Annotated in this window: 27 protein-coding genes and 1 pseudogene (2 of these 28 cut by a window edge); 11 read left to right on the forward strand and 17 right to left on the reverse strand. The window is 38.5% G+C overall.

What is annotated here, in order from left to right:
* The 3 genes from PL11201_RS25190 to PL11201_RS25200 all read right to left on the reverse strand — a co-directional run.
* Positions 1-4,623, reverse strand: the 5' portion of a protein-coding gene (locus PL11201_RS25190; RefSeq protein ID WP_079681563.1) for a type I polyketide synthase. Its footprint begins 3,303 nt before the window's first position; the window shows 4,623 of its 7,926 coding nt (coding positions 1-4,623); it begins with the start codon at positions 4,621-4,623; its stop codon lies off the left edge, out of view.
* Positions 4,624-4,808: 185 nt separating this feature from the next.
* Positions 4,809-15,263, reverse strand: a complete 10,455-nt coding sequence (locus PL11201_RS25195) for a hybrid non-ribosomal peptide synthetase/type I polyketide synthase (RefSeq protein ID WP_079681564.1) — start codon at positions 15,261-15,263, stop codon at positions 4,809-4,811.
* 57 nt (positions 15,264-15,320) lie between these two features.
* On the reverse strand, positions 15,321-27,074 hold the full coding sequence (locus PL11201_RS25200) for a type I polyketide synthase (protein WP_079681565.1): 11,754 nt from the start codon (positions 27,072-27,074) through the stop codon (positions 15,321-15,323).
* A 52-nt stretch (positions 27,075-27,126) separates the two neighbouring features.
* Here PL11201_RS25200 and PL11201_RS26960 point away from each other — a divergent pair, with 52 nt between their 5' ends.
* The 3 genes from PL11201_RS26960 (at position 27,127) to PL11201_RS25215 (ending at position 29,091) form a co-directional block, all read left to right on the forward strand.
* The gene (locus PL11201_RS26960) at positions 27,127-27,465 is read left to right on the forward strand and encodes a hypothetical protein (protein ID WP_200816866.1); all 339 of its coding nucleotides are present in this window, start codon (positions 27,127-27,129) and stop codon (positions 27,463-27,465) included.
* 76 nt (positions 27,466-27,541) lie between these two features.
* Positions 27,542-28,237, forward strand: coding sequence for a hypothetical protein (locus PL11201_RS25210; RefSeq protein ID WP_079681566.1), 696 nt, complete (start codon positions 27,542-27,544; stop codon positions 28,235-28,237).
* Positions 28,238-28,317: 80 nt separating this feature from the next.
* Positions 28,318-29,091, forward strand: coding sequence for a thioesterase II family protein (locus PL11201_RS25215; RefSeq protein WP_079681567.1), 774 nt, complete (start codon positions 28,318-28,320; stop codon positions 29,089-29,091).
* Between the two features lie 77 nt (positions 29,092-29,168).
* On the opposite strand, the gene PL11201_RS25220 is transcribed toward PL11201_RS25215, so the two are convergent.
* Entirely contained in the window at positions 29,169-29,684 is a 516-nt protein-coding gene (locus PL11201_RS25220) for a response regulator (RefSeq protein WP_234996844.1), read from the reverse strand.
* Here PL11201_RS25220 and PL11201_RS25225 point away from each other — a divergent pair.
* Positions 29,685-30,719: pseudogene (locus tag PL11201_RS25225) on the forward strand (IS630 family transposase); the annotation flags it as partial.
* Here the strand turns inward: PL11201_RS25225 and PL11201_RS25230 are convergent.
* From PL11201_RS25230 to PL11201_RS25240, 3 genes are read right to left on the reverse strand one after another with little or no spacing between them, the layout of a single operon-like run.
* Positions 30,716-32,602, reverse strand: coding sequence for a sensor histidine kinase (locus PL11201_RS25230; RefSeq protein ID WP_079681570.1), 1,887 nt, complete (start codon positions 32,600-32,602; stop codon positions 30,716-30,718). The pseudogene PL11201_RS25225 and the gene PL11201_RS25230 sit on opposite strands and share 4 nt — an antisense overlap.
* Positions 32,574-35,375 (reverse strand): ATP-binding protein, encoded by a 2,802-nt coding sequence (locus tag PL11201_RS25235; protein ID WP_079681571.1) that lies wholly within the window; start codon positions 35,373-35,375, stop codon positions 32,574-32,576. Before PL11201_RS25235 ends, PL11201_RS25230 begins: the two co-directional genes overlap by 29 nt.
* A 24-nt stretch (positions 35,376-35,399) precedes the next feature.
* Positions 35,400-36,764: a cytochrome P450 gene (locus tag PL11201_RS25240; RefSeq protein ID WP_079681572.1), complete on the reverse strand. Its 1,365-nt coding sequence runs from the start codon at positions 36,762-36,764 to the stop codon at positions 35,400-35,402.
* A gap of 244 nt (positions 36,765-37,008) precedes the next feature.
* On the opposite strand from PL11201_RS25240, the gene PL11201_RS25245 reads away from it, so the two are divergent.
* From PL11201_RS25245 to PL11201_RS25255, 3 genes are all read left to right on the forward strand, one after another.
* Complete coding sequence (locus tag PL11201_RS25245) at positions 37,009-39,201, forward strand: phosphoketolase family protein (protein WP_079681573.1); 2,193 nt, start codon at positions 37,009-37,011, stop codon at positions 39,199-39,201.
* A gap of 225 nt (positions 39,202-39,426) precedes the next feature.
* Positions 39,427-40,197 carry a Uma2 family endonuclease gene (locus PL11201_RS25250; RefSeq protein WP_079681574.1) on the forward strand — a complete coding sequence of 257 codons (771 nt, stop codon included), beginning with the start codon at positions 39,427-39,429 and terminating at the stop codon, positions 40,195-40,197.
* 159 nt (positions 40,198-40,356) lie between these two features.
* A complete protein-coding gene (locus PL11201_RS25255; protein ID WP_079681575.1) occupies positions 40,357-41,451 on the forward strand; it encodes a CAP domain-containing protein in 1,095 nt (364 codons plus the stop codon).
* Positions 41,452-41,518: 67 nt separating this feature from the next.
* Here PL11201_RS25255 and PL11201_RS25260 read toward each other — a convergent pair whose 3' ends face one another.
* Complete coding sequence (locus PL11201_RS25260) at positions 41,519-43,393, reverse strand: tetratricopeptide repeat protein (protein ID WP_079681576.1); 1,875 nt, start codon at positions 43,391-43,393, stop codon at positions 41,519-41,521.
* Positions 43,394-43,567: 174 nt separating this feature from the next.
* Positions 43,568-44,344 (reverse strand): FecR family protein, encoded by a 777-nt coding sequence (locus tag PL11201_RS25265; RefSeq protein ID WP_234996839.1) that lies wholly within the window; start codon positions 44,342-44,344, stop codon positions 43,568-43,570.
* Positions 44,345-44,480: 136 nt separating this feature from the next.
* Between PL11201_RS25265 and PL11201_RS25270 the strand changes: the two genes are divergently transcribed.
* The 3 genes from PL11201_RS25270 (at position 44,481) to PL11201_RS25280 (ending at position 50,691) form a co-directional block, all read left to right on the forward strand.
* Complete coding sequence (locus PL11201_RS25270) at positions 44,481-47,210, forward strand: CHAT domain-containing tetratricopeptide repeat protein (RefSeq protein ID WP_144017882.1); 2,730 nt, start codon at positions 44,481-44,483, stop codon at positions 47,208-47,210.
* A gap of 410 nt (positions 47,211-47,620) precedes the next feature.
* On the forward strand, positions 47,621-48,394 hold the full coding sequence (locus tag PL11201_RS25275; RefSeq protein ID WP_079681577.1) for a DUF928 domain-containing protein: 774 nt from the start codon (positions 47,621-47,623) through the stop codon (positions 48,392-48,394).
* A gap of 32 nt (positions 48,395-48,426) precedes the next feature.
* Positions 48,427-50,691 carry a CHASE2 domain-containing protein gene (locus tag PL11201_RS25280; RefSeq protein WP_079681578.1) on the forward strand — a complete coding sequence of 755 codons (2,265 nt, stop codon included), beginning with the start codon at positions 48,427-48,429 and terminating at the stop codon, positions 50,689-50,691.
* Positions 50,692-50,774: 83 nt separating this feature from the next.
* Here PL11201_RS25280 and PL11201_RS25285 read toward each other — a convergent pair whose 3' ends face one another.
* From PL11201_RS25285 to fraC, 7 genes are all read right to left on the reverse strand, one after another.
* Positions 50,775-52,436, reverse strand: coding sequence for a CocE/NonD family hydrolase (locus PL11201_RS25285; protein WP_079681579.1), 1,662 nt, complete (start codon positions 52,434-52,436; stop codon positions 50,775-50,777).
* A 93-nt stretch (positions 52,437-52,529) separates the two neighbouring features.
* A complete protein-coding gene (locus PL11201_RS25290) occupies positions 52,530-54,038 on the reverse strand; it encodes a methyl-accepting chemotaxis protein (RefSeq protein ID WP_079681580.1) in 1,509 nt (502 codons plus the stop codon).
* A 78-nt stretch (positions 54,039-54,116) separates the two neighbouring features.
* Positions 54,117-54,245 carry a hypothetical protein gene (locus PL11201_RS27400; protein ID WP_255377753.1) on the reverse strand — a complete coding sequence of 43 codons (129 nt, stop codon included), beginning with the start codon at positions 54,243-54,245 and terminating at the stop codon, positions 54,117-54,119.
* A gap of 73 nt (positions 54,246-54,318) precedes the next feature.
* Positions 54,319-55,140 carry an ATP-dependent sacrificial sulfur transferase LarE gene (gene larE / locus PL11201_RS25295; RefSeq protein ID WP_079681638.1) on the reverse strand — a complete coding sequence of 274 codons (822 nt, stop codon included), beginning with the start codon at positions 55,138-55,140 and terminating at the stop codon, positions 54,319-54,321.
* A 34-nt stretch (positions 55,141-55,174) separates the two neighbouring features.
* Complete coding sequence (locus tag PL11201_RS25300; RefSeq protein WP_079681581.1) at positions 55,175-55,948, reverse strand: ABC transporter permease; 774 nt, start codon at positions 55,946-55,948, stop codon at positions 55,175-55,177.
* A 54-nt stretch (positions 55,949-56,002) separates the two neighbouring features.
* Complete coding sequence (locus PL11201_RS25305; RefSeq protein ID WP_079681582.1) at positions 56,003-56,584, reverse strand: DUF5357 family protein; 582 nt, start codon at positions 56,582-56,584, stop codon at positions 56,003-56,005.
* A gap of 1 nt (position 56,585) precedes the next feature.
* A complete protein-coding gene (fraC, locus tag PL11201_RS25310; RefSeq protein WP_079681583.1) occupies positions 56,586-57,092 on the reverse strand; it encodes a filament integrity protein FraC in 507 nt (168 codons plus the stop codon).
* Positions 57,093-57,237: 145 nt separating this feature from the next.
* On the opposite strand from fraC, the gene PL11201_RS25315 reads away from it, so the two are divergent.
* Positions 57,238-57,471, forward strand: a complete 234-nt coding sequence (locus tag PL11201_RS25315; RefSeq protein WP_079681584.1) for a hypothetical protein — start codon at positions 57,238-57,240, stop codon at positions 57,469-57,471.
* 46 nt (positions 57,472-57,517) lie between these two features.
* On the opposite strand, the gene PL11201_RS25320 is transcribed toward PL11201_RS25315, so the two are convergent.
* On the reverse strand, positions 57,518-57,671 hold the 3' portion of the coding sequence (locus PL11201_RS25320) for a two-component system response regulator (protein ID WP_079681585.1). Its footprint extends 1,649 nt past the window's final position; 154 of the gene's 1,803 nt are visible here — the last part of the coding sequence; its start codon lies beyond the right edge, outside the window — the gene reads right to left on this strand; the stop codon is at positions 57,518-57,520.

Below are 57,671 nucleotides of genomic sequence, written 5' to 3' on the forward strand. Positions count from 1 at the left end.
ATCTGAACCACGAACATAAAGTTTACCCAGACTTTCTAATAAGACTTGCCAATCAGAAAATCCTGAGCGCAAACTTGGTAATATTAGGGGGTTAGATGAAGATATTGATGACTGAATAATACCTAAAAGAACGGGTTGGGGGCCGATTTCAATAAAAGTATCACATCCTAGGAATTGGAGAGACAAAACTCCTTGATGGAATTGTACGGTATGTAATAGGTGTTGCAGCCAATATTCGGGAGTAATAATACTATCATCGGCAATTTCTCCGGTTAGGTTAGAGATTAGGGTAATTTGAGGTTTGGCAAAAGCAATTTCCTGTAGAATGGTTTTAAATTCTTCATAAATTGGCTCTATTAAGGGGGAGTGAAAGCCATGGGAAACCTTGAGTTGGCGAACTTTAATTCCTGTATTATTAAAGTGTTCACAAAGTTGTTGAATTGATTTTTTATCCCCGGAAATAACGGTATGTTGATCAGTGTTAATGGCAGCGATCGCAATTTTTATTCCTTGACTTTGGCACTGTTCAAGAACTGATTTTTGATCGAGGAAAATAGCGGCCATTGCTCCTTGATTATCAGGCAATTGACCGATAAGACGGCCTCGATTGATCACCAGTTTTAGGCCACTTTCCAGATCAAAAACTCCAGCAAAACAAGCGGCAGCATATTCTCCTAAACTGTGTCCTAAAATAGCGATCGGTTCGATTCCCCAAGACTGCCATAATTGAGCTAAAGCAACTTCAATTATAAATAAAGCGGGCTGAGTATAGGAGGTTTGAGTTAAGATTTCATCGGAATTAGCAAATATAATTTCTAGTAAGGATTTACCTGTTAGTTTTTGATAGATACTTTCCCCTTGATCTAAGGTTTGCCGAAAAGTAGGTTGAGTTTGATAAAGTTGATGCGCCATTCCCGCATATTGAGAACCTTGTCCTGTGAACAAAAAGGCAATTTTTGGCGGTTGCTTTTCATCAACTTGACCATGAATAATTAACCCTTGATCTAGTTGCCCGAACTGACGTAATTTTGTGATAAAATCGCTGTTTTCGGAGCCTATTACTGCTAAACGATTTGAGAAGTGAACTCGACCAGTATTAGCGGTAAAGACGACATCAAAAATATCACTTTCGGGGTGATTTTCCCAAAATTCTACATAGCTATTGACTAAATCTTTTAAAGCCTGTGGGGTTCTAGCAGAAATTGTAAGTAAATGAATCGGCGGTTTAGTTTGATTTTGTTGGGGAATAACCGCCGGAGCTTCTTCTAAGATAATATGGGCATTAACCCCTCCAATTCCTAGGGAATTAACCCCCGCCCGTCGAGGCAATTCCTGTCCATTTTGTTGTTTGGTTTTCCAGGGTATGGCTTCAGTATTAATATAAAAAGGAGTCTTAGAAAAATCAATTTGAGGGTTGGGATTTTGGAAATGTAATGTCGGGGGAATAATTTGATGTTTGAGGGCTAAAGTTGCTTTAATTAAACCCACAATACCAGAAGCAATTTGCATATGTCCGATATTTGTTTTGACCGAACCTAAAGCACATTCTCCCTGATTTGCCGCACCATAAGCTTTAGCTAAAGCATCAACTTCGATGGGGTCTCCCAGGGTTGTTCCTGTGCCATGGGCTTCGATAAAACTAATCGTATTCGCATCAACACCAGCAAAGGCTAAGGCTTCGGCTGCAACTGAAATTTGACCTTCTCCTCCGGGGGCAGTAAATCCCAATTTTGTCCCCCCATCATTATTAATCGCAGAGCCTTTAATAACGGCATAAATTTGATCATGATCGGCTAAAGCATCTGGTAATCTTTTTAGCAAAACCACCCCGACGCCACTCCCAAAAATAGTTCCTTGGGCTTGAGAATCAAAGGCACGACAATGCCCATCGCCAGAAAGAATTAAACCTTCTTGATATAAATAACCAATTTTTTGCGGAGAGTTAATTGAAGCGGCTCCCGCTAAAGCCATGTCACTTTCTCCATTAATTAGACTCTGGCAAGCTAGATGGACTACGACTAATCCTGTGGAACAGGCTGTTTGAATATTAATACTTGGCCCGCGTAAGTTGAGTTTATAAGAAATCCTTGTGGTTAAATAATCTTTGTCGTTAGCTACCATTGTTTGAAACCCCCCCATCGAATCTAATGTGAAGGGTTGTAACTGATCATTACTATCTAATTGACCGCGATTTGGATAGCAATTGTTGATTAAATATGTGTTCATACTTGCCCCGGCAAATATGCCAATTGCTCCTGGATAGGAGTTAGGATTATAACCCGCGTTTTCTAAACATTCCCAACTCGATTGTAGAAGTAAACGTTGTTGAGGATCGAGCAATTCTGCTTCTCGGTTTGTGTATCCAAAAAATTCGCTATCAAAATATTCAACTTGGTCGATAATGGGTCTGGCTCTAATATAATTAGGCTGATTAAATAGTTCAGGAGAAACCCCCGATTCTAATAGCTCCTCCTCAGAAAAGAAAGAGATGGTTTCGACTCCATTTTGCAGATTTTCCCAGAAAGTTGTGAGATTGTTGGCGCCAGGAAATCGTCCAGCCATGCCAATAATGGCAATATCATGGGTTGACCGTTGACGACGGGAGCGATTTTCTGCCCGTTGACGGCTTTTTTGTGCCGTTGCTGGGGTGGAATTTGATTCTTTACTTAAGAAACGCGCTAAGGTGGCAACGGTAGAATTTTTAAACATTTCAGCTATGGGTAACTGACGATTAAAAAGTTTTTCTAGTTGGTTGTGTACCCGAATTAAGAGTAAAGAATGTCCTCCTAGTTCAAAAAAGTTATCGTTTAAACCCACTGAAGTTAATTGTAAAACTTCGCACCAAACTGTTGCTATTTGGCGTTCATTTTCCGATTGGGGTAAGGTGCGATTTTTCTGGCGATCGCTCTCTAAATATTGATTAATTTCTTGAATACGACCAGTAAATAATCCCTGTTCAAAATCTTTTTTTAATTTTGATTTTTGGACTTTACCAATAGAGGTTTTGGGAACTAAATCAGTCTCTAAAGGAATGACATAAGCTGGAGCAATTCCTACTTTTTGAGTTAAATGACTGCGAATTTTTCTAACGACTTTTACCCATTGCTCAAAATGATCTGATTCGGGACTAAAAACAATAATTAATAAGTCAGTCTCTTGGATTTGATCAAAGACGGCAAATGCCGCCGTATAGGAAACATTTACTCCCTCTAATTCTTCTATTGCTGTTTCAATTTCATGGGCAAAGTAATTAATTCCATTAATAATAATTTCTTGTTTTTCTCTCCCTGTAATAAAGAGTTCTCCATCCAATAAATAAGCTAAATCTCCTGTGGTAAACCAACCTTCATCTTGAAAAACTGCTTGATTCAGTTCGGGATTATTATAATATCCTTTAGTGACAGACTTGCCTTTGATTTGAAGTCGTCCAATCTCGGCTTCGGGTAAAACATTATTCTCTTGATCAACAATGCGAATAGTAGCCCCTGGAATTGGCTTTCCCAGAGAGATAATAATGTTTTCTTCTGTTAGTTTATCTTGGCTTAAACCCACAGACCAAGTAATTCCAGAACAAGATTCTGTCATGCCAAATGCTGGTTTAATGGCTCTATCTGGTAATTGATGCTTTTCGAGAATTTCTAAAAATAGGCGGATAGTTTTAATAGAAACTTGCTCTCCAGCATTGACTAAAAATTTCATGGAGGAGAGATTATAAGAAGATTGATTAAGTTGTTCAAACTGTTGATTAATTAAGGAAAATGCAAAGTTAGGAGCCCAAGAAATAGTCGCTTGATGGTGTTGAATTAGCTCTAACCATTTCAGGGGTTGACGTAAAATTAATTCCATCGGAACATGGATTTGATGACAAGCTAAATCCACCGCCATAATTCCTAAAAAGACGATGGCTCCCGCATGGTCTAAGGGCATCCAATTCAGGGTAACTTCTTGTTGGGTAAAGTTATTCATTGCCACTGTTCCAGCAGACATGGATAACATATTATTATGAGTTAACATTACTCCTTTTGGCATACCTGTACTGCCAGAAGTAAATAGTAATAAGGCTGGATTTTCTGGGGTAAGATTAGGTAAGGAATAACATTTTTTAGGGATTTTATCGGGCTGGGAATTTGATTGAGATTCTATAGATCTTAGATTGTCAATTGAGACTACTTGCAATCCTTTCAGATGAGATTGAGTTTCTAATTTTTGGATTTCAGTAATTAATTCACTATCGGATAAAATTAATGGTTTTCCTAAGATTTTCCAGACATTTTCCAGTTTTTTAACTGCTGAGTTTTCTAGCTCATAATGGGGGGCAATGGTCAGAGGTACGGGAATAATTCCTCCTAAAAAACAAGCCCAGAGTGCGGGAATAAAATCTTTATTTTTAGCAATTTGGAAGATAACTTTATCTCCTAACTTGATCCCCCGCTGATCAAGCCCATCTAAAATATTGAGAGCATCATTATATAAATCTTGATAAGTCTGAAAATATTCGGTTGCGTCATTTCCAATATAGGTAATTCCCTGATTTTCACATTTAGCAGCATTGGCTAAGACTTCTGAAAGTGTCCGCCAATTATCTTTTAATTGCCCTCCAGAACTGATTGAATGCTTAAACATTTTTTCTTCCTCTGTTTTTCCATAAAATTGAGTTTACCATAGTCTTACCCTGCCGTACAGAGGAACGGACTTGATTTTAATTCATAAATTTATTTGATAAATTCGACGGTGACAACAGGCTTTATACTGCTTAAAACTCTAAGAATTGAATTGTGCGCTCATGTTTATTCTCCTAATTAGTAATTTTAAAAATTAAAATCTTCAGCGAATAAGTCGCTATATTCTTGGTGAGAATTGCTTGATTCTAAAGATAGTTTTATCAATGGTTGATCAGGGTATTTTATCACTTGCTCCATCAGATTTTCTAATAAGTTAACCATCAATAAAATCCGCTCATTAATAAATATATCCGTATTGTAGATTAGCTTCAAGTATAATTCTTCTTCCTCAACAAAAATGAACTCTAAATCAAATTTAGCCGTAGTCATCTCTGGGTCAATGGAGTTAACTGTAATTCCTTCTAGTGCGAGATCTACATTTTGATTATTTTGCAGGGCAACCGCAACATCAAAGAGGGCATTTCGACTAGGGTCGCGCGGTAAATTGAGATCTGAAACTACTTTATCAAAAGGATATTCTTGATTTTCATAAGCTTCTAATGTGGTGGTTTTTACTTTGGTCAGGACATTCAAAAAACTGTCATCTGCTCTAATTTGATCCCGCAGGACTAAAGTATTAACATAAAAACCAATTTGTGATTCTAAATCGGGATGATTTCTACCCGCAATGGGAGAACCTACTGTAATCTCATTTTGTTCGGTATAACGAAAAAGAAAACTCTTAACTAAAGTCAGTAACCCCATAAATAAACTAGCTTCTTGGTCTTTAATTAATATCTGAAAATGCTCAATTAGTTCTGAATTTGGTTTCCAGATCACCGTCTTTCCTTGAAAACTTTGAATGGCGGGTCGAGGATAATCAAAAGGCAAGTTAAGATGTTGAGGAGCCGGGGTTAACTTAGTTAACCAGTAATCACGTTGAGCTTGAAGTTTCGATGTTTTTAACTGATTTTCTTGCCAGTCAGTATAATCTTTATAGTGAATTTTTAGAGGGGGTAGTAACTCTGAATTTTGTTGTCGATATGTGTGATAATGCCCCAGAAAATCTTTAATTAAAACCCCGGCTGACCAACCATCAGAAATGATATGGTGCATATTAAATAACACGATATAATTCTCTTGACTCAGTTTGAGTAACTTAACTTGGAGTAACGGCCCCACTTCTAAATCAAAAGTAGTCTTGGCATTATGGGAAATCGCCTCAGCAATTAGTTTAGCTTGTTCTGTTTCTAAATAATTTGTCAAGTCTATTTGTTTAATGCCAAAATTCATTTGATTGTGTACAACTTGACGCGGTTGATTATCGATTAGGGTAAAGGTAGTTCGCAAAATTTCGTGGCGTTGAATTAACTGTTGAAAAGCATTTTCAAAAGCCGCAATATTCAGATTGCCTTTGAATTGATAAACACTGGGCATTCCATAGGCATTATGATTGCGATCAAGAAATTCTAAAGCCCAAAGACGACGTTGCCCATGGGACATCGGATAGGATTTTTGCAGAGGAATTGTGGGGATGGGTTCTTGATAATCATATTCAGTTTTAGAGACTAAAATGGCTAATCCGGCAATGGTAGGAACTTTAAAGAAGTCAGCCAATTTTACCGATACATTTAATTCTTTATGAACGTGGGTTACGATTCTCGAAAGCATCAGAGAATGTCCGCCAATTTCAAAGAAGTTATCAAAAATACCGATGGGATGTTTAGTCAGAATCTTTTCCCAGATCCGAACTAGATTTAACTCCAAATTATTACGCGGTGCAACATAATTTACTAGGGTAGATTTCCCTGTTTCATTCATTGCAATCAGCGAGTTTAAGTCAAGTTTGCCGTGTTTAGTTAGGGGAAATTGCTTTAAGAAAATAAAGTAACTAGGAATCATGTAAACTGGCAGAAAATTAGCTAGAAATTCTCTGATTTCAGAAATTTCTATCTGTTTATCTGTTTGACAATAGGCTGATAATTGAGTTTGATTATTGACTTGGATCGGTAGAATAATAGCTCTCTCAATCTGAGGATAATGATTAAGTTGATATTCAATTTCTCCGGGATCGATACGATAGCCATTTACCTTAACTTGATTGTCTTTTCTGCCCATAAATTCAATCACACCGGGAGCAGTTTGTTTCCCTAAATCCCCGGTTCTAAACAGCGTTGTTTTCTGATCAAAAAAGCCCGGTTTAAATTTTTCTTTGGTGATTTCAGGAAGATTGTGATAACCCGATGCTAAGGCGGCCCCTTCGACACAAATTTCCCCAACTATATGCAGAGGAACCGGATTATTAAATTCATCCAGGACAAATAGCCGATTATTATGGAAAACTTGACCTAGGGGTACGTCTGTATCTAAATTTTCGTTGATTTTGTATTGAGATACTCCGACACAAGTTTCTGTTGAACCATAAACATTACTAACAATTTTTCCCGGAAAACGTTGGCGTAAAGCTAGTGCTGTTTCTCGATCTAATTTCTCTCCCCCTACGGAGATATATTTTAAGCTAGAGATAGTTTCTCCTGGTTCGAGTAAACCTAAAATTTCCCGATAAATAGATGGTGTTGTGTGCAGCGCGTTAATTTGATTTTCCTGTAAAAAGGAAACTAAATGTCCGATATATTTGACTTCGTAAATATATAAAGGAGCGCCTATTGTTAAAGGTAGAAAAATATTACGAATAGATGGGTCGTGGGTGACAGCAGCCGTAAAAATATAGCGCCATTCAGGATATTTATCTAAATCAAAGGTGAGTCGTAAACTCTGAATTACATTCAAAATAGAGAGATGGCGACCCATGACTCCTTTAGGATTTCCCGTGGAACCAGAAGTATAGAAAATATAAGCAATTTGGCTAGAATCCGGTGGAATACTAGGCTCTTTATCGCCGTATTTTGCTAAAATATTAGCAATTTTATCTAAGCAAATTGTCTCTATTTCTTGAGGTAATTTAGAGGTCAAATTACTCTCAGTTAGACAAACATGACAACCACTATCTTTGATAATAAAATCTATGCGATTATTCGGATATTCGGCATCTATGGGAACATAGGTCGCCCCGGTTTTAAAAATTGCTAGGATACTAATGATTAGGTTTTGATTCCGTCCCATCATTAGCCCGATTACTTTGCCTGCACCTAGCTGATATTGATGTTGTAGATAATGGGTTAAACGATTAACTTTTTGATTCAATTCTTGATAGGTAAGAGTGGTTTCTCCAGAAACTAAGGCGGGGGCATTGGGAGTTGAGTTAACTTGAGAAACAAAATCATCAATGATGGTAGCATTTTCCGGTAATTCTCTGGTTTCTCCGATTAACTCAGCCAGTAAGTTTTCCCGTTGTAATTTGGTTAATAAAGGTAACTGATGGAGCAAACTGTTGGCATTATGAATTACCCCATCTAACAAAATTTCAAAACTTTCGAGAAACTGTTTAATAGTCCCTTGTTTAAACAGTTCTGTATTGTAATTACAGTAAATAATCAGGTTATTATTGACTTCAATAAAGTTAAATCCAACATCGAAAGGCGTGTAACCAATTGGTTCTGGTGGCAGGGATACTTTTAATCCTTCAAACTCAGGTAGAGTTAAACTAGGGTCTATATTAAAAGATACTGAAATCAGAGGAGAACGGGAAAAATCCCGTTGTAATTGTAGGGCGGCCAATAAATTTTCTAAGGTATAACTTTGATGTCTAAAAGCAGCGATGAGTGTTTGTTTAGTCCGTTGCAAATGTTCAACAAAAGAATTCGTGATATCTACTTTCATCCGAATCGGTAAAAATTGTGAACAAAAGCCAACTAATTGGTCGCTACCTTCTATTTGTCGTCCCGAAATGGGAATCCCAATGACTAAATCATTATGGCTAGAAATTCGGCTTAAAAAAGCTGTGTAGGCGGCGAACATTGTCATAAATAATGTTGCTTGATTTTGCCGTCCTACGGTTTGTAAATTTTGCCAAAGTTCAGGTGCAACAATTTTACTTTCTTGACCTCCAGTGTAAGTTTTAACTGCTGGACGGGGAAAGTCGGTAGGAAGCTCAAAGGCGGGAATTTCTCCTTGATAGGTTTTTAACCAAAAATCACGATGTTCTAACATCTGTGGACTCTGCGCTTCTTGCTCTCGCAAAGCTAAATATTGGCGAAACTGCATTGGGAGTTCTAAAGGGTTTGTAGTAGCACCAATTTGGGTGGAATAAAGTTGACCAATTTCATCCAAAATCAACCCTAGTGACCAACCATCTACAACAATATGATGGGTTTTTAAAGATAACAGGTAATGGTCAGGGGTTAGGCGGATTAAGATAACAGCAAATAAGGGAGCTATAGACAAGTCAAAAGGCTTTTTAGAAAACTGAGACCTTAATGCTAAAGCCATTGCTTGAGGATTCTGTTCATCGTTCAAATTAATTAAGGTTAACTGAATTTTGACGCTATTAATAACTTCCTGTACTTCCCCTTGTTCTACTATTTTGGTTCGCAAAGCTTCGTGACGATTGATAACTTGATTAATCGCTTCTTGTAAAGCTGAAATATCTAAAGAACCCCTTAATTCTAAAGAAGCTGTGACATTATAGGAGGCGGAAGCATTTCTATCTAATTCTGCCAATAACCAAAGCTGACGCTGGGCTTCACTGGTAGGAAATTGCTGATTTATTGGGTTTAAATTTTCCCTCCCATCTTCATCATCGCTCTCAACATTTTTCTCTTGCTTCTTTACTTTTGGAAGTTTGGCATTTGCAAAAAAACCCCCTTGCTGCAATTCGATAATCGCTGATTTGACCGCAGCTATAACTTTATCTATATCTTCATTTGTATGGCAGGTAGAGAGAAAACAAACTCGTTTTTCCCATGTATAAATACCTTTAAGATTTAACAAGTAGTAAAATAGAGGTAATTCAATAGGTTGGAGGAAAAGACTATAGGCTCCAAAAGGTTCAAAGCGAAACAAAGAACCAAAATTAACAATGCGAATGGGAATTCCTATTTCTTGAAAGAACTGATTCGTCTCCGTAGCTAATCGTTGGGTTAATTGATTTACCCGTTCCTGAATGGTTGGACTTTGTTCTTTAAGATATAAAAGCACCGCGCGACAGGCTGCCAGTGCCAAAGGATGACGACAGAAAGTTCCGCCAAAAGCGGTTAATTCAGTTTGGGGATGGGAGTCATCACCGTATTCCCAGAAACCACCATCAACGGTATCTAAGAAATCTGCTTTTCCGCAAATCATACTGATAGGTAAACCCCCACCAATTGCCTTACCGTAAATAACAATATCTGCCTCAATATTGAACCATTGTTGCGCCCCTCCAGGAGCAATCCGAAATCCCGTAATAATTTCATCAAAAATTAGTGCAATCCCTTTTTCCTGAGTTAATTTTCTTAACTTTTGCAGAAATTCTTGAGGTTGTAAATCGGGTTTACGACTTTGAACAGGTTCTACTAATACTGCTGCTAAATCATCACTATGAGCCGCAATAATTTCTAAACTTTCTTCGACTCCATAACTCAAAACAATTACATCTTCAACCATTCCTGATGGTGTGCCCAGACTCACGGGTTGAGTGCTGGTTGTATCCTCTCCCACTCGCGCTAGAATGCCGTCAAAAGTGCCGTGATAGGAACCGGAAAACATCACGATTTTTGGGCGTTTTGTGCGAGAACGAGCAATCCTAACGGCCGCCATAATTGCTTCGGTTCCAGTATTACTAAAAGCTACCCTTTCTACCCCAGCCATTTCACTAATTAAAGCCGCCGTTTCTGCGGCAAGATTAGACTGCATTCCTAATCCGATTCCTTGCTGCATTTGTTCCTGAACTGCTGCTATGACAAAATCAGGACTATGCCCAAAAAAGTTAACACCAAATCCCATGGCTAAGTCAATATAATCATTGCCATCAATGTCACGAAAACAGGCTCCTTGGGCTGATTCTGAAACAATGGGATACTGAAATTCTTTTAATGTCATCCGAAAGTCAATGGTGGGTTTGACATCAACCATTGTTTTTCGGCTATTTTGGGAATAGGCTTTTGATTTTGCGGTTTTTTGGTTATAAATAGCCTGGAGATTGTTAATAAAATCCTGCTGTTTTTCGGTTAAAGATTTATTCTCATTAATCTTTAATGCTAGGGGATTTAAACTGGGAGCAATTGGTTTTTGTTGCTCTTTTTGAGCCGGAAATATTGTTTCTATTTGATTATTTTGAGATGGAATAATTTCTGTATGAACTATTGGTTGTTCGGTGATGACGTTGGGTGTATTCCCTACGGATTGAAGGACTTCTAACTGCTTGATAATGGTTTTCTCATGGAGATCTTTAAGGTCTTTTAAAGATTGCAATTGAGCCATCATCAGGGCTTCTTTGCCAGAGGTGGTAGTTGAAAATTGGGTGGCTTTAGGCGTTTGGGGAATCGGTAGTATTTCAGCAGCAGCACAAGCAATAATTAATTCTTGGCCATTGTAAATATTAATATTGTTTTGTTTAGAAAAACTATTAGCAGTGGCAAAACCGCAGCGTTTTAAAACAGAACACCAACTTTCTCCACTCAATAAAGGTGTATCTAAACGTAGTTCTTTGTCTTGGAAACGCCACCATCCAGGGGTCAATCCAAAGGTTAAATTAAGCCAGGAATTATTTTCGACGGTTTCGAGTAGAATTAAGTAACCACCAGGAAGCAGTAGCTCTCTAATATTAGTCAGGGTTTCTGTAATATTTCGGGTAGCATGAAGAACATTAGCTGCCACAACTATGTGATAAGAATGGGCGGGTATTCCTTGAGAAGCTGGTGATTTTTCAATGTCTAATTGATGAAAGTTGAGGTTATATTTCCCCTGGAATTTTTGACGCGCTTGATTCAGTAAAAATGGAGATAATTCGCTAAAAGAATAGGCGACCTGATTGGGATTTAAGTTATTTAGAATTGTTTCAGAAGTGGCTCCAGTTCCCCCTCCGATTTCGATAATTTTATAAGGGTTAATACTGGGAGAAAAATTGTTTAAAGTGAGGTTAATTGCCTCAGCTACCCGTTGATTCATCAAACGAGAGACAGGAGAATTTCCATAGATACTTTCGGCATGAGTAACTGAACCTTCTGGGAAAATTAACGTTAAAGGGTCTATATTTCCTTTGAGCACTTCGGCTAAATTTTCTCCGCAGCGTTGCAGCATTTCTAACTCCGGTTTTGCCGAGGGACAAGTTTTTTGCAGATTTTCTATAGCTTGTGGTAAGGAAAAAGACGCAGGTAAGTTTTTAACAGCCCAGATATTACCTTGATTTTGAATAATGTTAGCTTGCTCTAAATCCTGTAAATAACGAGTTACTAAAACCTGATATTTTGGTGCAATGGGTAAGGTTTGCTTGATGCTTTCTGTTGTCCAGGTTTCTCCTGGATTTATTTTTTTCCCTAAAGCTTCTAATGCTTTAATAATATAAGCAGTTGCAATTGGTTGTAATTGAGAAATGACTTCTATATAATTATTTATTTCTGGATCAAAATTAACAATTTCCGCTTGATTTAATCTAGTCTTTTCTGAAGCAGTTTCTAAGTTTTTTGGTTCAATAGAATTATAGATATATTCAGCGATATCGGCAATAGTTTGTAAGTCAGTGAATAACTGATCTATTTTGACTTTTACTTTAAATTTTTCTTCAACTTTGCGAGAAAAATCTGTTAGAATAATAGAGTCTGCTCCCAGATTTAATAGGGTTTCATCATCCCGAATATCATTTTGATTCTCTTTGAGCAGGAGGGCAAGAATAGACTTTAATTGCTGGCGGATTTCGAGTTGATGTTTTTGCATATTTTGTACTTTTAGTTCAGTGATTTTAGTCGTTTCTAGTTCGGGATATATTTCTTTAATTTGGGTGGTTTCCTGCCCAACAGTAGGTTGAAATTGAAACCGTTTTCTTTGAAAGGGATAATTAGGTAATCTTACTTGTTTATATCCATAATTTTGATTAAATTTTTCCGGGTTAAAATAGACTCCATTCAGGTACAGTTGACCCAATGCCGAGAGCATTGTCTGCCAGTTATCTAAACCTCGATTTAGTGAACCAAGCCAAATACCTCCGATGTGATAACGACGCCCCTGTTCTGCGAGTATTGGTCTTGAACCGACTTCTAAAAACAGATTATATCCTTTATTTAATGCCGTGTTCAAACTTGCTAAAAATTGTACAGGTTGACGACATTGCTGTCTCCAATAACTTGCATCCGGGGCATTTTCTAAAATTTTTCCGTCAATTCCTGAAACTAACAGAATTTGGGGGCGATGGTAAGAAATCCGACCAGCTTCCTGTTCAAATTCATTTAAAATTGGCTCCATTAAGGGAGAATGAAAAGCTTGATTAACGGAGAGATATTGAGTCGCAATTTTTTGCTGTTTACAGTTAATAATAATTTCCTCAATCCTGGCAATTTCTCCAGAAATTACAATTTGTTGAGGATGATTAATAGCAGCAATGGCAACGGTATTTTTATAGTTTTGAATCAGAGAAAGTACCGTAGCTTCATCGGCGAAAATTGAAGCCATTTTTCCGGTTTTTGTAGTTTGCATTAATTGACCCCGTTTCACAATTAATGCGAGTCCCGCTTCTAAGCTAAATACTCTGGCGATACAAGCGGCTACATATTCCCCAACGCTATGTCCAATCAGTAAACTGGGTGTAATTCCCCAAGATTTCCAAAGCATAGCAATGGCATATTCTAGGGCAAATATGGCGGGTTGAGCGTAGGCAGTTTGATTCAGTAAATTGGTGTGTTCACCAAATAATATTTCGGTTAATGGATACTCTAAATAACTCGATAAAATTTCTGCACATTGATCAATATATTGACGAAATGTGGGTTCAGTTTGGTAGAGTTGCTCACCCATCCCCGGATAACAAGCACCTTGACCCGTAAACAGAAAAACAACTTTAGGCTGTTTTTCTTCGGTAAAGCGTTGATAAAAAGTCAAATTATCAAGGAAAGTTTGATCCGCAAAAGCGACTAATCTTTGTTGTAATTCTGGCAAAGTATTAGCAACAATTGCTAAACGTTCAGATAACTTTGCTCTCCCCACCGCCGCACTATAACAAATATCTCCTATTTCTGGATGGGATTCTAAGCGGGTCGAAAAACGTTGGGCTAGTTCTTGTAAAGCGGTTTTGTTATGAGCAGAAATTGTTAATAGATAACTAGGAAGGGGTTGCTTAATTTCTGTTGTCTTGATCTCGGGTGCTTTTTCCACAATTACATGGGCATTTGTTCCCGAAAAACCGAAGGAACTTACCCCAGCCATGGGAATTTTGTTGTTATTTGGCCAAGGGATAGTTTGGGTGGGAATTTTGATAGAATTGTCTTGCCAATTAATCAGAGGATTAGGGGTTTGAAAGTGAAGATGGGCAGGTATTTCACCATGTTGAAGTACCAGAATTGTCTTGATAATTCCCGCCATCCCGGCGGCAGCTTCGAGGTGTCCGATATTGGTTTTCACTGAACCAATATAAAGAGGCTGCGCTCGTTTTCCATAAACAGAAGCGATCGCATTCATTTCTATCGGGTCTCCTAAAGAAGTTCCCGTGCCATGAGCTTCTATATACCCAACGTCTTCAGGGGTGATTCTAGCATCGGCAATGGCTTGACGGAGCAGTTCTTGTTGAGCAGGGCCACTGGGAACGGTCAACCCGGCAGCGGCCCCGTTATGGTTGACCGCCGACCCCCGCAGAATGGCAAGAATGCGATCGCCTTTTTTCTGTGCCTCTGATAAAGTTTTTAAGACTAAAACCCCACACCCTTCGCCACGCCCATAGCCATTGGCAGAAGCGTCAAAAGTTTTGCAGCGACCATCGGGGGACAACATTCCCGACTGGGAAAGATTAATCGCAATTGCCGGATTTAAAATGAGGTTGACCCCGGCAACTAAAGCGAGTTCACATTCATGATTTCTCAGGCTACTAATTGCTTGATGAACTGCTACCAAAGAAGACGCACAGGCCGCATCAATAGACAGACAAGGCCCCCTAAGATTGAAGAAATAAGATAGTCTACCTGCGGCTGCACTCAGGGCATTTCCTGTGCCAAAAAAAGAGTCAATTTGATCATAACTGCTGTTGTAAACCGTAATGGCATTATCAACACTGGTGATGCCAACAAATACCCCAACGGTATTATCTGCTAAATTATTCGGGGGTAAATTGGCATTTTCTAAGGCTTCCCAAGTTACTTCTAATAGTAACCTTTGTTGGGGATCCATTGAGGTGGCTTCGCGGGAAGAAATAGAAAAGAAACGGGCATCAAATTCTGTAATATCCCGTTGAAGAAATCCACCATAGGAAGTGTTTATTTTTCCCAGTGTCGGTTCTTTTGCATAAAATTTTGAGCTATCCCAACGACTTTTAGGAACTTCTATGATCGCGTCAAGTCCAGCTTGACAATAATTCCAATATTCTTCAGGAGATGTAATACCACCAGGGAAATGACATCCCATGCCAACAACAGCAATGGGCTCCCTTTGTCTAGTTTCTAATTCGGTAATACGAGCCTGCATTACCTCCATTTTTGTTAAAGTTGTTGCGATTAATTTTTTATAATCTGTATTTTGAACCATGCAGGCTCCCGGTATTTATTTACCTTTAGGTTTGTCACTATATCAGATTTTGCTTGATTAATCAAGCTCGATTAACTTTTGATTAAGTAATATAGCAAGCTCCTCCTCACTCAGACTGTCATAGGGATTTAGAGACTCTGTGGGTGCATCCGTTTTGATCTCGAAATCGAGATCACTTGCTAATATTTCTGCTCGCAGGTAGGCACTTAAACTTAGGATATTAGGATAATCAAAAATAATCGAAGCGGACAAGGTGCAACCTAAATCATTTTCTAGGCGATTTTTAAATTCTATTACCATTAGGGAGTTTAAGCCTAAGTCTAAAAATGATGTTTGTTGAGAAATGACTTTATTAGCTTTTAACCCAGTAACTTCGCGTAATATCTGTTCAATTCCTTGAGATAAAGTGGCGATTCGCTCATCTATGGAGACAGATTTTAACCTCTGCAATAATTTCGCCGAATTTTCTGGTTTTTGTGCTTTTGGGGTTAATACTTCGGCAAAGAAGGGTTGATTAATATTAAAAGATTGGTTAAAAATAGACCAGTCAATATCAAGAATTACTCCTTGGACAACCTTACCTAGAATTAACGAATTGAGATATTTAAAAGCCGTATCAGCCGACTGACTTTGAATCCCCCAATTAGCAAAACGTTGTTGTTCAATTTCATTCCCCGTATTCCAAGCTCCCCAATTAATACTAATTCCAGGTAATCCTAAACTATGTCGTTGCTGCATTAAAGCATCCATAAAAGCATTAGCAGCAGCATAATTACTTTGACCAGGTGAACCCAGAATCACAGCAGCAGAAGAAAAGCTAATAAAAAAGTCTAAACATTGGGGGCGAGTATAGTGATCTAATAATAAAGTTCCTTCTACTTTAGGACGCATGACGTTTTGATATTTTTGCCAATTTTGATTAATTAAAAGTCCATCATCTAAGACAGCAGCAGCATGAATTACCCCTCGTAAAGATGGCAAATCGGCTCCAAAACGAGAGAATAATTGTTCCATCTCTACGGGAGAACTAATATCAATACTGATAATTGTAATCTCTGTGCCTTTTTCGGCAAACGAGGCAATTAATTCGGGTTGAGATTTAATATTCCGACTGCATAAAACTAAGTGACTCGCCCCCATTTGGGATAACCATTCAGCGGCTAATAATCCCAGTTTTCCCAAACCGCCAGTGATTAAATAAGCTCCTTCTTTGCTCACAAACTGCTGTTTTTGTGCTGCGGGAATGGTCGCAGAAACTAACCTAGCTCCATAACGGTTTCCCTGACGTAAAGCTAGACGTAATTCATTATTTGAAGTATGCAATTGATTGAATAATAACTCAGCTTCATCTGCTTCTGCTGTCATCGATAAATCTAAACATACACAACGCATTTGGGGATATTCTTGATTAATAACTGCTCCTAATCCCCATAAATAAGATTGTTGAGGTTCTAAGGCAGGATCTTCTAATATTTGATTAGCACCACGAGTAATTAGCCATAAATCAGGTAATTTTTGCCAGTTATTAGTCAGAGTTTGAATTAAGTTCAATGCCGCATGGCAACTTGTGTAAATACTCTCTGTATCTTCTGCAACTGATCCGGTTTCCCAAGAAAAAATTACGCCTGTGGGAAATTCTCCCGACGGATATGCTTGTTGATATAAACGCTGAAAATCAGTTTTTTCAGCAGGATTTATCACAAAATAATCTTGAGAGTCGCATTGATAGTTGTTGCCAATTTCTACTATTATAACTTTTTCTCCCGCTTTTTTCAACAAATTAATCAAGGAATTTAATGCTGTTTTCGGATGCACAAATATTAACCAAGAATTTTTAAAATTGTTATTGACAGTTGGTAGTGCAGCAAGTTTTTCCCATTGAACTTGATAAAAACAATTTTTCTCAGTTTCTTGCCATAAACGCTGTAAAACTTCTGGTTTAGTCCGCCGTGCTGTTAAATTTTCAAAGCGAGCGCAAAGCTGTTTTTCCTGATTATAAATATCTACATCTACGCACATTTCACCCTGAGAATCCGATTTAACATTAACCTGTGTCCAAACCTGATCACCAGGATTTCGGAATAATTCTAATGAAGAAAACCCATAGGGTAAATGCAATTCTTGACCATGAATTTCAGGAAAAGCTGCACCAATACTTTGCAAGCAAGCATCTAAAAGGACAGGATGGAAACAATAACGCTGGTCTGCTAAACTGCGGTCAATACTAATCTTAGCCTGAGAACCATTTTCTAAAGAAAATAATTCTTGAATCGCTTGAAATCCCTTTCCATAACTGATTCCCATTTGCTGATAAAGTTCATAGAATCGAGCAATAGAAACCGCTTTCCGTTCTGCTTTTTCATCTTTTTTAAATTCCGATTCAGCAACTCCTTTAAGATTATTAGATTCAACCTCACCAGTAACATGAAGAATCCATTGATCTGCTGTAGAATTATGACTAAATATTTCAAAACTATAGCTTTGTTTAGATAATTTTTGGGGTTTAAAAATCATTTGTAATATTGTGGGAGTTGCCGATAATAACAATCCCTGATGAATTGAAACATTTTGAAGGATGATAAAATTATCAGGCAATATTTTCTGACTAGCTGCTAAAATTGCTTCTATAAATCCTGTCGCTGGAAATAAAACCTGCTCAAATACCTGGTGTTCTTGAAGATAATTTGGCTGCTCTGAACTGATCTCGCCCTCAAATACAATTTCCCCAGTCGCTAACTTTTTAAAATCCCGAATAAAAGGATGTAAATTCGTTTTTATGTCGGTGACAGAAAATTCAGAATTTGATATCCAATAACGTTCTCGTTGAAATGGATAAGTTGGTAAAGAAATCCGTTTCCCTTGTTTAAATACCTCCGTCCATTCTACGGAATAACCATTCACAAAAAGTGTCGCTAAACTTCTATACATTTGGGCTTGTTCATCTTGTCCAGGTACAATACTAGGGAGCCATAATATTTCTTGATTTGGCGAAATTAGTCGCGCCATACCTAATAATACAGGTTTAGAACCAACTTCCAGAAAACAGCGATAACCACTATCAATTAAGCACTTAAACCCTTGACTAAACTGCACCGTACTTCTAAGATGATTGACCCAATAATCGGGAGTCGCAATTTCTTGACCGATGGGTTTACCTGTAATATTACTAATAATCGTTAAGCTAGGTTCATGCAATGAAATCTTCTCTAAAACCTTGGCAAAATCATTAAGAATTGGTTCCATTAAAGGGGAATGGAAAGCATGGGATACGGCTAAACGTTTAGTTTTATAGCCTTGATCTATAAAGCTTTTCTCCAGTTGATCAACAATTTCATTTACCCCAGAAATCACTGTAATTGAGCCATTAGCCGAACCAATATTAACTTGATTTTGATAGGAAATAAGGGCCGCCGCCACGGTTTCATAATCAGCATAAATAGCTGCCATACTGCCATTGTGGGGTAATTCTCCCATTAACCGACCCCGTTGGATAACTAATTTTAAAGCATCTTCTAAAGAGAAAACTCCGGCTAAACAAGCTGCTACATATTCACCAATACTATGTCCTAAAAGTGCTGAAGGTTCTATTCCCCAAGATTGCCATAATTTAGCCAGTGCATATTCAAAAGAAAACAGCACGGGCTGGGTGATTTGAGTCTGTTCTAATAGCTGGCTATTGGGCAATTTAAAGATTAAATCTAATAGGGATTTTTCTAAAATAGGTTCTAGGATTTGATTACAAATATCTAAAGTATTTTTAAAGACGGGTTCTCGGTGATAAAGGGTTTCTCCCATTCCCGAATATTGCGAGCCTTGTCCTGAAAATAGAAAAGCTATTTTCAGATTATTTTCTGATAAAATTGGTGTAATTAATTGTTGAGAATTCTCACCTTTTTGGAAACTAACCAGTGCTGCTTGTGCCGTTGTCATTGATTCAGCTAAAATACAGAGTCGATGCTGAAAAATAGCCCGTCCTGTAGTAGCTGTAAAACAAACATCAGCAAAATTGACAGACCCATTCAAAGCCTCTTGATAATTTTTAGTTAACTCTTGGAGAGATCTTTCGGAACGAGCCGAAAGCGGTAATAGGTAAAAGTTATGCTCGGATTTTTGAGGTGAACTAGAGTCAATTTCTCCCACAATAATATGGGCATTGGTTCCACTAAAACCAAAGGAACTTACCCCGGCAATTCTTTGGCGTTCACTAGGATTCCAGGGTTTTCCACCCACAGGAACTTCAAAAATATTAGAACTCCAATCAAACCGAGGGTTGGGTTTTTTAAAGTGCAGATGGGGAGGAATTTTATGGTGTTGTAACGCTAAAACTGTTTTAATTAATCCGGCAATTCCTGCCGCTCCTTCTAAGTGTCCTAAATTCGTTTTAACAGAACCAATAACTAAAGGTTGATTCGGGGGACGTTTGCCAAAAACCGCAGCCATACTTTCTAATTCAATCGGATCTCCAAGGGCAGTTCCCGTACCATGAGCTTCGATATAATCTATTTGTTCTGGTTGCAGATTTGCTGTGTTCAAGGCTTGATATAATAATTTTTCTTGCGCCGCACCATTCGGGACTGTTAACCCACTACTGGGGCCGTCATGATTGACTGCTGTACCATAAATTTTGGCTAAAATATGATCGCCATTCTTAATAGCTTGACTCAATCTTTTTAGAACAATTATTCCACAACCTTCGCCTCGCACCATGCCATTTGCACTCTGATCAAATGTCTTGCAATGTCCATCGGGTGCCAGCATTTGGGCGCGACTTTCAATTAAAGAAATAACCGGGGTGATGATAACATTAACCCCCCCGGCTAAAGCCAGATCACACTCACCATTTCGCAAGGCATTGTAAGCTAAATTTACTGCCACTAATGAGGAAGAACAAGCGGTATCAATTGTCATTGATGGGCCTTGCAAACCCAGGATATAAGAAAGCCGACCGGAAACTACACTAACAGAAGTTCCCGAACCCGTATAGGCATTAATTGCTTCTGGAGAATAACTTAATTGGGCATAATCTTGAGTCATGCACCCAATAAAAACTCCCGTTTGACTATTGCGTAATTTTTGCGGATTTTGTCCTGCCATTTCTAATGCTTGCCAAGCGGTTTCTAATAGCAAACGTTGCTGAGGATCGATGGCGTTTGCTTCCCGGGGAATAATGCCGAAAAATTCCGCATCAAATTGATCAATTTGCTCTAAAAATGCACCATAAGGAGAGTATATTTTACCTGCTTTATCGGGATCGGGATCATACCAAATTTTCATATCCCAGCGATTTTTAGGAATTTCTCCGACGGCATCTTTTCCCTGTTCTAAAAGTTCCCAAAAAGATGTTAAATCCTTGGCACTGCCAGGAAATTGGCAAGCCATACCGACAATTACAATCGGATCTTCTTCTAGGTATGGTTTGTCTGGGGTAGATTCTTTAATCTGTTTTTGAAGGATTTCTGATGATATTTTTTCTGGAATAGGAGTTAGTATCGGTTCGGAACTATCTAAAACTTCCCGCAGTAAATAATCGGCTAAAGTTTCCACATTGGGAAAACGAAATGCAATAGTTGATGGCAGGGAACAATCAAAATCTGTTTGCAAAAGATTGCGAAGTTCTGTAGAGGTGAGGGAGTCCATTCCTAAATCAAAAAATCCTTGTTGGGGAGCAATAATTTCATCATTTGAGTGTCCTAAAATATTGGATACACACAAACTCAGATGATTAATTAACCAACTACGACGCTGTTTTATGGGTAGGGTTTGCCATTGTTTTAAAATATGGGAAAATGGACTAGAAGTTTGGAGTTTGGCTTGAGATCGGAAGTTTTGATAAAAGCTTTGGTTAATATAAGGAAAACGTTGCCAGTCAATAATAATTACACCCGCGCGAATAATCTGATTAAATAGGATTTTTTCTAGGGTATTAAGAGCTAAATTAGGTTTAATTGCTTGATAACCTTTAGAGGCTAATCTCTCTAAAACATTACGATCTACTGCCGCACCAATTTCGCTCCAAGGCCCCCAGTTAATCACAGTTCCTGGTAAATTATTCGCCTGACGATAATAGATAAAAGCATCTTCAAAAGCATTAGCAGCGGCAGCATTTGCCTGTCCTGCCGAGCCAATTAAAGACACAGCGGAGGTATAACAAACAAAGAAATCTAAAGGGTCATTTAAGGTGAGTTTATGTAGCAACCAAGTTCCTTTGACTTTCGGTGCTAAAACATAATTAAAACTCTTTGGTGTTAGTCGCAGTAATGTTGTATCATCTAGGGTTCCCGCAATATGAAAAATGCCCCTGACCGGATATTCTGAACGGCATTCTTCTAGTAAAATATGCAGTTTTTCCGCATTTGTCACATCACAGTCTTTAATTTTAATATCGACGGGATTAGATGGCAAACTTGCCAAAATTTCAGGGTTAACAGCTTGTACACCACTGCGACTACACAAAACTAAATGACGAGCACCTCTTTCTACCATCCATCGGGCAGTCGCTAACCCTAAACCTCCAGTTCCTCCTGAAATTAAATAATAGCCATCGGGACTAAAATTGATCGTTCCTGCTGCGAGTTTTCGCTGTACTAAACGCGGACAAAAACGTTGTTCACCCCGCAGAGCGATGCGATTTTCTGGGGTATTGCTGTAGATTTCTCGAAATAACTTTTCTTCTAAGTTTTGTTCGTTAGGGTCTAAATCAATGACTCTAAAATTGAGTTCGGGATGTTCTAATCCTAAGCTTAAAGCAATTCCTAATAGAGAAGATTGAGCGGGAGAAGTTAGAGTTTTTATTTCTTTTGCGGGTACGGCTCCTTGAGTGACAAGAATCAGAGATGGGGGATTTTTTTGTTGTAATAATGCTTGTAATAAAAACAGAAACCGTTGACAATGAACTTCTACTTCTTGATCAATTTCCCCTGCTATTTTTTCCAGTCCCCAAAAGTACAAGATTTGATGGGTTTCTGGTGTTAAAAGGGTTTGTAATACCGATAGGTAATCCTCGGCACAATCGGGATTAATGTCTTCAGGGAAAAGCACCGAACAACCAACGCCTCGCTGTTGTAATGGGGGAATTAAATTGTTAGCAATTCCTTGGGTATCAGCAAAGATGATTTGATCGGAGTTAGATTTTGAATGGAAAGGGATCAATCTGTCACTGCTTTTGGCAATGATCACACTTTGTTTTAATAGATTTCGGGTTTGGGGTTGGCTGGGTTCAATAATATTAATATCTTCAAATTGATGCTGAGTGAGTAAATTTTGCCAAGATTCTGTATTAACTAAAGGATAGCCATGGCGGAGCGGATCTTGACTACATAACCACCAGCCGTCCGTTAGGCCAAACGTTAAATCTACCCAACGTCTGGCTCCGGTACTTTCTAATAGTATTAGTAGTCCATTGGGAGCGATTAAAGAGCGTACATTTTCCAGGGTTTTTTGAATATCTGCTGTGGCATGAAGAACGTTAGCGGCAATAATAATATCAAAATTTCCAGGGAGAAAACCTTGATTAAAGGGATTTTTTTCTATATCTAAAGTTTGATATTGAATGAAGGAATAATTTTTGTTATTTTCCTTGGCTCTATTTAAAAAGCTGGAGGAAATATCGGTAAATACATATTCAATTTGTTCGGGAGATAAATGGGGTAAAATTGCAGCAGTGGTGGCTCCTGTTCCGCCGCCAATTTCCAGAATCCGTAGCTGATGATTGCTTGGTAAATTAGCGATCGCACAGTTAATAGTTACTGCTACTAACTGATTCATTAGTTTAGCTCCAGCAGCTTCAGAATAAATTGAGGCGATCGCATTTATATCTCCTTGGGGGAATATTAAGTCTAATGGCTCAATTTGACGACGCATGACTTCAGCTAAAGCTAAACCACAACGTTCTATTAGATTAATTTCGGCTGGATAATCAGGAAATTGTTGGCGAAGATCTTGAATTTGTGATTGAGAAAGGGTTTCTAATTCTTTTGTCAATAACCAGCCATCTTGTTGCCAAGTAACAATTTTTTCCTCGGCTAAAATTTCTAGGCATCGAGATAATAAAGGACGATAAAACTCAACTATTTCGCCTTGAATAGCAATCTGTTCTTCGGGGTAAGTTTGACCTAATTTGGGTTGCCAATTCAGTTGTTTTAAGGCTTCCCAAATATAAGTAATGCTTAAACTTTCCAGGGCTTCTAGTAAGCGTTCATATTGGGGTAATTTGTCTCCCAATTGCTGTTCTAATTGCGCTGGTTGAATTTGAGCTTTAATCAGATCAGGCGTGACTAAAGTGTCTCTCCCATTAGCTAATAGTGGTAGTAAAGGAATCCATTCTTCTAGGTAGGTTTGGGGTTGATTTTCTTGGGGAATAATATCTTGAGATTGTACGGGTTTTAGTTCTAAGCCGATAATTGATGCAATCAGTTCACCTTGGGGGGAATAGATATCAATATCGGAGATAATAATATGAGGATGATCATGATTTGGCTGGAGTCGAGCGACACTAATAACAATATCGTCGGGGGCAGTGAAAAATTGAAATTTAGCAATCCGAATGGGTACATAAGTTACCGATGATTCTTGTTTGAATAAAACAGCAGCAATCACCTGAAAACAAGCGTCTAACATCGCGGGATGAAAATGATATTTTTTCGCTTCTAAGCGGAGAGTATCTGTTAATTTGATTTGAGCAAAAGCTGTATTATTACCCCTCCTAAGTTGATCAATTAGCTGAAAGTTGCTACCGTAATTAACTCCCGCTTTTTGGTAAGTTTGATAAAAGGAATTAATCTCAACTTCTTCTGGACAATTTGCTTTTATTTTTTCTAGGTGATCAACGGTTGAATCAATTGCAGGCAATAGGGAATATTGCCTATTCCCTATTGCCCATTCCCCATTCATGGATTTTGATTGATCAATTTCCCCCGTCACCAAGATTTCCCAGTTTTGATCAATTTGATGATAAATTTGCCAACTTTTATCGGTGACAATTAATTGTAATATATCTTGTTTATCTGTTAAAACTAAGGCTTTTTTGAATTGTATATTTTCTAAGATAACAGTTTGATTTTGTGTGGCAGCCAAGGCCATTTCAATCAATGCAGACCCGGGAAATATGGATTGATCAAAAACTTGATGTTCTTGTAAAAAAGCGGGTTGACGCTGACTAATACTCCCTCGATATTGAAGATCGGATAAAGGCGAAGGAAAACGATCACCTAGTAAGGGATGACCGGAGGAATAATCATTACCTTTGCTAATTGCTTTGGGTTGATTATTAACTGAATTTATCCAGTAACGTTTGCGGATAAAAGGAGAATTGGGTAAACTAATTTTTCGTCCTGGATGGGAATGATGAAATCCTTTCCAATCAATATTTACTCCTCGGATATACAGTTCTCCCAGAACAATTTGCATTTGCTGATTACTATGACAATCTTTGACTAAACTAGACAACCAAAGTATCGAGTTTTCCGCTAAATTTTGACGACCAATATTGATTAAATCTGGGTAATTCCCAATTTCTAGGAAGATTTGATACCCCATTTGATGTAAGGTAGTAATTCCTTTAGCAACCTGCTTTGATTCTTGAATTGGTTGTCCCCAATAATCCGAAGTTGTTAGAGAGTTATTAGCCAGTTCACCATTAGCAATTAAGGTCAGTTGGGGCTGGTGATAAGTAATTTCTTCGGCGATTTTTTGAAAAGCTACTAATTCTTTTTGATCGAATTTTTGCGATAAAAAATGAGCGCGACCTGCGACTAGCTTAACTGCATCTTCTAGGGAAAAAACACCCGTTTGTTGGGCGGCAAGATATTCACCTAATCCCGAACCTAAAACCGCAGCCGGACAAATTCCCCAGGATTTCCAGAGTTCACAAAGTGCATAGTGGAAAGCAAATTTAAAAGCAGGGAATAGGGAATCGGCAATGGGCAATGGAATCTCCCTATTGCCCGCCTTTTTGCCTATTCCCCATTCCCCATTGCCCGCCTTTAAGTGTTTTTGAAATAGGCGATCGCATTTAATAAAAGCATCCTTAAATACAGGCTCATTTGTAAATAAATCTTCTCCCATTCTCGGAGATATTTCTCCTTGATCACTGCATAGAAAAGCGATTTTAGGATTACTTTTTGCCTCCCCATAAATTACTTGTTTCTGGTTTTCCTCCCGATTACTACTCAGAAACATCTCCAGCCCTTGCTGCAAACTATCCAGACTAGAAACTAATAAAGATAGTCGATGTTTATGGGGAAAACGTCCGGTATTTAAGGAAAAGGCAATATCATTGATATTCCGATCAGGTTTTTGATTCAGATCAGCCACTAATTCGGCAGCAAAAATCTGCAACCGTTCTGGATCTTTGGCTGATAAAGTAACTAGGATCGGGGATGTTTTGGGGATTAGGGGTTGGTCTTGAGGGGGTTCGCTTAAAATTACATTCGCATTGGTTCCCGATGCTCCAAAAGAACTCACAACCGCCGATTTAATTTTGCCATTACTGACAACCCAAGGACGAGTTTTTGTAACGACATTGATGGGTAAACTAGCCCAATTAATGTGGGGATTAGGGTTGTGAAAATTAAGATGGGCGGGAATTTCTGAATAGTAGATAGATAATACAGTTTTAATCAAGCCTGAAATCCCCGCCGCCGCAGCGAGATGACCCAGATTTGTTTTGACAGAACCGACTAATAATGGTTGAGATTTTGAGCGATTGACGCATAAAGCATCAGCTATAGCTTTAATTTCAATCGGGTCTCCCAGGGATGTGCCTGTGCCGTGGGCTTCGACATAATCAATCGCATCTGCATTTAACCGGGCATCGGTCAGAGCTTCCCGAATTAACTCTGTTTGGATCGTGCCATTGGGAACCGTAAACCCTCCACTGGCGCCATCATTATTAACTGCGGTTCCTCGAATTAAAGCCCAAATCCGATCACCATCTTCTAGGGCTTGACTCAATCTTTTTAAGACAATAACTCCACACCCTTCACCTATGCCAAAACCATCGGCACTTGCATCAAAGGTTTTGCATTTTCCATCGGAGGCTAACATCTGATTTCGACATAGGGCAATCGGAACTTCTGGGGTTAAAATTAAGTTAACTCCCCCGACTAAAGCTTGTCTACATTCTTGGGAACGCAAAGAACGGCAGGCCAGATGAACAGCGACTAAGGAAGAAGAACAAGCCGTATCTACCGCTAAACTGGGGCCATTGAGATTCAAAAGGTAAGAAATACGCCCGGCGGCGGCATTGGTATGATTGCCGGAGATATGATAGGCTCCAATGCCACTATAATCATCCTCCGGTGCAATTAGGCGAGCATAATCATTGTTAGTAATGCCAATAAAAACACCGGTCTTGCCGATTCTGGCCGTTGGTGTCGCCATGCCTGCATTTTCTAAAGCTTCATAAGCAACTTCTAACAGTAACCGTTGCTGAGGATCAATGTGCAGGGCTTCTTTCGGGGCAATGCCGAAAAAATGTGGGTCAAACTTGGAAACATCATCGAGAAAACCGCCTTGGGAGACATAGATTTTGCCCGGTTTACTCCGATCTAAGTCATAAAAATCATCCCGATTCCAGCGATCATTAGGGAGTTCTCTGAGGGTATTTCCACCTGCTTTGAGAAAAGACCAAAAGGAATCAACCGTGGCAATATTATTGCCAAAACGACATCCTAAACCGACAATCGCTATGGGTTCACTTTGTTGAGCTTCAACGGCTTTTAATCTTTCTTTGGCTTCATTGAGTGCTTTAAAAACTCTAGTTTGGATTGATTTATCGTGATCTGATAAGTTCTTTAGATCGTTAGGCTCCATTATCTTTATCTATCCAGATTTTAAGGGGTTGGGGGGATCTGAATCAGACTTAATGCTAAGGATACCTGTTCAGAACCGCAATAGTCAAGAAATATTTACTGACGTCAACGTGAGTTCGACGGAGTGTGATGGCAGTGCCTCCGCCTGTAGGATAGTACCGAAGGCGATTAGTAGCCGTCGCCTGCTATTTTTAGATAAAATGATAGACAAGATCGGGTTAGCCTATGTCGATGATGATCAAGTAACCGATATTATCGTTAGGAAGAGAAATTTGTCAGGTAACTTTAAGATAGAAAATATGACCTCGACATTGGCAGAAGGCTTTGCCCGTGGGAATCAATTTTTGCATATTGTCGTGCTTGATGCTCCTGACCAAGAGGTACTTACATGATAAGCTGTTAATTATCTAAATTTTCGAGACGATCCAAGCCAGTAAGGGGTTTCAGCCTCTAAAATATACAGTTTAAATGCTCAACAGCTTATCAACTTTAACTGCCAAGCTCGAAAGAGAACAATTACTCAAATTAGCCGAGAATTATCGCCAAAAAGGTTATGAGATTTTCCTTCATCCTAACCTTGAAGACTTACCTGATTTCCTGAAAAATTATCGCCCTGATCTGATAGTCCGTCGGGGTGAAGAATCAGTCGTTATTGAGGTTAAGTCACGGGCTTCACTCAACTCTTACTCTGATCAATATTTACAAAATTTAGCCCAAGCAGTAGAAAAACATCCGGGCTGGAGGTTTGAGTTTGTGATGATTAACCCGGAGGATATAACCTATTCCCCGAAATCTGAAGGTTCTCTACAAAAGCATGACATAGAATCACAATTGCAAGTAGTAAAGCAACTAACAACGCAACATTTAGACTCAGCGATGTTATATTGCTGGTCTTTAGTTGAGGCAACTTTAAGGTTAATTACAGAAAAAGAAAAGTTGAGTTTACAAAGACTTGACCCACTTTATTTAGTCAAACAATTAGCGACGGAGGGCGTAATTTCCCAATCTGAGTATCGGTTACTAATGGATGCGATCTCATTCCGTAACCCTATTGCTCATGGTTTTAAAACGACACAACTTACACAAAATTTTGTCTATGAACTAATTGAAATTACCGAAAAATTCTTGAAAGATTTGAATACAAGTGATGAATTAATGAACTGAATATCGCTAATTACTCCCATTGACAACTTTAGGCTTCGTTTAGATTTAAAATTTGTTGAAGTTCCACTAAACAGAAATTTATGCAAACAGACCAACTAAAACCCAATCCCACCCTAACTGCTAACTCCTGGGTAACATATCCGAAGCCTAATCCTCAAGCTAAATTACGACTATTCTGCTTCCATTATGCCGGGGGTGGGGCTGTGATATTTCGCTCTTGGTTGGATAGTCTACCCTCAACGGTTGAGATTTGTGCGCTCGAACTTCCTGGACGTAGTTCTCGACTGCGGGAAACTCCTTTTACCCAAATGGAGCCTCTGATACAGACTCTGGGCCCGGCCATCTTTCCCCACCTGACTAAACCTTTTGCTTTCTTTGGTCACAGTATGGGTGGATTAGTTAGCTTTGAATTGGCGCGGCTACTTCGCAAAGAATATAACCAAAGTCCATTACACCTGTTTGTTTCGGGATACCGCGCTCCGCAAATTCCCGATCGCACTCCGCAAATTCACGCTCTACCAGAACCGGAATTTATCAAGGAATTGCGTCGCTATAATGGTACACCGGAAGCGGTACTAGAAAATGCTGAGTTGATGGAACTGTTGCTTCCTACTCTGCGGGCCGATTTTTCGGTAGTTGAAACTTACTCCTACAAGGACGCACCGCCTCTGGATTGTCCAATTACTGCCTTTGGTGGATTAGAAGATTTGAAACCTAACGCCTTGGAACTAGAAGCTTGGCGAGAACAAACCAACTCGGCTTTCTCTGTGGAGATGTTTCCCGGAGATCATTTCTTTTTACACTCAGCCAAATCTCTTGTCCTAGAAAGCTTGGGAAAATCGCTAAGCTGTTAATTATCTAAATTTTCGAGACGATCCAAGCCAGTAAGGGGTTTCAGCCTCTAAAATATACAGTTTAAATGCTCAACAGCTTATTGATCATTGATCAGGGGATCAATTAAATCAGTTATCTGCTCAAATTGAAATTTACGCACTGCTTTTGTTAAAAATTGTATTAGAGGAATTTCTGTATCTGGAATCTCTGTGATTAATTTTATCACAACTTGGACATCGGCTTCCAGTGCTGCTTTATAAAGTTGATAAATCCAGTCCCGAGACATTACTGTTAACGCATCGGAGGTTAGCTGATCTTGTAATACGGGATTTAAGATCGGCTGTGTTTCTGCATAGATATACTTTACTCCTAAATGTTTAGCTAGAGCCTCAAAAATATGATCTTCTGTAAAGGGTTTTCTAATAAAATCATCACAACCAGCCGAAAGCACAATTGCTTTTTCTTCTTCTAATACACTGGCTGTTAAGGCAATAATCGCTGTAGCATTGCCTTTTGTCGTTGATTTAATATATTTAGTCGCTTCATAACCATCCATCACAGGCATTCGCATATCCATCCAAATTAAATGGGGTTCCCATTGGTTCCAAATNATGCTCAAATTAGAGAAAGGATTTTAATTTTATTATTAATGAATGAGGGAAAAACCTATCAAAAGATAGCCAATTTTTTAGAAATTTCCTATCCGACAGTAGCGTACTGGGCTGTTCATGGTGATCCCGATAAAATGGAGAGTTTTATAGATGGAAGAAGCCAAGGAAACTTTCGGAAAGCTACGGCTGAATATGAAGAAATGTTACTAAAAGTAGTAGAAAAAGAACCATCAGAATACGGATATGAATTTGGGAGATGGACAGGAAATAGATTAGCAACATATTTAGAGCAAGCAACAGGAATTAAGTTGAGTGGCTCTCAAGTCAGGAGAATATTACAAAGAAAAAAGTACGTTTACCTTTGGGCAAAGTACAGCTTAGAGGACAAACAAAATCCGGTACACAGGAAAGCATTTAAAGAGAAATTGTTAGAGTATTTAAAAATAGAAAAAGAATCACCTGAACGCTTGCAAGTATGGTTTTGGGATGAAGTAGGATTTAGTTTGAGAGTAATAAGAAGAAAAACCTGGGGGAAAAAGGGAAGCCGAAAAAAAGTAACAGGACAAAGAAGGAAAGGAAGAGTAAATCTAATGGGAGGGTTAAGGTATAGCGATAAAAAAAGAATAAATTTTGTGATTAAGAAAGGAGAATCGGAGACCTTTTATCAACAAATCAAAGCTTTACATAATTGGATTGTTGAAGAATGGATAGAGTCGGGAAAATTAGCCGAAGAATTTTTAGAAACTGGGCCTAAATTAGTAATAATTTTAGACAATGCTAGTTTTCATAAAAAGAAAGAGATTTTAGAGAGAATAGAAGCAGAAATGCCGAATATTAGGTTAGAGTTTTTGCCCCCTTACAGCCCTGACTTTAATTTAATTGAATTGGTTTGGCACTCAGCTAAAGAATATATTGCTCATCGGCTATTTGAATCAGTAGAGCAGTTAGAAGAATTATTGAATAAATTGTTAAACGAAGGAGATTTAATCATTAATTGGTCTCGCAAAATTAAAAACAAAGGAAATGCTATTTATTAAATCAAGCTGCGTAGCAGCTTAATAATGTCCATTGAGTCTTCTTCGTCCTGAAAAACGGTTAAGGTAATTCCGCCTTTGGGGGTAAATTTAATCGCATTACTGAGTAAATTAATTAACACTTGACGTAATTTAACTTCATCACTACAAATATAGTGAGGGACAGTTTCATCTCGTTGAAAGATTAATTTTAATCCGGCATTACTGGCTCGTAAGTCTAGCATATCTTCTAAATCATCTAACAACTGATACAGGTCAAAATGAGTCGGATTTAATGTGGTTTTTCCGGCTTCTATTTTCGATAAATCCAAAACATTATTAATCAGGGTTAATAGATAATCGCCACTCCGATAAATAATTCCGGCGTTTTCGTATTGGTCAGAGGGAAGATTGGAGCTTCTTACCATTAATTGAGAAAAGCCTAAAATGGCATTCAGGGGCGATCGCAATTCATGGCTCATATTGGCAATAAATGAACTTTTGGCTTGATTAGCAACTTCGGCTTTTTCCTTCGCAATAACTAACTCGGCTGTGCGTTCCTCTACCCGATTTTCTAAGGTTTCAAAAGATGTTTGTAACTGACTGGCCATGTGATTAAAGGAATCGGCCAGGGTTTCGATCTCGGAAACTCCCTCGATCTCAACAACCTGACTCAATTCACCACTAGCGATCGCACTACTAGCTTGACTTAAACGCTTAATGGGTGTAGCAATCCAATTTGATGTAATAATTCCTAACCCTATAGCCATAACTAAAGTCAAGAAGCAAAGTAAAAATGTTATTCTGTTATTAGCCTTGATTTTTTCTATAAAATCATCTTCAGGAATAACTATTGTGATCAACCAATCAAAATCTTTCTCAGAATCAAAGGGAACAATTTGCACAAAATATTTTCTATTATTAATCAGAAGACTAAGTTCCTGTTTGGTTTTGATTCCAGCAAAAGAATGAAATTCTTTTTTTAAATACTCTGCTGTTTTTTGAGTAACTAAGTTATTACTATTCAGAACATTTAAACGCCGTTGGGACGGATCATCATTCTTCCGCCAATTTTCTTCCGTACTAGGTGCCAATAAACGTGAAATAAAAGGGATTTCACCTGTAGAAGTACCAATGACTAATCCTTCTCGATCTATAATAAAAGCCTGACCCATTTTACCAATTTTGAGACTTTTTAAAAAAGTTCCCAGTTGAGTAAGAGAAACAGAAGCACCTAAAACTCCTTGAAAGGTATTATTCTGATCATAAAAAGGTATAAAAGTAACAGCAATTAGACTAGAGTGATTAAGTCTAACTCGTGAAACATTGAGTCTCCAAATTAAACGGTTGGCTTTTTTTGTGCTTTTATACCAAGGGTTATTAGGGGGATCATTATGGGGATCATACAAGCTACTTCTAATTAATTTGACTATTTTCCCTTGATCATTAAGCTGATAAGTATTAAATTTATAATTTGTTGATCGATCACGGATACGAACAGCCGGAGAACCATCATCATCTATTTGAACAATTAAAATTTCTTTTTTCTCATTAGCAATAGCTAAAGAACCCAACTCATTAAAAATGGCTCGTTGTTTCCAAAAATATCGCTCCATCATCTTTAAATTTTGCCAAGGGAGAAGCCCGAGTTGAATGGCAGTGGCATTATTTCTAATAACTTGTGTAGGTTTATAAAGATAATTGGTCAAATTTTGATCGATGCGATCGCCGATTTCTGACATTAATTGCTGTGCTATATTTTCTACAGCTTTTTGTCCACTGCGATAAGACAAATAACCCACCAGTCCTACTGCTCCCACGATTTGCAAGACAAAGGGGACAATCAATAGTAATCTCAGGGGAATTTGTCTGTTTTTTTCAGATGTCTTGGGGCGAGGGTTGATCATGGTTTATTAAGGGTTCAGTTAAGTTAATTATCTGTTCAAATTGGAATTTATGCACAATTTTTGTGAGGGATTGTATCAGATAATTTTCTGTATCTGGAATTTCTGTAATTAATTCTATCACAACTTGGACATCGGCTTCCAGTGCGGCTTTATAAAGTTGATAAATCCAGTCCTCAGACATGAATTTGAAAGCCTCGGAGGTTAGCTGATTTTGTAATACAGGATTTAAGATCGGCTGTGTTTGGTGCATGATATATTTGACTCCTAAATGTTTAGCTAATGCCTCAAAAATACGATCTTCTGTAAAAGGTTTTCTAATAAAATCATCACAACCAGCCGAAAGCACAATCGCTTTTTCTTCTTCTAATACACTGGCTGTTACGGCAATTATGGCTGTAGCATTGCCTTTTGTGGTAGATTTAATATATTTAGTCGCTTCATAACCATCCATCACAGGCATTCGCATATCCATCCAAATTAAATGGGGTTCCCATTGGTTCCAAATAGCGATCGCTTCTAGTCCATTCTCAGCTTCTTTTAATTGAAATCCTAGGGGTTCTAAGAGTTTAATTAATAATTTTCGATTAATTTCTTTATCATCAACTGTTAGCAATTTGTAGGTCGGTTGACCCGGAGCTAAACCTAATACTTGCTGCTTCACTTCTAACTGATTACTTATGAGATCTTGACCGAGTTGGGCTTGAATTTGAAATGAGAAGGTTGTGCCTTTTCCTAATTCACTTTCTACGGAAATATCTCCCCCCATTAACTGTACAAATTTCCGACTAATTGCTAATCCTAAACCTGTTCCTTCTTGGGATTCTTTCCCGGCTTGGGTTTGGGTAAAGGCTTCAAATAGTTTCGGTAATTCCGCCTGGGAAATTCCGACTCCAGTATCGCGGATTTTGAAATTGATGGTGATAACATCAGTTGAGTCATCGTCTTCTTCCCGAAAAACGGTTAAGGTAATTCCGCCTTTGGGGGTGAATTTAATCGCATTACTGAGTAAATTAATTAACACTTGACGTAATTTAACTTCATCACTACAAATATAGCGAGGGACATTTTCATCTCGTTGAAAGATTAATTTTAATCCGGCATTACTGGCTCGTAAATCCAGCATATCTTCTAAATCATCTAACAGGTGATACAGGTCAAAATGAGTCAGATTTAATGTGGTTTTTCCGGCTTCTATTTTCGATAAATCCAAAACATTATTAATTAGGGTTAATAGATAATCACCACTCCGATAGATAATTCCCACATTTTCATATTGATCAGAGGGAAGATTGGAACTTCTTACCATTAATTGAGAAAAGCCTAAAATGGCATTCAGGGGCGATCGCAATTCGTGACTCATATTGGCAATAAATGTACTTTTGGCTTGATTCGCTACTTCGGCTTTTTCCTTAGCAATGACTAACTCTGCTGTGCGTTCTTCTACCCGATTTTCTAAGGTTTCAAATGCGGTTTGTAACTGATGAGCCATCTGATTAAATGAATCTGCCAAAGTCTTTAATTCAGAAACTCTTTTGATTTCTACAACCTGATTGAGTTCGCCACTGGCGATGGCACGACTGGCTTTACTTAAGGACTGAATCGGTTTTGCAATTAAATTTGAGGTAATAATTCCTAACCCATTCGCCAGGATTAAAGTGAATAAACAAAGCAAAATTGTTGTCTTGGTATTCGCCTGAATTTCTGATAGAAATTCCGATTCAGGAACAACAATCACCACACGCCAATCTAAACCCAATGAATCCCGATAAGGAATTACTCTAACAAATGGATGTTTCTCGATATTAGGACGGAGTAATTGGGGTCTGCTAATCGCCTGTAAACTGCCAAATTCTCGGATTAAATATTGTGTGACCTCACGGATAATTGGGGTACGACTATCAACTGCATTCAGTCGAGTGATGGTGACGTTACCCTTGACCCGATCAACAGGTTCAGAACTCGGAGATTCATTAATAGGGGATTCATTGTCGGAACTAGCAACCATTAATCCTGATGGTTCTACAATAAAGATATGGTCTAATTGTCCGTTACTTAAGGTTTTCAAAAAGTTACTAATTAGCAACAGATCTAAATTAATACCAAACACACCGAGCAGCTTTTTTTCTTGGTTATAGATGGGGGTACTAGTTGCAATGGCGATAATATTATGTCCAGTATTCCAGCTATAAATAGAACTCCAAATGGGTTTACCTGCTTTAACTGCATCCACATACCAAGGAAATGTTTTCGGAGGTATAGATATTGGCTTATTAGGAATTACCTTGATCACCTTAAGCCGATTACCTTGGCTATCGACTGAATAGACACGATGTTCACTGTCCTCAAACCGTTCATCAAGTCCAAACTCATTCGCATTCTTCATCTGACGACGACTGACACCGATATAATCTCCGTTATCATTACTAAAACCAACCGTCGTAAAATTGAAGGTTTTTACCTGGCGGTAAAAGTATTTTCCAATGGCATTAAAATCATTCAAATTCAATATTCCTGACTCGAAAGCATCCACATTGTTGCGATTGATTTCTCGAGCTTTACCTAAATAACTATTGAGATGTTGTTCAATGCGCTTACTGGTCTGTGTCATCAATTTATCAGCCAGTTTCTCAACAGCTACCTGTCCACTACGATAGGACAAATAACCCACCAGTCCCACCGCCCCAACGATTTGCAATACAAAGGGGATAATTAACACTAATCTCAGGGGAATTTGTCTGGTTTTTTGGGGTTTGCTGGGATGCCAGTCAATCATTACCTAGTGTAACCCCCTGATATGCTATGGTTTTTGCAGTTGTGGACACTTTTTTAAGAGTTCCATTTTAATCCCACCTTTTGGGGCTAAAGTTACTCCTCGACGCACCGCTTTTACAGGTTGTTTTTCCAACAAATTTAATTGATAATTTAACAAAATTGTGGCTAAAACTAACTTCATTTCATATTGAGCTAAAGCCATTCCTATACATAAACGGCTACCTCCACCAAAGGGAAGAAATTCATAGGGAGAAAACTTACGTTCTAAAAAGCGTTCGGGTTTAAATTGATCCGCTTGCGGATATAAATTTTCCCGTCGATGGGTTAAATAAATACAGCCAACTACTGGGGTTTTTGGTGGTAGTTGATAACCCATTAAATCCACTGATTCTTGATTTTCTCTGGCAAAAGTTAGCATTGCAACGGGATAAATTCGCAATGTTTCTTGACAAACTGCTGTTAAATAGGGCAAGCGAAAAATATCCATTCCCTCAGCATTTTGGGGTAAACTTTTTAGCTCTTGGATTAATTTTTCATAGACTTCTGGCTGATTATGAATCCAATATAATGCCCAGGACATCGCCGTAGCGGTGGTTTCATGTCCGGCAAATAATAACGTTAATAATTCGTCTCGTAATTCCTGATCTGTCATCGGGTTGCCTTCTTCGTCCCTAGCTGTCATCATTAAACTCAGAATATCCTTGCGAGATTCATCGGGGTTTTCACGACGTTCTCGAATTTCTGTATATAATAACTCGTCAATTTGTTGGCGTTGTTTTAAGAAATATCCCCAAGGACTCCAATGGCCTAAATTCTGTTGTAAAATAGGAAAGAATAAAAAACTAGAACTAAAAGGAGATTTAAAAACGTCTAATATTCCCGATAACAAACATTTTAACTGACTATATCGCTCTCCCGCATAGACCCCAAAAACCACTTTTAGAATCACATCTAAGGAAATTTCTTGCAGGGTTTCTCTGGCAATAAAAGCCTGTCCTTCCGAGAATTGACCGATGACTTTATGGGTAATATTCGTAATTAATTCCCCATAATCTCGCATTCTTTCCCCATGAAAAGAGGGCATTAATAATTTTCGTTCTCGTTTGTGGCGATCGCCTTCTAACAGAAACATAGAGTTATCTCCGGTTAAAGGCTCTAAAATTCTGTTAAAATAACCTGGAGCTTCAAAAACATCATCAGTTAAAATTTTCTGAATAGCTTGGGGATGACTTACAAAAACCCACGGGGTGTTTTTCCCCAAAATATAATTAGTAAAGATATCCCCATATTTTTGGGCATGGGTATCCATATAATCTAGGGGATCAGCAATCCAATAGACTTTTTCTAAGAAATCTGGACTGGAAGATGCGGGAGGCAGTTGTGTATTCATCATCAAAGTTTTAGAATGATCAAATCAGGTTAGACTTTATTCTATGGTAACGATATAGAAAAAATTTACAATAGGGTTTCAATATTCCCCAGATCCCTAACCATAGATTGGTTTTATATCTATTTATTTTAATCAATGATTAGAGCTTTTTTCCCGAGTTCAAAAATACTATCATTTTTCGGGACAAGTAATTGTAAAATAAATATTAACTCAAAAAATCAGAATTACCGAGAAGGGATTAAACATGACAACAACAATACCAGAATTTTGTCAAGGAATTCAGTATTTTAAAGACAGTTTCCCTGAATTTGACCGCTATGGGAATAGCCCAATTATTGCTGAAAATACTGTATCAATTGCCGATGCCCATGATCCTAAAGCGGCCTATCAAACCCTACTGTATGCCGATGCCCTGCGGTATTTAACCTTACAAATCACCGCCAGTAAAGCCTCGGGACACCCGGGGGGATTTGCCTCCAGTGTCGAAGCCTACGCTGCCTTGGTGATGCTGGGTCATAAAAATATTATGACGGAAGTGGGACACCATGCGCCAGGGTTTTACAGTGCGGTCTTCTTGGATCGCTCCCTGGAGGAGATGGGAATTGTCACTGTCCAACAATTGCGCGATCGCTTCCGTGAAAAACACGGACTCCTGGGCCACCTTTCCGGTTTTATTCCCGGCCTGCTCAACCCCGCCGGGCCATTGGGACAGGGACAACATTTTGCTATGGCCGCCGCCCTGTTGCACCGAAATGTGCTATTTCCCTTCACTCTTGGCGATGGGGGCATGGGGGAACCCTACCCCATGAGTAGCATGATGCACTTCCACACTGCCTATCCTGAAGTGACTAATTTCTTGCCTGTGTTGGTATGGAATGGTTACAGTCAGGAGCATCATAGCATGGTTTCGACGAAAACCAATGCAGAAATGATTGCCTATTGGAAAGGGAATGGATTTTCAGAAGTGATTTTAGTCGATGCCAAGGATTTTGATGACCAAAATCAACCGGGTAATTATGTTGATAGTACGGCTTTTTCTATTAATAAACGGATTGAATTTACCCAAGCTATTTTAGTCGCCATGGATAAAGCGGCAAAATTAGCTTTGGGTGGTCAATTAACCGTGTTTATTATTAAACAATTGAAAGGCGCCGGAGTTCACGCCCTGGGTGCAAAATCCCATAATCTTTATCCGGGAGATACCCTAGATAGTCCCCATATTATTAACGCTTTAAAACAACGGGCGTTACCTGTGGTGGCTTGGGAATTGGTGCGGACAAATTTAGAACGTTCCAGTGGTGGCCCGGCTGCTAAAACCGTTGTCACGGAGTTTGATTACCATTTACCAGATTTGGGTGAATTACCCTTAGAAGAATATCCGGTTGGCGGTGATCCCAAGGTTTCCACAACCGCAATGGGGGCATTAGTTGTTCATGTGGGGCAAAAAGATCCCCATTTTATTGTTACCAATGCTGATGGCAATGCAGCCTCTGGAATTAACAATATTAACCAGGGATTAAAGATTATTCATCCGACAACGGATAATATTTATTTCCAACAACCCCAGGGGCAAGTTTATGAACCTTTAAGTGAAGATGCTTGTGCCGGGTTAGCGGTGGGATTATCCTTATTAGGAGCCAGAACTTTATGGTGTTCCTATGAGTCTTTTGCGATTAACGGTGTGCCAGTTTTACAAACCGTCGCCCAAGCTATGGCTGAGTTGCGGCGGGCTACCCCCTCAACGGTGTGTTTATTCACCGCCGGAGCGTTGGAACAGGGTCGGAATGGTTGGACACACCAACGGCCTGAAATCGAGGCTTATTTCGCCGCCATGATGCGGAGTGGTAACGTTTTCCCTGTGTTTCCCCCCGATGCCAATAGCATTCAAGTGTGCTATGACTGGGCTTTAACCACCAAAAATAAGAGCATTATTATCACCGCCAGTAAGTCCCCCTTACCCATCCGCACGACGTTTGAGCAAACTCGTCAAGGGTTAAAAGATGGGGCTGTGGTCTTACAGGAAGTTGCGGGGGATAAAACCGTTGTGTTTGCGGTAATTGGGGATATGACCTTAATTCCGGTGTTTGAAGCGGCGGCATTTTTGGAAACGGAAGGAATTGGGGTGCGAATTGTTTCTATTATTAACCCCCGGCGTTTATATCGTTCTCACGATGTTTTATCTGAGACTTGTTCCGAACCCGACAACGATTTTGCCAGTGATGAAACCTTTAATCAACTGTTTGCTGGAGATGCGTTAATTGGAGTAACAGGCGGTTCTAGTTTGATGTTAGAACCGATTATGTTACGCAGCAATTCTAAGCGGGATACTTTCGCTTGGAAACGGGGCGAAACCACCGCTAGTGCCGGGGAGTTAATGGCATTTAATGGCATTACTTCTGAGGCGTTGACGAAACGAGCTATTGAGTTAATTCATTAGTGAACTCAGGTAGAGACGTTAAATTTAACGTCTCTACTTTATTGTTAATTGAGGAGATATAATAATATACAATTTAAGGATATAACCCTTCTGTCAACTTCAATAGCCAGCTACAATCATAAAAATAGCGAGCGAGGACGCTACAATACAAATAACTAATTTAGATAATAAACAGTTTATTTTATAATTTTGTTATGCTAAATTAACCCAATTTTAAATGCTGCTATGACAACAACCTTTCCCGCCGAACAACCCACAACTCACCTACCTGACCATACAGAACTCCCCGACTCAGACGGTACATTTGTGAAAAATTTTCAAGAACATCCTCAAAGTATTTTACTGACCGACTCTATTAACCCAATTCTGCAAAAAATTCATCCCGATGGATACTATTGTATTGGACAAGATAGTGGGATTTATTGGCGCATGACTGACCCACCTCAACGGGGAGCGGAAGCACCAGATTGGTTTTATGTTGCCAATGTTCCCCCTAGTTTAAACGGTCAAATGCGACGTTCCTATGTGCTTTGGCAGGAATATGTTGCCCCTTTAATTGTTTTAGAATTTGTCTCTGGAGATGGTTCGGAAGAACGGGATAAAACCTCTTTATGGACGGCGGAATCAGAAGGTACAAAACCAGGTAAATTCTGGGTTTATGAGCAAGTGATTCATCCGGCGTTTTATGGGATTTATGAAGTGCAAAAATCCAGTATTGAAGTGTATCATTTGGTTGAAAATCGCTTTCAACCTTTGCCCCAAAATGAACGAGGACACTATCCTATTGGTTGTCTAGGCATTGAATTAGGAATTTGGCAAGGTGAATATCAAAATGTAGAATTGCCTTGGTTGCGTTGGTGGGATAGTCAAGGGAATTTATTATTAACAGGAAATGAACGGGCGGAAATTGAATATCAACGGGCAGAAATGGAAGCTCAACGGGCGGAACGTTTAGCTGCGCAATTACGAGCATTAGGAGTTACACCTGAAGATTGAGCATTGTAAAGAAACTGTAGGGGTTTACTCTCTAAACCTCTACAATACAAAAAATTATAGATAAAAACAATACAAAAATTAACTCTCTATAAAAAATAATTTGATATAATAAAAGCTAATAATTTTACTGTTGTATAAAGTTTTATAAAGAGTACAACCATGACTTTAATTCCAGATTCTTCTATTGGCGCTTTAGTCGGGAATAACTCCTCTGAATTGATTTCCCTGTTCCCAGGGCAGTTATCCAACTATCCCGCCGGGGTGTTAGGACTCGATGGCAACGATACTGTATTCGGTTCGGGTGATAATGAGTTAATTTTAGGGAACACAGGTTTTGATCAGTTATGGGGTGGGGAGAGTTCCGATACCCTATTTGGGGGTAAGGATGGGGATATCCTTGAAGGAGAAGCAGGGAATGATGTCCTGTTTGGCAACCTTGACGCCGATACCCTTTTTGGGGGTGAGGGGTTTGATAGTTTATTTGGGGGGAAAGCCGATGATGTCTTGAACGGAGAAGGGGGAAATGATACCCTATCAGGAGATTTAGGGGCTGATACCCTCACCGGAGGAAGTGGTCAGGATGTGTTTTTGCTACAACAACAGGGTCAAGGGCGAGACTGGATTACGGATTTTGAACCGAATATCGATTTGATTCAACTGCCCAATAACGTAGGTGAGGTGCAAGTCCAAGCGGTAGGAAGTAATCAAACTCGCCTGGTGGTGAGTGCCACCAACGAAGAACTGGCCCTTCTGGATGGGATTGTGCCATCGGACTTACGGGACAGTGATTTCATCGGTCAGGGATTTACTTTGAAAAAAGAGAATATCTCTCCTCCTGCCTCTGACTTTGTTCAACAGGTCTTAGACTTAACTAATGATTTCCGCAGTCAAAATGGTTTACCCCCCCTAACTCTGAACACTCAGTTAAATGCAGCCGCCCAGGAACAAAGTCAAGATATGGCGCAGCAAGACTTTTTTAACCACATCGGTTTAGATGGTTCCACCCCCGCAACCCGCGCCCAAGACCAGGGATACACTTTTTCCTTTATCGGTGAAAATATTGGTGCCGGGTATCAAACCCCCGAGGAAGTGGTTCAGGGATGGATTGATAGTCCAGGACACCGGGAGAACTTGCTTAACCCTAATTACGCTGAAATTGGCATTGGCTATTTCTATTTAGAAAATGATACGGGGTTGGAAAATTGGAACCACTATTGGACACAGGTATTTGGGACAGCGTTGGGTAATTCATGAATTATGAATTACGAATTACGAATGGGTAAGGGGTAATAGGTAATTCATGAATTACCCCTACTATAAATTACAGGCGCTTTAATAAAATTCCTGTTTGCCAATAATAGGCTTCTTGTTTAACCGCTAAAACTTGGAAAAAGGGTTGCCATTTTTCGCGAAAACAATTCACATCATAGAAAACCAAAGACTGCGTATCCCGTCCTAGGGTAAACATGGCAAAATCTTGATTGATATATTCAAAATAGTTCTGAATACAGTCTGGCTTTTGTTCTGGAGGCCAGACATTATTATTAGAAAGCCAGACTTCAGGAGATTCTTTGATTTTATCAAAAATATAACGTTCTTGAATTGTAATAAAAGCTAGTCCTCCGGGTTTTAAAATCCGACGGAGTTCTAACAACCAAGCATCGGCTAAATCGTCAATATGGGTGAAGACTGAACCCGCATAAATTAAATCAAAATAGCGGTCTTCAAAGGGTAAATGGGGTAGGGTTGTGCCGACAAAAAAATGAAAGGGGGGACTCATATTTTGTTGACACCAAGCAATACAATCGGCACTAATATCCGTTCCCCAAATTTCACAAATATCTGATAAATCTGCTAACTCCCTAAGAATGCGTCCCGAGGCACAACCAAAATCTAAAATTCGGCTTCCGGTTTTGAGAAAATATCCACACTCTCGCAATACACTTAACATGACTTGAACTTGCGTTTTCCCCGAGTTGAGGTAATATTCCTCATTCTCTACAAAAACTAACCTTAAGTGTTCAGGAGGAACGGGAAATTGCCATTTTCCGGTTTGGGGATTTTTGCCTAAAGTCGTTGGTTTAGGTAAACAATAGGAGGGAGATTGTCCCGATTTAGGATAATATTTTAACCAGTCAATAGGTTCGAGTTGATGGGGGGATGGGGTAGGATCAATCTCAATAATTTCATCTAATTTTTTTTGAGCTAAACTATAATCTGGATTCAGTTTTAAAGCGGTTTTAAAACAAGAAATAGCATCGGGTTTTTGTTGTAAATTTAGATAGGCTAAACCTAGGTTATAATAGCAGGAGGGTTCAGTGGAATTGAGTTCTAAGGCTTGTTGATAAACCGGAATAGCGTCTTGCCAGTGCTGCAACTGAATCAAGGCATCTCCTAAATTTTTATAAGACCAAAAGAAGTCCGATTTAATTTGATTGGCTGTGGTATAAACTTCAATAGCTTCTTGCCATCTTTCTAAATTAAATAGGGAATCGGCTAAATTAATATAAGACCAAAAGAAATTAGGATCAATAGAAATTGCTTGTTGACAAATGGGAATCGCTTCTTGCCATCTTTCTAACTGAATTAAGGCTTTTCCTAAACTTACATACGACCAAAAAAAGTCTGGTTTTAATTCAATAGCCTGGCGGTAGATGGGTATGGATTCTTCCCATTTTTCTAAAGTGGTTAATGCTTCTGCTAATTTTTGATAAACTCCCCAAAAATTCGGGTCTAATTCAATGGCTTTTTGATAAATAGGAATAGCTTTTTCTAGTTGTCCAGTTTGAATTAAACATTCCCCCAAACTATTATAACCCCAAAAGCAATTCGGGTCTATTTGAATCGCTTTTTCATAAATAGGAATAGCTTCTTCCCATCGCTGTAATTTCAGCAATGCTTCTCCTAAATTATTATAAGCCCAAAATTCATTCGGACTCAATTCAATCAATTTTTGATAGGCTGTAATTGCTTGTTCAAATTCTTGGATTTTTAGGGAAAGACTGCCAATCCTTTGATATCCTAAGAGTAATTTAGGTTCAATATTAATTAGTTTTTGGTAACAAGTTATCGCTTCGCTAAAATTCTCACTTTCCTGAAATTTAATCGCCTGTTGATATAGTTCAGTTATCAGGTCAGCGTAGGGGTGAGTCGATTCAGTCATAATTAGACTATCTTCTGGATGAGATGAGGTCATATTTTTCAGTACAATTGTTTATAGTTATAGATTCTATCATTGAATCAGAAACTCGTCACCAGTAAAATATTAATTTTGCTTTTTGGCTGATGATGATATGCCTCCAATATCAACTTTTTGCACCCGCACAGGAACGCAACCATGAGTCATTTTCATGAATCATTAAATAGAGATTTAGAAAGGTAAACGTGGAATTGGAGGAGTAGGAATTGGGGGAGTGGGAATTGCCGGGGTTGGAATCCCATTTTGAGAACAGGTAAACCCGGGTAAAAGACGGGAACATACAGAAGATAATGCCCCTTCTGGAGTGACGGGAATATTAAAACCCGTGAATAATTCACCTAATAAAATGGAGGCGATTTCTTCCGATGTCATGGAAATAACTTGACTTAAAATTCCTTTTAAAATTGGTAGTTTTTGTCCTTCAGTTACCTTGATAATTTCTCCAGTTTTATCGGCAGAAGTTACTTCTACAGTCCCTTCTAAAACTTTAATATTACCGGTTTTTCCATCGGTGGTTTCTAGGATATAAATTGTTCCTTGAACACCAACAGTAAATCCAGCAACACATCCATTAACCGGGCCACTAACTAAGATTTTTCCCTGTTGAATTTCGACACATTGACCTACGGTAATCTTGGAATTTGTATCCATTCGTCCCGACGCCCCATTATTAAACAGAACTCCAGCGCGAGAGTCTTTTGTCACCACAACTTGTCCAAATTCTGCTTTGTCTTCTACTTTAGCTAGATTGTCTTGAATAAAAACTTGATCTCCATCAATAATTTCTTGAATGATGGCCAGATCAATTTGGGCAACAGTTGGTAGTTGAAAGAGTCCCAGACTCAAAACCAGAAAAAATCCGGCGATGAAACCTGTTAGATTTCGTTTCCGATTACGAGGAGGTTGGAACCCAACAATTGATGTAGAAAAAATAGGAATAGTGAACATAAGTTAAGTAGAAAATGAGAAACTTTCAACGATCAGAAACTCTTGATTACGGATCAGGTTAAAATAATCCGTATAATTAATCGTAAACCTTTAATGACCTCATTCTCAAGATTTTATTTTAACTAGGAATTGACTCATGATACACATTAATATACGCAAAAATCAATTTTTTGGGATTTGGTTTTGTCTCCTAATTCTAGGGTCTTTTGGGGTTTCAGGAATTATTGTCCCGGCGATTGCAGGTGAAGGACAATCCGCAGAAATGATTCATCCTAATTCTAAGGCGGAAGATATTTTTAATCAAGGGATGAAACGCTATCGAGAAGGGACAGTGGCGGGGTTTCGGGGGGCGATTCAACAGTGGGAAGAAGGGTTACGTCTGTGGCGAGAAGCGAATAACCCCCAGCAAGAATCGATTACTCGAAATTTTTTATGTTCTGTTTATAGTAATTTAGGAGAATATCCCCAGGCGATTAATTGTTATAATCAATTGCTGGTTTTAACTCAAACCCTGGAAGACCTGCAAACCCAAGCCACAACGTTAATTTCTATTGCTAAGATTTATAGTCAATTAGGGGAGTATCAAAAAGCTTTAGATACTCTAAATCAAACCTTTCCTTTATGGCAAAAAACTAATTTTAAAACCGGAGAGATCGCCACTTTAAATGAGATGGCTTTGATTTATTTTAATTTAGGGGAATTTCAACAAGCTCTAAATTATTATAATCAAGCATTGCTTGAGGTTAAGCCTTTAGGAAACCCTACAAATGTAGCGGCAGTTTTAAATAATATTGCCCAGGTGGAATCTGAGTTAAATCGGTTTGAAGCAGCCCTGAAGCATAATCAACAAGCCTTGGGTTTATGGGAAGAAGTCATTAATAAATTTGGGGATAGTGCGGCGGTTAACGTGCAGCGAGGCAAGGGCGCAACCTTGAATAATATTGGTTTTGTTTATGCAAATTTAAATCGATTAGATTCAGCTTTAGAAATCTATAATCAAGCCTTAAATTTATGGCAAAAAATTGGCGATCGCACCGGAGAAGCCAGTACCTTAAATAATATCGGGTTTATTTATTTTCAACAAAACAAGTTAGAGAAATCTTTAGAATTATATCATCAATCTTTAAAAATTCGTCAGGAAATTGGCGATCGCCCAAAAGAAGCTTTATCTCGGTATCGAGTGGCAACAGTTGAACGAAAACAGGGTAATTTTGCAGAGGCGATCGCTCAAATGGAAACGGTTTTAACCCTGATTGAAGATTTACGAACCAAGATTAATAATCAAGATTTAAGAGCCTCTTTTTTGGCATCTAAACAGGATTATTACCAATTCTATATTGATTTGTTAATGCAACTAAATCAACAACAACCCAATCAGGGATGGGATGGAAAAGCCTTACAAATTAGTGAACGGGCAAAGGCTCGATCCCTATTAGATATTTTAGCTCAAGCTCAAGGAGAAGTGACCTCTGGAGTTGACCCAAAACTGTTAACTCAAAAACAAACCTTAAAACAAAAATTATCGACTTTAGAAGAACAAAGAGTTAAACTTTTAAGTCAGTCCCATACCAATGAACAGAAACAGGAACTTAACCAAGAAATTGAAACCTTACTCCAAGAGTATAGTCAAGTCTTAGATACCATTCGGGTAAATAATCCCCATTATGCCGCCTTAACTCAACCTCAACCCTTAACTCTAACTGGGATTCAAAAGTTATTAGATGACCAGACGGTTTTATTAGAATATTCTCTTGGGAAAGAACGCAGTTATTTATGGGCGGTGACTCTTAATTCTATCCAAAGTTATGAATTACCCCCAGAAGAAACTATTAAAGCCGCCGTTAAAACCTTTAGAGATAATCTAATTTCACCCAGTAAAAGAGTGCGGCGATCGCTCTACGAAGAAACGGGAAAAGCCCTGACTCAAATTGCTTTTCCCTTAATTCCATCCTTAAAAAATAAACGATTATTAATTGTTGCCGATGGTGCGTTACAATATGTTCCTTTTGCTGCCCTTCCCGAACCCGAAACTTCCAGGGAGAGCGAGGTTATTCCTTTAATTATGAATCATGAATTATTAACCCTACCCTCGGCTTCAGTTTTGGGAATTATGCGGGGAGAAAATCAAAATCGGAAACCCGCAGAAAAACTCTTAGCTGTATTAGCTGATCCCGTATTTGCTCCCACAGATGAGCGCTTAAAATCCGTTGTTGTTCAAGCACTGAAAGTGCTTCCCCCAGATTTAGAAAGTTCCGCCAGAGAATCGGGAATTTTATTTGATCGTTTACCCTTTACTCAAGAGGAAGCTACCCAAATTTTAGCCTTAGTTCCCGAAGAATATCGTTTACAAGAAGTGGGTTTTAATGCTAGTCGAGAAACCGCAATAAATCCCCAATTAAGTCAATACCGTTTTGTGCATTTTGCTACCCATGGTTTACTCAATAGTGAAAATCCTCAATTATCGGGTTTGGTTTTTTCTCTAGTTAATCAAAATGGAGAATCTCAGAATGGATTTTTACGACTGTATGACATTTTTAACCTGAGTTTACCTGTAGAATTAGTGGTATTAAGTGCTTGTGAAACGGGATTAGGTCAGGAGATCAGAGGGGAAGGGTTAGTCAGTTTAACCAGAGGATTTATGTATGCGGGAGCAAGTCGAGTGGTGGTGAGTTTATGGAAAGTTGATGATCAATCAACAGCCGAATTAATGGTTAAATTTTATCAAGGAATATTAGAGAAGGGATTGGCTCCTGGGGCGGCTTTACGACAAGCTCAAATTCAGATGCAAAACGATTCGGAATGGGTACCTCCCTACTATTGGTCAGGGTTTACTTTACAAGGAGAATGGCGAGGAATTCAAGATTAAATCTATCTATGATATGATCATTATTATGGAATAGCCAACAGAAATTAGATCGGGACAAGATTAGTCAGAATTATTTTCTATTTATTTGAGTTCAGGAATCTAATCTTTATACAACCTCCTCGGTAATCTTTTAGGTGTCTTTTTTAAAATAATACTGCTTAGAATAGCTTATCATATCTTTGATTGATCGTGGATTGACCTCAATCCCAGATTTCGCAGGTCTGCGTGAAAACAGCAATATTTATAGCCTTTTGGCAACTTCTGAAGTGATTCAACAGTCTCGGAGGAGTAAGTCCCCGTCATCTGCTGATTTGGTGTGGAAACTCACCAAAAAAGAGGACATAGATTTTTTGATCCAGATATTGCATCTTAGGGATCATTACAATAGATATTTAAAGAGGCATAATCTCATGGTTATCAAGTCTGTTGGTTTTTTGAGTCTGATTTTAGGCATTCTGTTACCGACCACCGCGAGTCTAGCGACTATGGCTCCACCGGTGAGCAATCCCGTCAATACCCCCATGCAAATCAGTTTGAAATTTCCGCCCCCACCCGATGGAGATGGGCCAGTGAGTACGGCTGGGGGAGGAACCCGAGGGGGCGAAACCCTTTCTGCCAGTGAGTGTGGCATAGGAAATACAAAAATGACCGCCTTAGTCCCCAGTCAGAAGACTTTAACGGTTTCTGCTCATCCCATATTTTTTGTCTATGTTCCCGAATCTAAGGTAAAAACCGGTGAATTTGTTCTGATTAATCAACAGGGCAAAGATGTTTACACGACGGTCGTGCAACTCCCTTTAAAACCGAGTATTTTACAGATTCAACTCCCTGAAACTGTAAGTTTAGAAACTGGAAGTCAATATCAATGGATGTTTTCGATTACCTGTAGAACAGAAGAACAAGAATTTATTGATACATTGAAGGTTTCTATTCAGCGAAATGAACTCAATCCTACATTCAAAAATGAAATAGAAAAAGCTCAAAGCCCCTTAAAAAAAGCTGAACTTTATGCTCGGGAAAACCTCTGGCAAGATACCTTAATGATCATGGCTCAGTTACGAAACGCTGAACCGGAATTATGGAAAGAGTTTCTCACTTCTATTAAAATTAATCAACAGATTGCAGAAGCTCCCTTTGCACCAGAAACAACGGTAAGTAATTCCGATCATCAATCTAAACCCTAGAAAGGTAAAGCATATATTCTAAAATAAGCTTAATGAGGGCAAAAATCAGACAATTAGTGTGGGAGTGGCGTGGTGTTTGGATTACAACCCCAGTTATGGCAGGTTTGGTAATTCTACTGCGTTTTTCCGGGATTTTACAGTCCTGGGAATGGGCTGTTTATGACCAATATATGCGTCTACGTCCCCCGGAACCCAGGGATGAAAGGATTGCGATTGTAGGGTTAGATGAAGCCGATATGAAATATATTGGCCAAGGTTATGTCCCTGACCAGATTTATGCTCAATTAATCAAGAAATTGGTCGCCATGAAACCCACGGTTATTGGCTTAGATATTTATCGAGATTTACCTTTTGAACCCGGTCATAAACAGTTAATTAAAATCTTAGCAGAAACTCCTAATTTACTAGGAATTGAAAAAGTTGTAGGGGATAAATCCTTAGAATCCGTCGCGGCACCTCCAATTTTAAAAGAAAAAAATCGAGTAGCAGCCAATGATTTAATTTTAGATGAAGATAATATTATTCGACGGGCATTATTAGTAGTTAAAAATGATCAAAAACAACCAGTATATAGTTTGGGGTTGTTTTTAGCGATGTTTTATTTAGACGCTCAAGGGATTGCACCGGAAATCGTCCCGGGAACTAATAATTGGTGGAAATTTAAAGATACTATTTTTAGACCCCTGACTAAAAATGATGGGGGCTATGTGCGGGCTGATGCTGGAGGATATCAAATATTTTTAAATTATCGGGGATATAATCGTAGTTTTGAGATCGTTTCTTTTCAGGATATTTTAACCGATAAACTGCCTAAAGATTGGGGAGAAAATCGAATTATTTTAATCGGTTCCGTCGGGGAAAGTTTCAAAGATTTAATGTCTACTCCCTATACATTATCTGCGAACCAACGCATGGCCGGGGTGGAAGTTCATGCTCATATTGCCAGTCAAATTATTAGTGCAGCCTTAGATAGTCGTCCGTTAATTAAGACGTTACCCGATGCTTTAGAATGGATTTGGATATTTATTTGGTCGGGAACCGGAGCAATTTTAACCTGGAAATTTCGGGCAACGGCTAAAGTACAATTATTAATTATTCGACAAGTTTCAATTTTAATTTTAGCCACGGGAATTTTACTAGGAAGTACCTATCTTTTCTTTATCCAAGGATGGTGGATTCCGGTGGTTCCTCCCTTTTTAGCTTTAACGGGTTCAGCCATCGCCATTACCGCTTATATTGCCCGTTCTGCTTCGGATATTAGGAATATTTTTGGCCGTTATTTGAGCGCTGAAATTGTTTCTAATTTATTAGAAAGACCCGAAGGTTTAAAACTGGGGGGAGAGCGCCGAAAAATCACCATTTTAACCTCGGATTTACGCGGATTTACGGCTCTTTCTGAACGTTTACAGCCTGAAGAAGTGGTTAAAATTTTAAACTTTTATTTATCCTCCATGGCTGATGTGATTACCACCTATCAAGGAACCATTGATGAGTTTATGGGGGATGGAATTTTAGTTTTATTTGGTGCTCCTACTTTACGGGAAGATGACGCTCAAAGGGCGATTGCTTGTGCGGTAGCGATGCAATTAGCCATGGAAAGGGTGAATGAACAATTACAAAAGTGGAATTTATCTCCTTTAGACATGGGAATTGGGATTAATACGGGGGAAGTTGTGGTGGGAAATATTGGTTCAGAAAAACGCACAAAATATGGGGTTGTAGGAAGTCAAGTTAATTTAACCTATAGGATTGAATCCTATACAACCGGAGGACAAATTTTAATCTCTGAAATGACATTAAATCAAGCGGGTCGGGATTTAATTAAGATTGAAAATCAAAAATTAGTTCAACCCAAGGGAGTCAAAAAGCCGATTACTATTTATGAAGTGGGAGGAATTTTAGGAAACTATAATCTATTTATTTCTCAACAAGAACAGCATTTTTATCCGATTCCGACTCCTATTTTATTACAATATTTTATTTTAGAAGGAAAACATATCAGCGACAGTATTTTAATGGCAAGTTTAGTGGAATTATCGGAAAAAGGAGGTTTAATTATTACAGAGGCAAATAATGATATTATTCCTGGGGCGTTGGCTAATTTAAAACTTAATATTAAATTAGAATCAGAACAATGGAGTGATGATATTTATGCAAAAGTCCTAGAAAAATCGGCGGAACCGGGAGCTTTTTATGTGGGGTTTACGGCTAAACCTCCAGAGGTGGAAAAATATCTGAATCAACTTTATCAAAATATTAATGTGTTGAAAGTTGACCCCCCTAGCCCCCCTTGTTAAGCGAGGGAAATGGAACTTTAAAATGAACCTTTTTAATGGGAGATTTGATAATCCGGTTACCCCTAGATTACCAAGGGGGGGGGCTAGGGGGGTGAAAGATTTGATAATATAATTTTTGAGGGGAAATTACCCCCAGAATGAATCGTTAACGTGATAATTTCATGCTCCATTAAATGGGTTTGATTGAGAGGTTTTTCAGTTCCCGAGTTAACGGGATAAGCTGGAAAACAAGCCCCACTGACACTTAAACGTAAACAATGGTTTTGAAGAATTTTAATACAAGTAGGCTGCAATTTAATTTGATAATAATTTGTATTTTTATCTTGACTAAAATCATTATTTGTGTTAGATTTAATGGGAGTAATTCGTTGATATCCTTGACTAAAATTATAGACAGTTCCATCTGGTTTAACTTCTGATAAAACCGCACATAAATCAAACGTCGGTTTGTCTGCTGTACAATAAATTTCTACCGCTAAATCCCCGGCTAAATGTAAATCTTGGCTCAAGGGTTCCGAGGTATAAGTAACAATATCACTGCGACAATCTAAGCTAGAACGGTCAAAGGAACCCGTGGGATACATGGCATGACCTCCGAGGGCGGGAACTGGACGCCAAGGGTCATGAACAAAGACATCTTCTTGAGAATTATTAGGACAATTTTGCGTTAAAATTCCCCCATCTTCTCGTAAATTTGCTAGTCCATTGGTTGATAAATAATAAATCTGGGAGGGCGATGACGGCCATTGTTGAAATTGTCGCCATTCTTGACTTCCCATCTCAAATAAACAAACCTGATTTTGATTAAAAATTGGGTTTTCTTTGCCTTTTAAAAAAGTATCAAACCATTGAATTTGGAGGCTATCAATAAAGGTTGATGCGGTTAACCCATAATTCACAGACCCGACCTTTCTCCCCCAGGGAAGATGCGCCCAAGGGCCAACAATTAAATATTGGGAGGAGGGACTACGCTTGACCATTTCTTGATAAAAATTAATTGTTCCTCTTAAATAGGTATCAAACCATCCTCCAATATGCAGCATTGGTAAGTCTAAATTATCTAATTTGGGAGATAAATTTTGCCAATATTCATCGGGTTGATCATGGGCTAACCATTCATGATAAAATGAATCTGGATCGTAGATTTTTAACACATCTGGACTAGCAGGAATGGGATCAAAAAAAGGTAAATTTCGAGAGGCTTGATACAGAGAATTATAGGCTATTTCATCCCTTTTTAATCGGGCTGTTTCGGCAGAAATTTGAACCGCCCATCCTAAGTTGGCATATAAACAAAAAGCCCCCCCTTCATAGGCCCAATCCCTATATAAATCATGACTCATCATCGCCGGACAAATGGTTTTTAATGCTTTCGGGCGACCAGAAGCGGCATAAATTTGAGTTAATCCTTGATAGGAAAATCCATACATTCCCACCTGACCGTTACTATTGGGAAAATTAGCAACCCAATTAATAGTATCTAACCCGTCCTCTATTTCATGGGTAAAAAGTTTAAATTCGCCTTCCGAGGTTCCCCGTCCTCTCACATCTTGAATAACTACAATATAACCCCGTTGAGCATACCATTTTGGATGGGCATAAACAACGGTAGAGGCGATCGCTCTCCCATAGGGTTGTCGCATTAATAAAACGGGTAATTTTTCCTGCGTATCGGGTCGATAAATGTCCGCATCTAGTCGAATTCCATCCCGAGTAATGAGGGAGGTTGTTTCTTTAATAATCATCTTTTTCAGTTATTAGTAAATAAGTCAGGTAATGAGTAATGGGTTATAGTTATCAATCAACTATTAACTCTTAGACTGATAACTGATGACTGATTATTGTGATGTTTCTTGGACAATATCTTTCAAATCAAAAGCAGCATCACTGAGTTTTTGAATTCCGAGCTTAATTTGACCCATACCCAGACTACTATCCTGAGCATTTTTATTGAGATTATTCATCGCCACAACAACTTGTTGAATGGCTACAGCCTGTTGTTTAGAATTTAATGAAATTTGCTGAGAACTCTGAACAATATTACTCAGTTCTATGGACATTTTATTAAAAGCAGAAGCGGTTTTTTGGGCTAAATCCAAGGTATTTACCACACTTTTAATTCCAGCTTCGGTGACCGCTCCGGTTGAATTATTAGATTGTTTAATTCCCATCACTAAGTTATTAATTTGATGGGCAGATTTTTGACTTTCATCGGCTAATTTTCTGATTTCTGAAGCCACGACCGAAAACCCTTTTCCGTATTCTCCGGCTCGAACAGCTTCTACGGCGGCATTGAGCGCTAACATATTAGTCTGATTGGCTAAATCACCCACCAATTGAGAGATATTCCCAATTTGATTGGTTTGTTCACTCAGGCGTGAAATTTGTTCTGCGATGGCTTCAACTTTTTCTTTCATTTGGTTCATTTCTACCAAAGTTTGCTTCACTAATTCATTGCCACTTTCTGCTAAGTTTAAAACCTGTCTGGCTCCTGATGTTGAAGTTTCCGCCTGTTCACTGGCTTGTTTTGCCGAAAATTCTAATTCATCCATCGTGCGAGTCGTTTCATTTACCGAACTCGCTTGACTACTGGTGATTTGTTCCTGTTGGTCAACAGCAATATTAATTTCTAAGGAAGAATGATCAATGGCATCAATGGCTTGAGTAATTTTACGACTCACTAAGGAAGAAATTAACCAAGCAATAATAAAAGCGGTTAACGCTGAAATAATGGAACCCAAAACCAATAAGTTGATTGCATTTTGTAGCGTGTTTCTAGCTTGAAGATTTTCTGCATTCAGTCTTGTGATTTCTGTCTTATTAAAGTCAGAATTAAGGGTTAAAAAATCTAAAAGAAGTTTACTACCTATACCAGTTTTAAAAATCTCCAAAGCTTCTTTTTTCTTTCCCTGTTCCAACAAACTAGCTAACTTATTTTGATGTTGATTATAGTTTTTTGCGATTTCTTTCATTTGTTCAAATCGTTGTCTTTGTTCGAGAACAGTAATTATATTATCCACACTATTACTGGCTTCCTGGAAACCCTGCCAACTTTGTTGATATAAGTCTAAATATTGTGGTTCTTCAGTAAGAATATAACCTCGACTATTGGCGACCATATTACTCCCAGATAACGCCATTTGATCCGTGTAAATAATACTTTTTTGGACATTTTCTACCTGGTTAAATGCCTCAAATACCTTACTGGCATTGGCATAAACAATATAGGTAGAACCCGCAAACATAAAAACGGGAATTGCATAACCAAAAAGCATCTGAGTTCTGAGTTTAAATTGACTCAATAAATGCTTTTTATCTCCGAGGTTTTTGTCAAAACTATTAGTCATTTTCTTAACTCCTAATCTCTGATGATTTTTAGAATAATTTGATTGAGTATAGATTACTATATTTTTATCATTAGTAACCTAAATTTTATGGATCTTGAAAAATATCCCATTTTGCAAAGATTCAATCGGAAACCCATCAATTTTAGTGTCTTGAGGACTAATCCGATAAGTTGGATAGTCTTTAGGAGATTTGACAATCGGAATCATACAATGCTGTATCATTTTACCTCTTTTCTGGGGTTCATAATTGGGGTTTAGGGTTCACTAAAATAGAGGGTATTTAGGTGCTAATTACTTCTGAAGGTAAGACTTGATTGAGTTTTCCGCTTCGATATCCCTCTAAATCTAAAGTAACATAAATAAACCCAAATTCTTGGAAAGTTTGCACTAATTTAGGCAGTTCAATAATTAATACAAAGTCTTTAATTTCTTCTGGGGATAATTCGATGCGAGCGGTATCTCCCTCTGAACGAACTCGCAGATTTTTCCAGCCTAATTTTCTTAAATACACTTCTGCTCTACCCACCCGTTGTAATTTAGAAATTGTAATTTCTTCTCCATAGGGAAACCTGGAACTTAAACAGGGTTGAGCGGGTTTATCCCAAGCTTTTAAACCGAGGTATTTAGAAATTTCTCGGACTTCAGTTTTGCTAATCCCTAATTCCGCTAAAGGTGAACGAACTCCTCTTTCTTTTGCTGCTTTAATTCCTGGGCGATAGTCGCGTAAATCATCGCTATTCACTCCATCAACAATATAGGGATAACCCCAGCTTTGAGCTAAGGGTTTTAGAGTATCATGGAGTTCACTTTTGCAAAAATAGCAACGATTAACTGGGTTTGATGTATAATTAGAATTAGCCATTTCTTGGGTCTGAATTTCTTGGTGTTGAATCCCAATTTCGGCCGCTTGAATTCGAGCATCTTCTAAGTCTTCTGGTAATAGGGAGGGAGAAACGGCGGTTACGGCTAAAGATTGATCTCCTAATACATCATAGGCAATTTTAGCGACTAGGGTACTATCTATTCCTCCAGAATAAGCGATTAATGCCCGTTCCATTTCTTGAAATAGGGCTTGAAGTTGTTGTAATTTTTCTAGGGCTATCATGGTGAAGATTAAACCTAATTCTCTAATTTAACTAAAATTCTCTCTGCCAAAAAATTGCAATGGACAGGGATAATAGAAGAACCATATAAAGGATAGCATAAATCCCATTAGTTATTAGCACTGAAGATGGGGGTAAGTAACCATAAATGGCTTCATTTTTCAAATCCAATCTTGCTAAATCAGGTAAGATCATGTAGGTGGCTTTCATCATTTGTTCTAAGGTTGGGTTTTCGCTAATTTTTCCCAAGGCGAGTAAGTCACGACTGAGACTTCCCATTGCATAAACACCCAGGGTTAATAAACTTGCGAGCAGTGAACTGGTAAATACTCCTAATAAAATGCCGACCGCCGCCACTAAAGAGAGTTGTAGCCACATAAATATAAAAGCAATACTTAGAGAGACGAAGGGGTAGGAAATTTTATTGAAACTGAGAATTCCCAAAAATAGCAGGGTCATCACCAAGATTAAAACTGCAATAAAAGCCGAGATCCCAAAATGTTTTCCGATAATTAATTCCGCCGGACTGACGGGTTTAGAAACCAGGAGATAAACCGTTTTCTTGTCAATTTCTTTGTTAATCAAATTAGCACTCACAAAAACTGTAATCAGTAAGCCTAATAAATTAATCATGGCGATGCCAAAATCCAGGGTTATTTTGTTTTCTAACCCGGCGGAAACTTCAGGAAGTAAACGAATGGAACCCATCAAAAATAAGGCAAAAAGACCAATAATATAAAGAATACGGTCACGAACAACTTCTAAAAAAACGTTACTGGCAATGGTAAAAATTCGGTTGAAATTCATCTTGATTTCCAGATTATTATTGTAATAAGGTTTGACCAAAAATAAGCAATATCCTTATTCCTGTTTCATTCCCAGAAAGAAATAGGATTGAAACTCTGGGTTGATTTTAGCAGAATCCGGCTGTAAAGTCTCCGGTGTAGGAAGAATATTTGGAACCCTTGGTAACCAATTTTCCACGCGCAAAGAAAATTCTATCCAACAGTAAATATTAATGTGGATTAGGAAAATAATAATAAACCCCATACGAACCAACGGCGGGGGAGACTGGATTTTAAATTTATCTTGAATAAATTCCAGAATAAAGATTAGACAGGCTGCGATGAGTGGCCAAGATTTCAAGGCGAAATTAGGTTTAGTTATTTCTGTCTTTTGATATATAATTAGACATAGTAAGAATGAAGTAATCCAAGGACTTAAGGAAATTCTCCCAATTATAAATGGAGGTTCATTAGTTCGGATACTAATAGCAACCGTTAGCATTAATAAACTCAGAAGTGCTAAACTATTCCTGGTATCTTCATTATTAATTACGAAAACAGATGCCGTCCAAATGGCAATACTGATCAATATAAACGTTCTCCATTCTAAGGGATGGGAGGGTTTAATAATATTTAAAATATTAATTAGTTTTTTCATTTTATTTTAAAATCAATAATGTAAATACCAATCCTAAGAACATAAAATAACTTAAAATATGTGCTAGTAATATTATTCTAAAATCTTTGTATTGTTCGGACATTTGAATCCGTTCTTCTGAATTTCCTGAAAATACTTTACTGATTTTAGTAAAGTCCGTGCTTAATAAAAACCGGAGGGTTTCAAAGCCTATCCATTTAATTAATAGTAAGAAAGTAAAATTAAAAACCGTTAATAAAAAGATAACGAAGGAGGTTGTATCAAGCTGTTCTACCAACAAATAATCAATTAATTGTTTTCGAGCTTCCAATGGTAATACTGCTTCTGCATTTAAAACAATAATCCATTCACAGGCACTTGCCAACAAATTGAGAGCCATTGTATATTGTACACTCAATTTCGGGGAGATATTGAAACTTTTTTGGAAAATCCAGGCTTCAACAGTAATAGAGATTAAAAGCCGAATAATTCTTAATAAAATAACTCTTAATATAGTTCTGACTGGCATATATAGTAGGGAAAGTAGGCAAGAAGCAATAGGGCTGCAAACCAGATTATATTTTTAAGCATACTCTGATTTTATCCGATATTCTATACTGTTCATTGTTTACCCATAACTGATAACTCTTACACCGATAACTGATTACTGATATATGAATCATCCAATTCCCACAAACCCCCAAGAAATGATGGCTCTGCGACAACAACCTGTTACTGACGAGTTAGTTGTAACGGCGTTGGCAGGAGTCGTAAAAATTGCGCGTTCCCGTCAACAATCATTAGAAGATCTGAAGGCTGAGGTTTTAGCCGATGATAGTCTACTGAATCGAGAACAGCGAGTGTGGTTAAGTGAATTAGTCAGCCATGCTTGGCAATCTTTACCCTAGGAAAAAATTTAGGGTTTTTAGAAAAATAGAGGATAGGGAATCATCATTACCACTGAGGATCGGAGAAAAGCAGAGTTTCTGTGGCTTCTGCATCCAAAGGTTGGGCGAATAGATAACCCTGAGCTAATTCGCAACCTAAAAGCCTAAGAAGGGATAATTGTTCTGGCGTCTCAATGCCCTCAGCTACCACACTCATTCCT

Source organism: Planktothrix sp. PCC 11201 (genome assembly GCF_900009135.1).
In the GTDB taxonomy this organism is placed as follows: Bacteria; Cyanobacteriota; Cyanobacteriia; order Cyanobacteriales; family Microcoleaceae; genus Planktothrix.

Excerpts from the sequence above, each read along its gene's own strand:
- PL11201_RS25195 (WP_079681564.1), bottom strand. The coding sequence starts at position 15,263 with ATGGTTCAAAATACAGATTATAAAAAATTAATCGCAACAACTTTAACA.
- PL11201_RS25200 (WP_079681565.1), bottom strand. The coding sequence starts at position 27,074 with ATGGAGCCTAACGATCTAAAGAACTTATCAGATCACGATAAATCAATC.
- PL11201_RS26960 (WP_200816866.1), top strand. The coding sequence starts at position 27,127 with ATGCTAAGGATACCTGTTCAGAACCGCAATAGTCAAGAAATATTTACT.
- PL11201_RS25210 (WP_079681566.1), top strand. The coding sequence starts at position 27,542 with ATGCTCAACAGCTTATCAACTTTAACTGCCAAGCTCGAAAGAGAACAA.
- PL11201_RS25215 (WP_079681567.1), top strand. The coding sequence starts at position 28,318 with ATGCAAACAGACCAACTAAAACCCAATCCCACCCTAACTGCTAACTCC.
- PL11201_RS25230 (WP_079681570.1), bottom strand. The coding sequence starts at position 32,602 with ATGATCAACCCTCGCCCCAAGACATCTGAAAAAAACAGACAAATTCCC.
- PL11201_RS25235 (WP_079681571.1), bottom strand. The coding sequence starts at position 35,375 with ATGATTGACTGGCATCCCAGCAAACCCCAAAAAACCAGACAAATTCCC.
- PL11201_RS25240 (WP_079681572.1), bottom strand. The coding sequence starts at position 36,764 with ATGAATACACAACTGCCTCCCGCATCTTCCAGTCCAGATTTCTTAGAA.
- PL11201_RS25245 (WP_079681573.1), top strand. The coding sequence starts at position 37,009 with ATGACAACAACAATACCAGAATTTTGTCAAGGAATTCAGTATTTTAAA.
- PL11201_RS25250 (WP_079681574.1), top strand. The coding sequence starts at position 39,427 with ATGACAACAACCTTTCCCGCCGAACAACCCACAACTCACCTACCTGAC.
- PL11201_RS25255 (WP_079681575.1), top strand. The coding sequence starts at position 40,357 with ATGACTTTAATTCCAGATTCTTCTATTGGCGCTTTAGTCGGGAATAAC.
- PL11201_RS25260 (WP_079681576.1), bottom strand. The coding sequence starts at position 43,393 with ATGACCTCATCTCATCCAGAAGATAGTCTAATTATGACTGAATCGACT.
- PL11201_RS25265 (WP_234996839.1), bottom strand. The coding sequence starts at position 44,344 with ATGTTCACTATTCCTATTTTTTCTACATCAATTGTTGGGTTCCAACCT.
- PL11201_RS25270 (WP_144017882.1), top strand. The coding sequence starts at position 44,481 with ATGATACACATTAATATACGCAAAAATCAATTTTTTGGGATTTGGTTT.
- PL11201_RS25275 (WP_079681577.1), top strand. The coding sequence starts at position 47,621 with ATGGTTATCAAGTCTGTTGGTTTTTTGAGTCTGATTTTAGGCATTCTG.
- PL11201_RS25280 (WP_079681578.1), top strand. The coding sequence starts at position 48,427 with ATGAGGGCAAAAATCAGACAATTAGTGTGGGAGTGGCGTGGTGTTTGG.
- PL11201_RS25285 (WP_079681579.1), bottom strand. The coding sequence starts at position 52,436 with ATGATTATTAAAGAAACAACCTCCCTCATTACTCGGGATGGAATTCGA.
- PL11201_RS25290 (WP_079681580.1), bottom strand. The coding sequence starts at position 54,038 with ATGACTAATAGTTTTGACAAAAACCTCGGAGATAAAAAGCATTTATTG.
- PL11201_RS27400 (WP_255377753.1), bottom strand. The coding sequence starts at position 54,245 with ATGATTCCGATTGTCAAATCTCCTAAAGACTATCCAACTTATCGGATT.
- PL11201_RS25300 (WP_079681581.1), bottom strand. The coding sequence starts at position 55,948 with ATGAATTTCAACCGAATTTTTACCATTGCCAGTAACGTTTTTTTAGAA.
- PL11201_RS25305 (WP_079681582.1), bottom strand. The coding sequence starts at position 56,584 with ATGAAAAAACTAATTAATATTTTAAATATTATTAAACCCTCCCATCCC.
- fraC (WP_079681583.1), bottom strand. The coding sequence starts at position 57,092 with ATGCCAGTCAGAACTATATTAAGAGTTATTTTATTAAGAATTATTCGG.
- PL11201_RS25315 (WP_079681584.1), top strand. The coding sequence starts at position 57,238 with ATGAATCATCCAATTCCCACAAACCCCCAAGAAATGATGGCTCTGCGA.